The 57,671-nt window shown below is 29.8% G+C and carries 53 protein-coding genes, 4 riboswitches and 1 other annotated feature (2 of these 58 only partly in view); of the genes, 16 read left to right on the top strand and 37 right to left on the bottom strand.

The annotated features are described in order from the left end of the window. The 3 genes from kdpA to ABDZ93_RS10540 all read left to right on the top strand — a co-directional run. On the top strand, positions 1–438 hold the 3' portion of the coding sequence (gene kdpA, locus ABDZ93_RS10550; RefSeq protein ID WP_343826187.1) for a potassium-transporting ATPase subunit KdpA. It extends 1,281 nt beyond the left edge of the window; the window shows 438 of its 1,719 coding nt (coding positions 1,282–1,719); its start codon lies beyond the left edge, outside the window; its stop codon occupies positions 436–438. 13 nt (positions 439–451) lie between these two features. Beyond that, positions 452–2,506 carry a potassium-transporting ATPase subunit KdpB gene (gene kdpB, locus ABDZ93_RS10545; RefSeq protein WP_343826185.1) on the top strand — a complete coding sequence of 685 codons (2,055 nt, stop codon included), beginning with the start codon at positions 452–454 and terminating at the stop codon, positions 2,504–2,506. Between the two features lie 153 nt (positions 2,507–2,659). Next, the gene (locus ABDZ93_RS10540) at positions 2,660–3,286 is read left to right on the top strand and encodes a K(+)-transporting ATPase subunit C (RefSeq protein WP_343826182.1); all 627 of its coding nucleotides are present in this window, start codon (positions 2,660–2,662) and stop codon (positions 3,284–3,286) included. Positions 3,287–3,465: 179 nt separating this feature from the next. On the opposite strand, the gene ABDZ93_RS10535 is transcribed toward ABDZ93_RS10540, so the two are convergent. The 6 genes from ABDZ93_RS10535 to ABDZ93_RS10510 all read right to left on the bottom strand — a co-directional run bounded on the left by ABDZ93_RS10535 (position 3,466) and on the right by ABDZ93_RS10510 (position 9,478). Further along, positions 3,466–4,779 carry an MFS transporter gene (locus ABDZ93_RS10535; protein ID WP_343826179.1) on the bottom strand — a complete coding sequence of 438 codons (1,314 nt, stop codon included), beginning with the start codon at positions 4,777–4,779 and terminating at the stop codon, positions 3,466–3,468. Next, entirely contained in the window at positions 4,776–6,056 is a 1,281-nt protein-coding gene (locus tag ABDZ93_RS10530) for a radical SAM/SPASM domain-containing protein (protein ID WP_343826176.1), read from the bottom strand. The genes ABDZ93_RS10535 and ABDZ93_RS10530 overlap by 4 nt, the downstream gene beginning before the upstream one ends. Positions 6,057–6,368: 312 nt before the next feature. Then, the gene (locus ABDZ93_RS10525) at positions 6,369–7,445 is read right to left on the bottom strand and encodes a helix-turn-helix domain-containing protein (protein ID WP_343826174.1); all 1,077 of its coding nucleotides are present in this window, start codon (positions 7,443–7,445) and stop codon (positions 6,369–6,371) included. A gap of 171 nt (positions 7,446–7,616) precedes the next feature. Continuing rightward, a complete protein-coding gene (locus ABDZ93_RS10520) occupies positions 7,617–8,117 on the bottom strand; it encodes a flavodoxin domain-containing protein (protein ID WP_343826172.1) in 501 nt (166 codons plus the stop codon). A 59-nt stretch (positions 8,118–8,176) separates the two neighbouring features. After that, on the bottom strand, positions 8,177–8,719 hold the full coding sequence (locus ABDZ93_RS10515; RefSeq protein WP_343826169.1) for a GNAT family N-acetyltransferase: 543 nt from the start codon (positions 8,717–8,719) through the stop codon (positions 8,177–8,179). A gap of 279 nt (positions 8,720–8,998) precedes the next feature. Beyond that, on the bottom strand, positions 8,999–9,478 hold the full coding sequence (locus ABDZ93_RS10510) for an NUDIX domain-containing protein (RefSeq protein WP_343826167.1): 480 nt from the start codon (positions 9,476–9,478) through the stop codon (positions 8,999–9,001). Positions 9,479–9,651: 173 nt separating this feature from the next. Here ABDZ93_RS10510 and ABDZ93_RS10505 point away from each other — a divergent pair, with 173 nt between their 5' ends. Beyond that, entirely contained in the window at positions 9,652–10,389 is a 738-nt protein-coding gene (locus ABDZ93_RS10505; protein WP_343826164.1) for an NAD-dependent protein deacylase, read from the top strand. A gap of 88 nt (positions 10,390–10,477) precedes the next feature. On the opposite strand, the gene ABDZ93_RS10500 is transcribed toward ABDZ93_RS10505, so the two are convergent. After that, the gene (locus ABDZ93_RS10500) at positions 10,478–11,011 is read right to left on the bottom strand and encodes a dihydrofolate reductase family protein (RefSeq protein WP_343826161.1); all 534 of its coding nucleotides are present in this window, start codon (positions 11,009–11,011) and stop codon (positions 10,478–10,480) included. Positions 11,012–11,129: 118 nt separating this feature from the next. Here ABDZ93_RS10500 and ABDZ93_RS10495 point away from each other — a divergent pair, with 118 nt between their 5' ends. After that, positions 11,130–11,789, top strand: a complete 660-nt coding sequence (locus ABDZ93_RS10495; protein ID WP_343826159.1) for a GTP pyrophosphokinase — start codon at positions 11,130–11,132, stop codon at positions 11,787–11,789. 100 nt (positions 11,790–11,889) lie between these two features. On the opposite strand, the gene ABDZ93_RS10490 is transcribed toward ABDZ93_RS10495, so the two are convergent. The 9 genes from ABDZ93_RS10490 to ABDZ93_RS10450 form a co-directional block, all read right to left on the bottom strand. Beyond that, positions 11,890–12,291: a hypothetical protein gene (locus ABDZ93_RS10490; protein WP_343826157.1), complete on the bottom strand. Its 402-nt coding sequence runs from the start codon at positions 12,289–12,291 to the stop codon at positions 11,890–11,892. Positions 12,292–12,432: 141 nt separating this feature from the next. Further along, entirely contained in the window at positions 12,433–12,864 is a 432-nt protein-coding gene (locus ABDZ93_RS10485; RefSeq protein WP_343826156.1) for a hypothetical protein, read from the bottom strand. A gap of 75 nt (positions 12,865–12,939) precedes the next feature. Beyond that, positions 12,940–13,200: a hypothetical protein gene (locus tag ABDZ93_RS10480; RefSeq protein ID WP_343826154.1), complete on the bottom strand. Its 261-nt coding sequence runs from the start codon at positions 13,198–13,200 to the stop codon at positions 12,940–12,942. A 393-nt stretch (positions 13,201–13,593) separates the two neighbouring features. Then, positions 13,594–13,947: a cupin domain-containing protein gene (locus tag ABDZ93_RS10475; RefSeq protein WP_343826152.1), complete on the bottom strand. Its 354-nt coding sequence runs from the start codon at positions 13,945–13,947 to the stop codon at positions 13,594–13,596. Positions 13,948–14,054: 107 nt separating this feature from the next. Continuing rightward, positions 14,055–14,630, bottom strand: a complete 576-nt coding sequence (locus ABDZ93_RS10470) for a xanthine phosphoribosyltransferase (RefSeq protein WP_343826150.1) — start codon at positions 14,628–14,630, stop codon at positions 14,055–14,057. Continuing rightward, complete coding sequence (locus tag ABDZ93_RS10465) at positions 14,630–15,976, bottom strand: uracil-xanthine permease family protein (protein ID WP_343826147.1); 1,347 nt, start codon at positions 15,974–15,976, stop codon at positions 14,630–14,632. Before ABDZ93_RS10465 ends, ABDZ93_RS10470 begins: the two co-directional genes overlap by 1 nt. A gap of 141 nt (positions 15,977–16,117) precedes the next feature. Continuing rightward, a riboswitch (purine riboswitch) is annotated at positions 16,118–16,219 on the bottom strand. Positions 16,220–16,288: 69 nt separating this feature from the next. Further along, the gene (locus ABDZ93_RS10460; RefSeq protein WP_343826144.1) at positions 16,289–19,090 is read right to left on the bottom strand and encodes a YhgE/Pip family protein; all 2,802 of its coding nucleotides are present in this window, start codon (positions 19,088–19,090) and stop codon (positions 16,289–16,291) included. Between the two features lie 204 nt (positions 19,091–19,294). Then, the gene (locus ABDZ93_RS10455) at positions 19,295–19,864 is read right to left on the bottom strand and encodes a TetR/AcrR family transcriptional regulator (protein WP_343826141.1); all 570 of its coding nucleotides are present in this window, start codon (positions 19,862–19,864) and stop codon (positions 19,295–19,297) included. A 157-nt stretch (positions 19,865–20,021) separates the two neighbouring features. Next, positions 20,022–22,439: a PAS domain S-box protein gene (locus ABDZ93_RS10450; protein ID WP_343826139.1), complete on the bottom strand. Its 2,418-nt coding sequence runs from the start codon at positions 22,437–22,439 to the stop codon at positions 20,022–20,024. A 396-nt stretch (positions 22,440–22,835) separates the two neighbouring features. Here ABDZ93_RS10450 and ABDZ93_RS10445 point away from each other — a divergent pair, with 396 nt between their 5' ends. The 4 genes from ABDZ93_RS10445 to ABDZ93_RS10430 are packed head-to-tail and all read left to right on the top strand — an operon-like array spanning position 22,836 to position 25,637. Further along, complete coding sequence (locus ABDZ93_RS10445) at positions 22,836–23,201, top strand: GntR family transcriptional regulator (RefSeq protein ID WP_343826137.1); 366 nt, start codon at positions 22,836–22,838, stop codon at positions 23,199–23,201. Positions 23,202–23,203: 2 nt separating this feature from the next. Continuing rightward, the gene (locus ABDZ93_RS10440) at positions 23,204–23,971 is read left to right on the top strand and encodes an ABC transporter ATP-binding protein (RefSeq protein WP_343826134.1); all 768 of its coding nucleotides are present in this window, start codon (positions 23,204–23,206) and stop codon (positions 23,969–23,971) included. A 9-nt stretch (positions 23,972–23,980) separates the two neighbouring features. Then, the gene (locus tag ABDZ93_RS10435) at positions 23,981–24,697 is read left to right on the top strand and encodes a hypothetical protein (RefSeq protein WP_343826132.1); all 717 of its coding nucleotides are present in this window, start codon (positions 23,981–23,983) and stop codon (positions 24,695–24,697) included. A 28-nt stretch (positions 24,698–24,725) separates the two neighbouring features. Then, a complete protein-coding gene (locus ABDZ93_RS10430; RefSeq protein WP_343826129.1) occupies positions 24,726–25,637 on the top strand; it encodes a DUF4097 family beta strand repeat-containing protein in 912 nt (303 codons plus the stop codon). Positions 25,638–25,755: 118 nt separating this feature from the next. Here ABDZ93_RS10430 and ABDZ93_RS10425 read toward each other — a convergent pair whose 3' ends face one another. Then, on the bottom strand, positions 25,756–27,117 hold the full coding sequence (locus ABDZ93_RS10425) for a short-chain fatty acid transporter (protein WP_343826126.1): 1,362 nt from the start codon (positions 27,115–27,117) through the stop codon (positions 25,756–25,758). A gap of 497 nt (positions 27,118–27,614) precedes the next feature. On the opposite strand from ABDZ93_RS10425, the gene ABDZ93_RS10420 reads away from it, so the two are divergent. Then, positions 27,615–27,896: a hypothetical protein gene (locus tag ABDZ93_RS10420; protein ID WP_343826124.1), complete on the top strand. Its 282-nt coding sequence runs from the start codon at positions 27,615–27,617 to the stop codon at positions 27,894–27,896. Positions 27,897–27,973: 77 nt separating this feature from the next. Here ABDZ93_RS10420 and ABDZ93_RS10415 read toward each other — a convergent pair whose 3' ends face one another. Both ABDZ93_RS10415 and ABDZ93_RS10410 read right to left on the bottom strand, forming a co-directional pair. After that, positions 27,974–28,150 (bottom strand): (2Fe-2S)-binding protein, encoded by a 177-nt coding sequence (locus ABDZ93_RS10415; protein WP_343826122.1) that lies wholly within the window; start codon positions 28,148–28,150, stop codon positions 27,974–27,976. Between the two features lie 172 nt (positions 28,151–28,322). Further along, on the bottom strand, positions 28,323–28,643 hold the full coding sequence (locus tag ABDZ93_RS10410; protein WP_343826121.1) for a (2Fe-2S)-binding protein: 321 nt from the start codon (positions 28,641–28,643) through the stop codon (positions 28,323–28,325). Positions 28,644–28,884: 241 nt separating this feature from the next. Then, a riboswitch (cobalamin riboswitch) is annotated at positions 28,885–29,058 on the top strand. A gap of 141 nt (positions 29,059–29,199) precedes the next feature. On the opposite strand from ABDZ93_RS10410, the gene ABDZ93_RS10405 reads away from it, so the two are divergent. Genes ABDZ93_RS10405 through ABDZ93_RS10395 form a run of 3 tightly spaced genes read left to right on the top strand, consistent with a single transcriptional unit; the run spans position 29,200 to position 32,079 of the window. Continuing rightward, positions 29,200–30,225 carry an ABC transporter substrate-binding protein gene (locus tag ABDZ93_RS10405; protein WP_343826120.1) on the top strand — a complete coding sequence of 342 codons (1,026 nt, stop codon included), beginning with the start codon at positions 29,200–29,202 and terminating at the stop codon, positions 30,223–30,225. A 10-nt stretch (positions 30,226–30,235) separates the two neighbouring features. Next, on the top strand, positions 30,236–31,315 hold the full coding sequence (locus ABDZ93_RS10400) for a FecCD family ABC transporter permease (RefSeq protein WP_343826118.1): 1,080 nt from the start codon (positions 30,236–30,238) through the stop codon (positions 31,313–31,315). Next, positions 31,315–32,079, top strand: coding sequence for an ABC transporter ATP-binding protein (locus ABDZ93_RS10395; protein ID WP_343826116.1), 765 nt, complete (start codon positions 31,315–31,317; stop codon positions 32,077–32,079). The genes ABDZ93_RS10400 and ABDZ93_RS10395 overlap by 1 nt, the downstream gene beginning before the upstream one ends. Positions 32,080–32,162: 83 nt before the next feature. Here ABDZ93_RS10395 and ABDZ93_RS10390 read toward each other — a convergent pair whose 3' ends face one another. From ABDZ93_RS10390 to ABDZ93_RS10355, 7 genes are all read right to left on the bottom strand, one after another. Then, positions 32,163–34,151 (bottom strand): methyl-accepting chemotaxis protein, encoded by a 1,989-nt coding sequence (locus ABDZ93_RS10390; RefSeq protein ID WP_343826114.1) that lies wholly within the window; start codon positions 34,149–34,151, stop codon positions 32,163–32,165. Between the two features lie 351 nt (positions 34,152–34,502). Next, positions 34,503–35,153 (bottom strand): FMN-dependent NADH-azoreductase, encoded by a 651-nt coding sequence (locus ABDZ93_RS10385; protein ID WP_343826112.1) that lies wholly within the window; start codon positions 35,151–35,153, stop codon positions 34,503–34,505. Positions 35,154–35,287: 134 nt separating this feature from the next. After that, on the bottom strand, positions 35,288–36,148 hold the full coding sequence (locus ABDZ93_RS10380; protein WP_425544772.1) for a rubredoxin-like domain-containing protein: 861 nt from the start codon (positions 36,146–36,148) through the stop codon (positions 35,288–35,290). Positions 36,149–36,250: 102 nt separating this feature from the next. Further along, a complete protein-coding gene (locus ABDZ93_RS10370) occupies positions 36,251–36,772 on the bottom strand; it encodes a hypothetical protein (RefSeq protein WP_343826110.1) in 522 nt (173 codons plus the stop codon). Positions 36,773–36,788: 16 nt separating this feature from the next. Beyond that, on the bottom strand, positions 36,789–38,534 hold the full coding sequence (locus ABDZ93_RS10365) for an ABC transporter ATP-binding protein (RefSeq protein WP_343826108.1): 1,746 nt from the start codon (positions 38,532–38,534) through the stop codon (positions 36,789–36,791). Next, a complete protein-coding gene (locus tag ABDZ93_RS10360; protein ID WP_343826106.1) occupies positions 38,524–40,260 on the bottom strand; it encodes an ABC transporter ATP-binding protein in 1,737 nt (578 codons plus the stop codon). Before ABDZ93_RS10360 ends, ABDZ93_RS10365 begins: the two co-directional genes overlap by 11 nt. Beyond that, positions 40,241–40,720 (bottom strand): MarR family winged helix-turn-helix transcriptional regulator, encoded by a 480-nt coding sequence (locus ABDZ93_RS10355; RefSeq protein ID WP_343826105.1) that lies wholly within the window; start codon positions 40,718–40,720, stop codon positions 40,241–40,243. The genes ABDZ93_RS10360 and ABDZ93_RS10355 overlap by 20 nt, the downstream gene beginning before the upstream one ends. 175 nt (positions 40,721–40,895) lie before the next feature. On the opposite strand from ABDZ93_RS10355, the gene ABDZ93_RS10350 reads away from it, so the two are divergent. Further along, positions 40,896–41,810: an ABC transporter ATP-binding protein gene (locus ABDZ93_RS10350; protein ID WP_343826104.1), complete on the top strand. Its 915-nt coding sequence runs from the start codon at positions 40,896–40,898 to the stop codon at positions 41,808–41,810. Further along, positions 41,807–42,661 carry an ABC transporter permease gene (locus tag ABDZ93_RS10345; RefSeq protein ID WP_343826103.1) on the top strand — a complete coding sequence of 285 codons (855 nt, stop codon included), beginning with the start codon at positions 41,807–41,809 and terminating at the stop codon, positions 42,659–42,661. Before ABDZ93_RS10350 ends, ABDZ93_RS10345 begins: the two co-directional genes overlap by 4 nt. Positions 42,662–42,794: 133 nt before the next feature. Here the strand turns inward: ABDZ93_RS10345 and ABDZ93_RS10340 are convergent, their stop codons facing one another. The 10 genes from ABDZ93_RS10340 to ABDZ93_RS10295 all read right to left on the bottom strand — a co-directional run bounded on the left by ABDZ93_RS10340 (position 42,795) and on the right by ABDZ93_RS10295 (position 54,161). Continuing rightward, positions 42,795–43,379: a hypothetical protein gene (locus ABDZ93_RS10340; RefSeq protein ID WP_343826102.1), complete on the bottom strand. Its 585-nt coding sequence runs from the start codon at positions 43,377–43,379 to the stop codon at positions 42,795–42,797. 154 nt (positions 43,380–43,533) lie between these two features. After that, positions 43,534–44,463 carry a cysteine synthase A gene (gene cysK / locus ABDZ93_RS10335; RefSeq protein WP_343826101.1) on the bottom strand — a complete coding sequence of 310 codons (930 nt, stop codon included), beginning with the start codon at positions 44,461–44,463 and terminating at the stop codon, positions 43,534–43,536. Positions 44,464–44,492: 29 nt separating this feature from the next. Beyond that, complete coding sequence (gene epsC, locus ABDZ93_RS10330) at positions 44,493–45,020, bottom strand: serine O-acetyltransferase EpsC (protein ID WP_343826100.1); 528 nt, start codon at positions 45,018–45,020, stop codon at positions 44,493–44,495. A gap of 119 nt (positions 45,021–45,139) precedes the next feature. Beyond that, positions 45,140–45,373: a binding site (T-box leader), on the bottom strand. Positions 45,374–45,656: 283 nt separating this feature from the next. Continuing rightward, the gene (locus ABDZ93_RS10325; RefSeq protein ID WP_343826099.1) at positions 45,657–46,082 is read right to left on the bottom strand and encodes a hypothetical protein; all 426 of its coding nucleotides are present in this window, start codon (positions 46,080–46,082) and stop codon (positions 45,657–45,659) included. 507 nt (positions 46,083–46,589) lie between these two features. Then, a complete protein-coding gene (locus tag ABDZ93_RS10320; RefSeq protein WP_343826098.1) occupies positions 46,590–48,968 on the bottom strand; it encodes a homocysteine S-methyltransferase family protein in 2,379 nt (792 codons plus the stop codon). Beyond that, complete coding sequence (locus ABDZ93_RS10315) at positions 48,958–49,638, bottom strand: methionine synthase (protein ID WP_343826986.1); 681 nt, start codon at positions 49,636–49,638, stop codon at positions 48,958–48,960. The genes ABDZ93_RS10320 and ABDZ93_RS10315 overlap by 11 nt, the downstream gene beginning before the upstream one ends. 41 nt (positions 49,639–49,679) lie before the next feature. After that, positions 49,680–50,567 (bottom strand): methylenetetrahydrofolate reductase [NAD(P)H], encoded by an 888-nt coding sequence (metF, locus tag ABDZ93_RS10310; protein WP_343826097.1) that lies wholly within the window; start codon positions 50,565–50,567, stop codon positions 49,680–49,682. Positions 50,568–50,706: 139 nt separating this feature from the next. After that, entirely contained in the window at positions 50,707–51,933 is a 1,227-nt protein-coding gene (locus ABDZ93_RS10305; protein WP_343826096.1) for a homoserine dehydrogenase, read from the bottom strand. 40 nt (positions 51,934–51,973) lie between these two features. Then, complete coding sequence (locus tag ABDZ93_RS10300) at positions 51,974–52,858, bottom strand: homoserine O-acetyltransferase/O-succinyltransferase family protein (RefSeq protein ID WP_343826095.1); 885 nt, start codon at positions 52,856–52,858, stop codon at positions 51,974–51,976. Between the two features lie 4 nt (positions 52,859–52,862). After that, positions 52,863–54,161, bottom strand: coding sequence for an O-acetylhomoserine aminocarboxypropyltransferase/cysteine synthase family protein (locus tag ABDZ93_RS10295; RefSeq protein ID WP_343826093.1), 1,299 nt, complete (start codon positions 54,159–54,161; stop codon positions 52,863–52,865). Positions 54,162–54,415: 254 nt separating this feature from the next. Further along, a riboswitch (SAM riboswitch) is annotated at positions 54,416–54,522 on the bottom strand. Between the two features lie 90 nt (positions 54,523–54,612). Further along, positions 54,613–54,718, bottom strand: a riboswitch (SAM riboswitch). A 244-nt stretch (positions 54,719–54,962) separates the two neighbouring features. On the opposite strand from ABDZ93_RS10295, the gene ABDZ93_RS10290 reads away from it, so the two are divergent. Continuing rightward, positions 54,963–56,279, top strand: coding sequence for a hemolysin family protein (locus tag ABDZ93_RS10290; RefSeq protein WP_343826090.1), 1,317 nt, complete (start codon positions 54,963–54,965; stop codon positions 56,277–56,279). Positions 56,280–56,420: 141 nt separating this feature from the next. Here the strand turns inward: ABDZ93_RS10290 and ABDZ93_RS10285 are convergent, their stop codons facing one another. Next, positions 56,421–57,671 carry the 3' portion of an ABC transporter ATP-binding protein gene (locus tag ABDZ93_RS10285; RefSeq protein ID WP_343826089.1) on the bottom strand. 492 nt of this gene lie beyond the right edge of the window, so only the last 1,251 of its 1,743 coding nucleotides appear in the window; its start codon lies off the right edge, out of view; it ends in the stop codon at positions 56,421–56,423.

Below are 57,671 nucleotides of genomic sequence, written 5' to 3'. Positions count from 1 at the left end.
CTCACTGCCCTTTGTATTATCATTCATCCTCTTCTGATTTTAACTTTCACTGCATTGGCTGTTGCCGTTCCAGCTGGTTTGGAAGGAATCACTAACCAAGGATTCCATGGTCTGACACAGATCACCTATGAGTATGCATCTTCTGCAGCCAATAACGGCTCAGGATTTGAGGGACTAGCTGACAACACCTATTTTTGGAATGTAACCACAGGGATTGTCATGTTTTTCGGACGATATTTGTCCATTATGATTCAGCTTGCAATTGCCAGTTCGTTGATGCTCAAACGTCAGGTTAGTGAATCTGTTGGCACATTGAAAACAGACACAGGAACCTTTACCATAGCTCTGCTTATGGTAGTACTGATTTTTGCCGCACTCACATTTTTCCCAGTGTTGGCACTTGGTCCCATTGCAGAGCATTTGACTTTGTGGAATTAAGGAGGATACTTTCATGAATAAAGATACAAAAACAAAATTTATTACAGGAGATATTCTTAAATCCTCCATTGCTGGAGCCTTTGAGAAACTCAATCCTAAGTACATGATGAAAAATCCCGTCATGTTTGTTGTAGAAGTGGGTTTTGTGGTAACGCTTCTCCTTTCATTCTTCCCGAATATGTTTGGAAATGAGGAGAAAAACCTGGGGTTATATAACGTAATTGTATCCGTCATTCTGTTCGTTACGGTCCTCTTTGCAAACTTTGCTGAAGCAGTTGCAGAAGGACGTGGAAAGGCGCAGGCCCAAAGCCTGAAAAAGACGCAAAAGGACATGCAGGCCCGTGTCCTCAGTGATGACGGAAACGAAAGTACAGTTAATGCCAATATGTTGAAAAAAGGTGATATTGTTTTAGTAAAAGCTGGAGAACTTATTCCAAATGATGGTGAAGTCGTGGATGGAATTGCCTCTGTGGATGAATCGGCTATCACTGGGGAGTCTGCTCCAGTGCTAAAAGAAAGCGGTGGAGATTTTGCATCAGTGACCGGCGGTACCACAGTGGTAAGTGACTGGCTTAAAATACAGATAACCTCACAACCAGGGGAATCTTTCATTGATAGAATGATTGCAATGGTAGAGGGTGCGTCCCGAAAAAAAACTCCCAATGAGATTGCCCTAAATACTCTACTGGTAAGTCTAACTATTATTTTTCTCATTGTAATTGTCACTCTTTACCCCATAGCTATGTACAGTGGAGTTCAAATCCCCGTTTCCACACTGGTAGCGTTGACCGTATGCCTAATTCCTACAACAATCGGCGGTCTGCTGTCTGCTATTGGTATCGCTGGAATGGATCGTGTCACACGGTTTAATGTCATTGCCATGTCAGGTAAAGCAGTAGAAACCTGTGGTGATGTAGATACTATGATTTTGGATAAGACCGGTACCATTACTTATGGAAACCGTATGGCGTCAAAATTCATACCAGTAGGGAATGTTAAAGAACATGAGTTGATTCATTACTCTGTCTCCAGCTCTTTGAAAGACAATACCCCCGAGGGAAAATCCGTTGTAGAACTTGGTGAGCAGCTTAGTGGAGTACATCAAAAAGAGATACCTGGTATGGAATTCATGGAATTTACCGCACAAACACGTATGAGCGGTGTGAAGCTCCCCAACGGTACAGTAATACGTAAAGGTGCTTATGAGGCCGTTCAAAAATATGTACAGGAGTTAGGTGGCTCCATCCCAAAAGATTTAGGGTCAAAGGTAAACGAAGTATCCAAGCTCGGTGGCACTCCACTAGTAGTTTGCGTAGATAATAGGATTTTAGGAGTAATTTATTTAAAAGATACCATAAAATCTGGGTTGGTAGAGCGTTTCGAAAGACTTAGAGCCATTGGTATCAAAACCGTGATGTGTACCGGTGATAACCCATTGACTGCAGCCACCATTGCACAGGAAGCTGGTGTAGACAGCTTTATTGCGGAATGCAAGCCAGAAGATAAAATTGACGCCATTAAAGCTGAGCAGGCTGATGGTAAGGTTGTTGCTATGACCGGAGACGGCACCAATGACGCTCCTGCACTGGCACAAGCCGATGTTGGCATCGCCATGAACAGTGGAACCTCTGCTGCAAAAGAAGCAGCAAACATGGTAGATTTGGATTCAGATCCTACAAAGATATTAGATGTTGTGGAAATAGGAAAACAGCTTTTGATAACACGTGGTTCACTGACCACATTTAGTATTGCTAACGATGTGGCTAAGTATTTTGCCATTATACCAGCTATGTTCATGGCGGTTATTCCACAAATGAACATACTGAACATAATGGCATTGTCCACACCTAACAGCGCCATTTTGTCTGCTTTGATTTTCAATGCCATTATCATTCCTTGTCTCATTCCCCTCGCTATGAAGGGTATTAAGTACAAGCCACAACGCTCAGAAAAAATGCTCACACGTAATATGCTCATTTATGGTTTAGGCGGAATAGTCACACCCTTTGTAGGTATCAAGTTTATTGATCTTATAATCACACCGTTGCTAGCAGTTTTAGGCATATAAAAAATGTTAATATGGATAGCATTTAGAGAATGTCAGCATTTTGACAAGCTCCATGCTTGGGATCTATATGGTTAAAAATAGACTAATACCAATATTTTAACTAATCATTATCCCATCGCTGATACTTTTAGATTTAGAATAGGAGGTTATTAAATGAGTACATTTTTAAAGGGAATAAAGAAGCCACTTATGGTTACACTGTCGCTGCTTTTAATATGTGGTGTGGCATATCCTTTGCTTTTTACAGGGCTCAGCCAGTTGATTTTTCCAAATCAATCCAACGGAAGTATGGTTATAATTGATGGAAAGGCAGTAGGCTCACAGCTAGTGGGTCAGGACTTTACAGATACTAGATTTATGAAAAGCCGCCCATCTGCGGTGAATTATAATACCTACACCCAGGATGATAAAGAAAATGGCAGTTACACAGGGATTAGCTCTGGATCAAAGAATATGGGGCCCACTAATCCTGAGTTGGCTAAACGTGTAAAGGAGGATATGGCTACTTTCTTAAAGGCAAACCCTTCTGTAAAACAGGAGGACATTCCTACGGATTTATTGACAGCCTCAGGCTCTGGTCTTGACCCTCATATCAGTGCTGCATCTGCTGCTATTCAAATACCAGCTCTTGTTGAGAATACCGGATTGTCAGAGGATGAACTGAAGAATATAGTAAAAGAGAACACTAACGGAAAAGTTCTTGGAATTTTCGGGGAAGAAACCGTTAATGTATTGAATGTAAACCTTGAAATTGCAAAGGAGTTAGGGCTACTCAATTAGAGTAACCCTAACATTAAATATTAACTAAAAGTCCTATTGGACATATTGCCAATAAGACTTTTAGTTTCATGAATCATATAATATAAAAATTACTTTATCTAAATCAATACATATAGTATTTTTTAATGAATAGAAAAGTTATTAAAAACACTTACTAAAATACATTATACATTGCATTTTTATGTGTGAACTTCTCCATTATTAAAATCAATAGCTTCATCTAACGAATTTTCAACTTCATTTTCATTATCACATTTAAATAAAGACTTTCTAAATAGTAATATAGTAATAATTAAAATTAATGAAGAGATTAATATGCATATTGAGGCACTAAATTTATCATACATATACCCAAAAATCATTTGTCCAAAAGGTATAGCTGCCATACAGACTGCACTCATCACTGATACAACTCTACCCATAAAATTTAATGGAACTTGTTCCTGGACTATTGTATTTACAATTATATTTCCAAGTGTTGTGATGAGTCCTATAAAGAAAGTTATTACTATTATACTGACATATGGTATAAAATTATTATCAAATAAATTTAAATAGAAATTTGAAGGCACTATGCTTAGTATTCCAAGTAAACTCCCACTAAACAATATAATATAGAAATAAATTTTCCCATTTTTAAATTTATTATATATAGAACTACAAATAAATGGAGCTATCAACATTGATACTACTAATATAGATTCCATAAGTCCATATTGAAAATCTGATACCATTAATATTTGTTTAGAAATATAAGTTAATCCAATACTAAATACAGGATTATATGCAAAATTAATTACTAGGCACAGTAATATAATGTTTAAAATCAATTTTTTGTTTTTTATAAAAATAATACCATCTTTAAAATCATCTACAAAGCTACTCATAGATATATTTTGTGGTGTAGAATTTATTTTAGGAACTCTTATAAATGATTCACTTATACCAGATAATATAAAACTGATACTATTTATAATAAGTATTACATAAAGTCCATAAGAACCCATTAAAATTCCTGCTATTGCTGGAGACATTAAATTTCCTAAATCCATAATGAAAGAGCTTAATCCATTTCCATCAACTAATTCTTCTTTTTTTATGATGGATGGTAAAATACTACTAGTTACTGGTTGAAAAATTACACCTATTAAAGACAACGTAATTGAAAGAATATAGATATGTATCATATCTAATCCTCCGGTAATTCTATATATAAGTACAAATATACCTATAATTATTCCACTTAGTATATCTAATCCAACCATCATCTTCTTTTTATCAAACCAATCTGCAAAAACCCCTGCGATAGGTCCTAAAATTAGTTTAGGAATTATTGTTATGGCTAAAACAGAAGCAAATTTAGTAGCCGATCCGGTAATACTTAAAACGTATAAAGATAATGCAAAACCTTGCATTTGACTACCTATAGATGAAACTAGTTTTCCAAAAATCAATAAGGAAAAGTCTCGTTGCTTTACTAAATACATTTTCATATTATATTACCCTCCATTAATTTATTATTTTTTAAATCACTATAATAATGCATCCTTATAACTTCATCTAAACTCATACCATCTGACCTATTGCAAGGATTTTTATCTGATTTTCTATACCTACCATATTTACATCCACCTAGGCACATTGGCAGTTTTATGCACTCAGTACAGTTTTGGTTATCTATAGGAGATATATTTTGAAAAGCATAATAGATTGCTTTATTAACATTAAGCTCTCCTTCATTAGTAATTTTTCCAAAATAGAAATTATTCTCTGCTGCTATAGAACAACATGTTAATTTACCATCAGGTTGAATCGTAATTGAATTTTTCATAGTACCTTCACACCTTGAATAATTATTTACTGTATCATAATAAATAAAACCCTTATCTATAGCCATTTTATATAAATTATTCAAAGTTGTTTTACCATTATTTTGAAAAAGATTTATCATATTCAAAATGATCATCTTTCTCTTATCAGTAGGTATAATTTCAAGTAATGATTCTACTCCGTAATAATTTTCTTCATCTACATTGAGTCTTAATATAACCAGCACATTTTTATCAAGTATTTTTAGTAAGTTTTCTTTAATTTTTTTAAAGGTCCCCATACCATTAGCAAGAGGTCTCTTTTTATCATGATAGGACTCATAACCATCCAATGTAATTTGAATCTTTTTTATACATAATTCTTCAAGCATATTTATTGAATCACTAGAGAATAAATATCCGTTTGTAGTCATTTTAGCCTCATATTTACATCCATTACGTGAACATATATCTTTAAATTTACTAGTTAATTCACATATTTTCTTAAATTCCAACATAGGCTCTCCCCCAAACCAACATAAAATCAATTTGGAAATTCTCTTTGTAATTTTTTCAACTAATTCTAATATTGCTTCCATGGTATCTGTTTTAAATTCAACTTTTTTATGCTCTTCATAGCAGTAAGTACATCTAAAATTGCAATCTAAAGTGGGCTGAATCACTAGATAAAAGCATTCTTCTTGAAAAGTACTTTTATTTATTAAAAATTGTACTTGTTGTATCTCATCAAATTCATCTTGAATAATGATGTTTTTTCCTATTAAATTTTTTAAAATATTTACTTCCTGTAATGAGTACTCTGCTTTATCTAAATTTGTCATTAAATTATTAATTAGATTTTCTTTTTCAGATGTATATGATATATACTTTCTAGTTAATGTATTATATAAAATATTTATATCATTATACTTAACGTTAATATTATATTTAGATAATTTCATTTCCTATCTCCTCGTATAATAGAAGAGAATAATTTAGAAGAAATAAATTGTTTGAAAAATGAAGTTCTTGAATTAATATCATTAGATATTATTGACCCGAGTATCACTCCAGTACTTAGACTTTTGAAGTTTTATAGTGATATTGGGAGTCAAGAAAACTTAAACAGCTTGTTAAATTTTATATTAGAATGTAAAAAAGATTAACAACATAAAAAACAGTAGAGAATTTGTATTAACTTCTCTACTGTTTTTATTTAATTTCTATAATAATTCTCCACATAACTCAACAACTCGAACTTCTTAAAATCTAATTTACATTTCAGAAACAGCATTTTTTAGTGCTTTAATTGCATCTTCATACTCTAGACTTCCACTTAATACTTTCAAATCTTCTTCGTCAATAAGTGATTGAAATAATTTTTTTCTTATTATCTTCTGCCCTTCCACATTTACCTCTAGTTTAAGATTTTCAAAATAAGGGTTATTGCTATAGTCATACTCTGTAGAAAGTATCTCTTTCACATAATTGTTAAACCATTTTGAAGCAAGCTCCTTATCCCCTATTTCAATATATAGTCTGCAGTAATTATATGCTCCTGAGCCCATCCCTATTTTAAATATATTTTCTACTTGATTTAGAACATCTAAATACAAGGTTGCCTTTTCATAATTATGTTCACGCTTTGATATACTTGCTAATATTGATATCATTGCATTGCTTTGGGTTAAATACTGTATAAGCATTCCTTTACACATATTTTCTGCTTCTCTGTTCTTACCTTGCCTCTGTAACAATGATGAATATAGTACCATGGGATCTATAAATGAATTTAATAATTCCTTAATGGCTTTTTCACTTTCCCCATAGTTTTCTAAGGTCATTTGTATATTAGCAATAGAAAATAAAGCTGCTGATATATATTTTGAAACCTTACTTTCAGTAACTTGATAAAGCAAAGCTAAACAATACTCCATTCTTGATTTTATACATTCTTCTGAAACATTACCTGACATCATAGAATACATTTGAACCAATTCTGCAATAATCAATTTTAAATATACACTATTAGGGTATTCTTTTTCATATTCTTTACATCTTAATTCACCAGCCATATACCCCTGATGTAAAAACATTTCAACTAATTCTTTTTTTATATTAATCACTTCTAATTCAGAAAGCTCTTGTTGAAAAGAAAGTAAAATATCTAAAGAGGTATCCAATGCTCTTGCTAATGGCGCTAATAAAGAAATATCTGGTGTGGAATTTCCAGTTTCCCATTTACTTACTGCTCCTGCTGAAATTCCAATCATACTTGCCAGCTGCTCTTGAGTAATCTTTTTTTCTTTCCTTAAACGTAAAATGGTTTCTCCAACATTTAATCTATTCATATTCACTACCTCACCTTTGAGCCTTTTTAGTACTTTTATTATAAGCTTAATTACAATGTGCAACAATGGAGAGTGGCTCATACTTAAGTTGAAAAAACTTGAGTGGTATTCAACTTTATGGTTATAAATTATAGTTATTAATCTATTCTATGTCTCATATCCTAAATATCATTATAATTTTGTTTGTATAAACTCAATAAGTGGCTTAAGGTTTTCTTTGTTTGTCCAATCGAAGTTAGAGCCAATTGCTTGTATTAATGCAGCTTCCCAGGGTTCGTAATTGTTAGGGTCTTTTTTTGCAACAGCTTTTTTAAGAATATTACAAAGGGTTTTGTCTTTCCAAGACATACTTTTCTCATTCCAAGCACCACGACAATAAAAACATGGGATTTCATTAAGTTTCTCTTTAAAATTACGCTCTTTTATAGCAGTCATAGCTTTTTCATTATACGGAGATGCTCCCACTGCAAAAACCACTATTCTTTTACCCTTTAGTTTTTCATAATGCTTTCTTAGAAAAGATACTCCTGCTATACCTGTTGCATAAATACCTCCACCTAAAATAATTGTATCGTATTTTGCAACTTGTTCTATACCAGCTTGTTTTGTTTCAATTATGTTACTTGAGATCTCTTCTGCTAACCATTCCGCATATTTTTTTTGTAGCTCCATACTTTGATTGATATAGTACTACTATATTTTCCAACTTTAGTACCTCCTTGTATAATGATTTAATTACATCTTTTATTATATCTGTAATAGTAAAATGGTTTTTCTTTATCTTCACCGGAATTTAAAATCATTTTTGTTTCAAATTTTTTAAATCCCACTGATTCAACAATCTTCTGAGAAGGATAATTGTCTATTTCAACAATTGCCATAACAAATGGAAGATTATAATTATCAAATCCCCATTCTAATATTGCCTTAGCCGCTTGTTTCATATATCCTTTTCCTGAATATTTTTCAGATATAAAATATGCTATCTCGATTTCATTGTTAACCTCAAATTTAGTTTGTAAAGCTATAAGTCCCACTACAACACCATCTAATTTTCTTTCTATTGCAAGCTGGCACCACATATCATCTTTAGTTTGTTTATCATAAAAATCATTTAATTCAGTTATCCATTTTTCAGTATCTTCCTTTGTACTTTCCCAATCAGGTATCCATTTCAAAATATATTGTTCATTTCGAATTTCCTGAAATGTATCTTTATCTTTTAACTCTATTTTTCTTAATATGATATCTTTTGCCTCAATTTTAATATCCATTTATATCCCCTATCATTTTAATACCACTATTACGATAGTGCTAAATACAATATTATCCAATTAACTAATATTGTATCTATTTTATTTTTTCTATCAATTATGTCATAATAAAATTAATAAATATTACAAGGTATTTTTATGAGTATTAATAAATTAATTGAAATATTAAAAACTAGTAACAATATAATATTATTCATAGAATCAGGTGTAATTACTGACTCAGCACACAAATTACGTATTTTCTAATAAAAAACGCTCATATAAAATTTCTATCTATTTTTAACCATGATTATATGGTATATGTTTAGACCCAAGAAATATAGGAACATCACTATTTATCATTTTTTCAATATTGTCATTTAAGCAATCTGGCTCTAAATGTATTTTATTTAAATCCTCAATATTAATCCATTTACTTTCTAATTGCATATCATCTATTTCTGTAGGTTTATTAACATCATTATTTTCTAATTTACAAATAAAAATATGGTACATTTTATGACTATATTCAGGATATAATTCACGTGTTTTTTTATTATCACATATTTCTTCAAATAAAGCTGAAAATCTCACTGGCACAACACTATAACCTGACTCTTCAAGACATTCTCTTACAATTGCTTCATGTAAAGTTTCATATGTGTTTTGTCCTCCCCCTGGTAGTGAATAATAATCACTATTATTTTCGTCAAAACACTTATTTAATAAAATTTTGTTATCATTTATAATAATTGCTTTTGCCGCACTTCTTACACTCATTTTATTCTCCTTATTTTTGTATATACATACACTTACATATTGTAATAATAAATCACTTTAATCAATATTATATAATATTATGAAATATTATCCAATGCATTCTATAAGTATATTTTATTTTCTATAACTTCGTGTCATAATAGGATTAATAAATAATTTATGGAGATGATTTTATGAGTACTGAAATAGAAAAACTAACACAAATTTTAAGAAATAGCAATAACATAGTATTCTTTGGTGGAGCAGGAGTATCTACCGAATCAAATATACCGGATTTTAGAAGTGCCAATGGTCTTTTTAATGCAAGACTTAACATGACTCTTTCTCCAGAACAGCTAGTTTCTCATACTTACTTTATAAGATTTCCTGAGGAGTTTTTTAATTTTTATAAAGCAAAACTTATATATCCTGAAGCAAAACCTAATGGAGCACATATTGCTCTTGCTAAGCTTGAAGAAATCGGTAAACTTAAGGCAATCGTTACCCAAAACATTGATGGACTTCATCAATGTGCTGGTTCTAAAAATGTATTTGAGCTCCATGGCTCAATTCATAGAAACTATTGCATTAAATGTAATACTTCTTATGATGTAGATTTCATTTTGAATTCCAAGGATATACCTATTTGCTCTAAATGTAATGGAACTGTTAGACCCGATGTAGTTTTATATGAGGAAGGTTTAGATGAAAATGTACTTAATGGAGCTATAGATGCTATCTCAAAAGCAGATACTTTAATCATAGGTGGAACTTCTCTTGTGGTTTATCCTGCAGCTAATCTTATTAACTATTTTAAAGGCAAAAATCTAGTACTTATAAATAAAAGTAGTACTTCTGCTGATTCTAGAGCAAACTTAGTTATTCACGATTCTATTGGGAAAGTATTAAATGAAGCAGTTAATTTTTTATAAAATAAAGGTAGTCATTTTGACTACCTTTTATTAACCAAAGCATTACGCTATTTTTCAAATAACAACTCCATATTAAGTATTCCTAATCTTATCTTCTAACATATGTAAGTTCAACCATTCCATCTATGTTTTTGGTTTCAATTAATTTAAGCTTGATTTCTGGGTTTTCTTTGATAAATAGAGGAATTCCCTCACCTAAAATAGTTGGAATTACTGTAATAACATACTTGTCAATAAAGTTTTTCTTTACAAACTCATGAATTAGCTTTCCTCCGCCTACAAGCCAAACATCTCTCCCTAATTCACTTTTTATATCTGATACAAAGTCTATGATACTTTCTGAAGTAAATTCTACTTTTCCATTTGCTTCATATTCTTTTTTAGTGAATACATAACATTTTTTCCCTTCATAAACCCAAACATCTGGAGATAATTCATTCACCACTTGCTCATAGGTAGTTCTACCCATAACAATAGTGTCTACAGTGTTATAAAACTCTTCATATCCATTATCTACTTCTAACACTTTTCCATGTCCACTCAACCAGTCAACTGCACCATTACTTCTTGCTATATATCCATCTAAGCTCATAGCTATATATAAAACTACTTTTCTTTTCATTTTTGATCTCCTTTTAATATAAAGTAGATATAAATTATATTTTATATCTACTTTAATAAAAAAGCTATTTATATTATACTAAAATAAGACTTAATACATGTACAAAGGAGAATTTATTATGCCACAATTACCTTTTAAGGATCTTAAAAACATAGATATTTCACAATTTGGTACCCAAATTGAAGATTTTAAATCTCTTTCTTTAAAATATCGTTGTGCCCTTCGTGAAATCGAAACAAAATTTGCAGTACTTAATGATGAATATAAAAGCATTCACTCTCATAATCCTATTGAACATATGAAATCTAGACTTAAAGCTCCTGAGAGTATACTTGAAAAACTTCAAAGAAGAGGATTAGAACTCTCTATTGACTCTGCAGAAACTTTAACTGATATTGCTGGAATTAGAGTTATTTGTTCATTTCTTAGTGATGTTTACGAAATCGCAGCTTCAATTAAGGCGCAAACTGATTTAACTATTATTAAGGAACGTGATTACATAAAACACCCAAAGGACAACGGTTATCGCAGCCTTCATTTAGTCGTTAGTGTTCCCGTGTTCTTTTCAAAAAAAGTTGAAAATGTTCCTGTAGAAATTCAGTTCAGAACAGTTTCAATGGATACTTGGGCAAGCCTTGAACATAAGCTTAGATATAAATATGAAGGCGAAATGCCTGATGATATTAGTACAATGTTGTTAAATTGTGCAGGTACTACGACACACCTTGATGAAGAAATGCTTATGGCTCATAATAGACTTATGAACAATCATGTTTAATATTCTTATATTTTATTTAATAGAATATTAATAGAGGATGAATTAAGATTTACTATATATACAATAAATCTTAATTCATCCTCTATAACTTTTGTCTAAATTAATCTCGATTAGGAACTACTCTTGCATCACTTAAAAGATTATCTATTTGATAATCATTGATATTCAAATTTATTTTTTCTTGCATAAGCTTTAGTATAAGCTCTTCCTTTTCATCTTCGAATATCCCAGAGTTTTGAATATTTTCTATAAAACTATCTAAGTCATAAATAATACAATCTCCTTCATAGGCACCTAATTCAGTACATATATCTACTGAAGCTTGAAGTGGATCTGTTCCATAATCAACATACACCTTACTTCTATCATCTGATAATTCTTCTATTTTTCCTACATAATATCCTGCCACATATTTTCTTGCATCATCTTCTTCTCCAAAGCCTAGTACATCTCCATTTGGTGTTACAACTATATAATTATGATAAGGTACATGTGTATTCATAATTGCTCTCCTTTTCAGTGGATTTTTAACTATATTTTAAGTTTTCCAAAGGACAGAATTATTATACTGAGTAAAAAATAACATAAAACAAATATGTTATTATTTATTATTTTAGTTTAGCTTAAATTAATTATTTTTTCTTTACAATCTTGATAAATCTAACGCATAGAACAAAACTCCATATATAATAAAAGAAAAAAACATAAGTACATGATATATAACATCAAATTTTATTATCTTATTTCTAAATTTGTTATCTACTAACCTTTTCTTTGATAATAATATTTTAACTCTAAAAAAAATTTCAGATATTCCTAATAAAGCTGCTGGTACAGATAATAAGTTTAGCTTAGGACCAAAAATATTACCAGTTATAATATTTTTTATATCTCTAGTGAATCCACAAAGAGGACAAGTTTCTCCTAAAATTCTATAGGAAAGACAGCCATAGGTTATAGGAAATACTTTATTCACAAATCTAGATATAAAGGGTAAAAATATCATGGCAATTACTAAAGTAATTAGTATTATATTAAAAATATTATATTCTTTTATTATCTCTTCACTTTTCACATTTTAACCTCCTCGGAACTAAAATAAGATGCCTTTACAGACATCTTTTAGTGGTATGCTTTTACAAATATAATTTTATACTGCTGCTCCTAATGAAGTTAATCCTATAATAAATATTAAAAATATAATAGCCATACATATTCCTATTACGGAACATATAAATCCACCTTTAGCCATTCCAGGAGCTTCACCTGCTTCTTTCTTCTTCTTCATGTCTATAATTCCCAATACTACACCTACAACTCCTAGAATTAGAGATAGCCACCATAGGCACCCCCATGAAATTACAGCAAATACAATACTACAAATTCCCAGTACTAATGAAGCAACGCCCATACAAAATCCTCCTTGTAAATTTTATCACTCCATTCATTTTATTAATCTACATAGAATATTATTACAATTTTATTAACAAAATCATTTATCTAGAAGGACTATATAAATTTTTAACTACATAAATAGATATATATATAACTATAATCCTATATAAATATTTGTATATAAAACTATTCATATATATAACTATTTAACTAGTTGTTGTCATAATGCGAGTTTCAGGGAATTTCCCTTAGTTTAGTTCTTACATCAAATTCATATAAAAATTGAAAAATTATTTATATCTAATAAAAAGAGTTATCTCCAGTCTAAATATCTTAATTTGGAGACAACTCTCTACTTATTTAAATATTTTATTTAATATTTACTTACAGCCTATATAAATTTATATAGTTATTGGGATATTGTTATAATTACCTTACTTGTTTCCACAGCAATTATATTATGCTCTTTCCTTGCATCAAAACTTAGAAAATCACCACGTCTTAAAACAAATGGACTTTCACTAACAAACTCCATATCAACAGCACCTTCAACTATAAAAATAGATGCATTCCCATTATAAGTATTCTTAGGTAATCCACTGCCTTCTTGAAAATTAAAACACATAGTTTTAAACTTCTCATTATTAGCTAAAACTTGACTTCCCACTGCTATATTATCTAAATTTACAGGTCTTCTATTTGATGTTAACATAATATCCAAAACTCCTTTACTTATATTATTTATAACTCCTGATATAGGCATATAAAACCCTCCTATACAATTACTATAAGGATTATTCTCTTTTATTTTCTTCTTAAATTATAATATTATTCTTTAACTAAAAAAAGGTGCTAGTACACCTTTTAAAATTATTCTTCAACAAATTCTATAATACCTTTTCCAAGCTTACTCACTCTTGCTAGTGAATATACTTCATAGCCTTTATCTTCAAGATTTCTACGCCCTGGTTGGAAGGATTTTTCTATAACTATTCCAATTCCTGCAACCTTTGCTCCAGCTTCTTCTACCAGTCTTATAGCCCCTTGTGCTGCTTCTCCATAAGCTAAAAAATCATCTATTATAAGTATATTATCCTCTGGTGATATGAATTTTTTTGATAAAGTTAACTCATAATCTACAGCCTTAGTGAAAGAATGTACTGTAGTTTGATATACATCTCCACTTAAAATCTTAGACGTTTGCTTTTTTAGAGTTACCATTGGTAATTCCATTTGAAGGGCAGTCATAACTGTAGGAGCAATACCCGAACTTTCAATGGTAAATATTTTAGTTATTCCATGACTTTTAAAATACTCATTAAAGCTTGTTCCTATATCATTCATTAATTTAGCATCTACTCCATGGTTCAAGAAAGAATCTACCTTTAATACAGATTCATTTAATGCAAGTCCATCTTTTAATATACGTTCTTTTAAAGCTTCCATTACGCCACCTCACTTCTTTCTACTTCTATTTTTTCCACTTTATCTTCCTTTAATACTAAGTTTAATATTAAAGCAGTTATAGTTCCTGTAGATATCCCTGATGCAAAAACCATCTTTAATCCTTCTGGTAATTGAGCTATAACATCTGGTCTAAAGGTAACTCCAAGACCTAAAGCTATAGATGTTGCTATTATAAGTAGATTTCTTTCAGTTAATTTTACTCTACTTAATGTCTTTATTCCTGCTGCAGCAACAGTCCCAAACATAACTATTCCAACTCCACCAAGTACTGGTTGTGGTATTCCACTTATTAGACCTGCTAGTTTAGGTAAGAAACCTAAAATCACCATAATTATTCCTGCCATAACTGCAACGTGTTTACTTGCTACTTTTGTTAATGCTATTAATCCTACATTTTGGCTAAAGGTAGTGTTTGGGAAAGAACCTACTACTCCACCTATCATACTTCCTATACCATCTGCTAATACACCAGCACCCACGCGTTTTTCATCCATATGTATCTGAGAAGTTTCTCCAATAGCCTTAAGGCATCCAACAGTTTCTATAGTAGTTACAAAATATGCTGGAACAAATGCAATTAAAGCTTTCATGTCAAAGGTTACTCCATATTCAAATATTTTAGGGAAGGAAATCCAACTAGCTTCCATAATAGCTGTAAAATCTACTAATTCTAAAGGAATACAAATTATATATCCTGCAACCATTCCAATTAAAATAGATGCACTGCTAACCATACCTTTTCCATATCTATTTAAAATTAAAGTAAAGATTAATACAAACATGGCTATTGATAAGTTCTTCAGACTTCCATAATCTGCAGCTCCAACTCCACCTGCTGCCCAATCAATGGATACTGGTAATAAAGTCAATCCAATCAAGCATACAACTGTTCCTGTAACTATTGGAGGGAATAACTTCATAAGAGGCTTAATAAAGTAACTTAAAATAATTTCAAAGAAAGCACCTAAAATAGTAGCTCCAATTATTCCCGGAAGTCCAAGTACTGTTCCAACTGAAATAGCTGGTGAAACGAAGGTAAAGTCTGTACCCATGATACAAGCAACTCTTGATCCCATAATTCCAAAACCTCTAGCTTGAATTATAGTTGCAATACCAGATGCCAGAATTGTTGCACTTATCAATGCTGTAGTTATCTTCGGTTCAAATCCTAAAGCACTTGCTATAACTAGAGGTACTACTACTATCCCTCCAAAAGCTGCAAATATATGCTGTAATCCAAATAATATCTTTTTAACTAAACTAGGGTTATCATCTACACCATAGGTTAACTTAATATCATTAGTTAGTAGTTCTTCATTCTTCATTAGTTCATCTCCTTTTAGATATTATTTAATTTTATCTAAGGGTTAGCTACTTCCTCAGACTAATTTAAACTAAAAATAAAAAGCACCTCAATAAAAATTGAGGTGCTGTGATTTATCACTATAAATAGAGCTCATAGTTTATAACAAAATACAACTCCTCGTAGTCTGCAAATTTACGGCTTGCAGGTAGAAACTTTCGGACCATATTACCGATTATATACGAGTTTTACTAATTGTATTGCCATTATAACACGAACATTTGTAATTTACAACTAGTCATTATTAGGATTTTTATAATGATATAATTTATCACTACATTGATTCTTCTCTAATATCTTCTACTGACTTATTTTTTCTTCCTTCAATTATATTTTGAAGATTTTCTCCTGCATCTTTAAATACTACAGATATTGTTAAGAATACAAGAAGTACCACTCCAAGAATCAAGAAGTCTTTTCCAACTACTGAGTAGTTAATTGTAGTAGCTGAAATAACCTCTCTTAATAATTCCACACTATAAGTAAATGGCATATATGGATTAATTACTTTAAAGAATTTAGGTACTATTTCTAATGGGAATGTACCTGCACAAGCTGTTAGCTGAAGTATTAATAATACTATTCCTAAAAGTCTTCCTGCATCTCCAAATAGTGATATTAAACATTGAATTATTGCTATAAATACTAGTGATAAGAATATTATTGATGTAAAATACATTACTGTACTTGTTGGATTTAATCCTAGTCCAAGTACAACTACACTTACAAGTATTGCTTGTAATAAACCTATAAATCCAAAGGACAAGTATTTACCTATAACCTTATCAAATTTGGATAAACCGAAGTCATCATCAGTTTTAGCTGAGATAACGAAGAACATCATTATTGCACCTATCCATAAAGATAATGATATAAAGTATGGTGCAAAACCTGTTCCATAATTAGGTACTTTATTTACAGGTTCACTTTTCATATTTATTGGAGCTGATACAAAGTCACCCATTTCCTCTGATGAATTTATAAGTCCTGCTTTCATTTCACCTGCACCATCTTTTAAACCAGTTGCAAGTTCATTAGAACCTTCGTATAGCTTTTCTACACCATCTTCTAATTCTGGTACTTTATTTGTTAACTCTGTTACTCCTGTACTTAGTTGATTTTGTCCATCTACTAACTTATCTGATCCTTCAACTAACTGATTTGATCCATTATATAAAGCTTGTATTCCACCACTTAAGGCTGGAACATTGCTTCTTAGCTGTCCAAGACCACCATTTAATTCACCAGATCCACTATATAAAGCTTGTATTCCACCACTTAAAGCTGGAATATTGCTTTTTAACTGTCCAAGACCGCCATTAATTTCATTAGATCCACTATATAAGGCTTGTATTCCACCACTTAAAGTTGGAATATTGCTTCTTAGCTGTCCAAGACCGCCATAGATTTCACTAGATCCACTGTTTAGCTTATTGATTCCTGCATTTAAACCAGACATATTGTCTGATAATGATTTTAATCCATACCCAAAAGAACCTTTAGTATTTTCGTTAAGTCCTACTTCTAGAGAATTTAATCCTCCACTTATTTTGTTTACTGCTACACCCATGTCATTCACTTTATCTGTTAAATCTAATGTACCTGTTGCAAATTCATCAACCTTACCAGTGTACTTTCCTAGTTCATTACCAAATTCCTTAGTTCCAGCTTGTAATTCTTGTATTTTCTTTGGCGTTTCACTAGTTTCTTTACTTAAAGCTTGTATATTTGCAAGCGCGGCTTGAATATTTGGATCTTTTGCCAACTCAGGATTTGATTTAACTGCTGCTAGAACACTCTTAGATATTTCATTCATTGTTGCTGAAGATTTATTAACTCCACTTATAAGCTCATTAACTCCATCTGTAACTGATTGATATCCTTTATTTATACCTGATGATGGCGCTGCCCCATTATCACTGGCAGCTTTTAATTTTTCTCCACCTTCTTTTAATTTTTTTACACTACTTTCTCCAGCTTTTAATTTACCATTTAACTCATCAGCTCCATCTTTAAGTAAATTTACAGTTGGATAAATTGTCTTATTAAATGCACTATAAAGGCCTTTACTTCCTGCTGTTAATTCACCAGCCCCACTTGCTGCAGTTCCTAGTCCATTTTTTAATTCCTGTGAACCATCATATAACTTATCTACTCCAGAACTTAACTCTGGAACCTTACTATTTACTTCTGATAGTCCATTTTTTAATTCCTGTGAACCATCATATAACTTATCTACTCCAGAACCTAACTCTGGAACCTTGCTATTTACTTCTGATAGTCCATTGTTCAATTCTCGTGAACCATCATATAACTTATCTACTCCAGAACTTAACTCTGGAACCTTACTATTTACTTCTGATAGCCCATTGTTTATTGACTTTATTCCAGAATTAAGTTCGCCTTGTCCATTCTTTAATTGTGTTGCTCCATCTCCAAGCTTATTAGCACCTTCAGCTAACATTGGTACTTTGTCATTTAGTTGACCAATGCCTTTGTAAAGTTCATTACTTCCATCAGATGCTTTTACCAGACCATCCTTTGCCTCATATAACTTATTAAAGGCAACAGTGACATAATTATTTGAAACTGTGCTTACAATTTCTTCTTTAAGTACTTTTTCAACCTGTGAGTTAATTTGAGCCGCTAGAAAGTTCTTCTTCTCATTACATACGAACTTTAAATCTGCTACTTGAGGCTTTCCTTCTTTTGCAGCTACAACATTTTTTGAAAAGCTTTCAGGAATTACAAATTTGGCATAATATCCCTCATTCTCTAATCCCTCATCAGCTTTTTCGTTGCTAGTAAATTCCCAACCAACGTCCCCATTACTCTTTAGGTTTTCTACAACGTCTTCACCATAGTTTACCTTCTTTCCGTCAAGTAAAGCACCACCATCTTCGTTAACTACGGCTATGGTCATGTCCTTAACTCGTGCATAAGGATCCCAAAATGCATCTAAGTACAACAAGGAGTATAATAATGGTACTACAATGATTGCAATAACTGATATCCTTATGAACCTGTTCTTAAAAATGCTTTTAATATCCTTACCCGCAATTTTTAGAAAATTCATGCTACCACCTTCTTTAATTTTTTATACTTTACAGTCAATATTATATTTATACCTCTTTTGTACTGACTAGTCAATATCACTAGAGAAAATTTTTACTGATATCCTTTTCAAAAACATTACAAAAGAGTTTTCTAAACTAGTTATTCTCTTAGCTTAGAAAACTCTTCTCTATTTATATATTATTTTCTATTTAAACTTAAGGTCTCAAGATAGCCTTATGCCATAGTTAATATAATTCATGAATTTCTCTACTACTTCATCATGATCATAATTATCATTATTTATAATTTCATAGAGTGCAGATGAAAATAATACTCCTATAAAGCAGTAGCTTAATATATCTGAATCTCCATCAGCAATATGTCTTTCTTTTGTAATGCCTTCTAAAAATTTAGAATTCATACTAATTAAATGCATCACTTGCTCTCTTATTTCTTCATGACGTTCCTTTTGTCCCCATACTTGACTCATTATTACTCTGAATAAATCTTTATTAATATACACATATTTTAACTGAACCCTAGCAGATTCTTTTAGTCTTTCTATAGGATCACTTATTTCTTTTATTGACTCTTCTACTTCAATATTTATTAAATCAATTCCGGTCTTTACAACAAAATAAAATAATTCCTCTTTGCTTTTAAAGTGATAGTATAAAGTTCCCTTTGCAACTCCAGCCTCGCTTGCTACTTCATCCATAGTAGCACTCTCGTAGCCATTGCTTGAAAATACTTTTATTGCAGCCTCAAAAATAATTTTTCTAGTCTTATTCATAATTTACGCTTATATCCATTTATGATATGAAGCAACACAACTCCTTATAATTTATATTTTATCATTTTAGTGTTATACAGATTATTATACTATTTATATACTGACTAAACAATAAATTAAATTATAGATTTCTAATTATACTTTCTGAGTAGGTCTATTAATTATATATATCGGAAAATTCTATATTGCACTTTTCTACCTTTGAGCTTATCATTTCGCTTTTATGCGTAGTAGATTCTCTAGCTCCCTCCTCCATTTCTACAATTCTTATTGGAAGATAAAATGTAAATTTAGTTCCTTCCCCAACTTTACTTGTCACATTGATGTTACCACCATGCATTTCAATTAAAGATTTAACTAGTGACAATCCAATTCCACTACCTTCACATCTTCTTTCTAAGGTATCATCCACTTGGATAAACCTGTTAAATACTAAATTTACTTTTTCATTATCTATTCCTTCTCCATTATCCATAACTGATATAAAGACTTTTCCGTCTTCAATACCTAAATATACTTCTATTCTTCCATTTACCTTTGTATACTTAATTGCATTAGATAATAAATTAAGCATTATTCTCTCAATTTTATCTGGATCACAAGCAATTATTTCTTCTTCAATTTCTGTATCAAAGATTAATTCTATTCCTTTATTTTCTACATACTGAGCTACAGAAATTGTGATATCTTCTACTACATTAACAATATTATGATTTTCAAGTTGCAATTTATAGTATCCTGCATCTATCTTAGTTATATCTATTAGATTATTAACGAGTCTTAATAGCCTATAAGAATTTTGTTTAATTGAATTCATGTATCTCTCTAAATCTACACCTTTATCTGCACAAATACGCTCCCTTTCTATATTACTATTTATAAGTTGCATAGTAGTAAGAATAATATTTAAAGGGGTCTTGAATTCATGAGATATATTTGAGAAAAATTCACCTTTAATTTGCTCTAATTTTATAGCTTCTTCATAACTTTTTCTTTGTTCTTCTAACCGATGCTGCTCTGTTACATCCTTTCCTGTGCATATAGCTATTCCTCTGCTATTTAAATATCTACTATTCCATTGAATCCACTTTGCATCTCCATTTTTACACATAAGTCTAATTTTAAAACTCATTATTTTCTCTTCAGCTCTTAATTTTCTTACAAACTCTTCTTTTGATTTTAAGTCTTCTGGGTGAATTATGTCTGTCCACTTCATCTCTAAGAGTTCCTCTCTACTCCATCCTAAAGTCTTTTCCCATCCTGCATTTAACTTTCTATGTTTATCATCTTTACCAATTATTACCATTAAATCAATGGCAGTATCTAAAAATAACTGTAACTCATTTTCTGTTTGCATACGTTTTTCAAGTTCTAATTTAATCTGTTTAGATAAACTATCATTTTTTATTATTACTGCAATTTGATTACATAATATTTTTATAAAATTATCATTATTTAGTCTTGCATCATCCTTTTTACTATATAAGAAATGCATAACTCCAATAATCTTATTATTGTATTCAAGCTTATAAATTCCCACAAATTTTACACCTTTTTTTTCTAGTATATCTTTATTAGGGTAATTTTTTCTTTCACATAGAGGCTTTAGCCCCTCACTGTCTTCTTGTGTAAAAAATCTATCCAACTCTTCATATGTTATTGGAATTTCTATATTATTAATATCTCTTTCATTGTACTTTCCTAAATAATATTTACAAGTAAGCTTACCTTCCTTATCGTCATATGCCCATATATTTATAGCATCTGCACCTAGTTTGTGGATAATTTCTTCTTTTAAATTATCAAATCTTCCATTACCTTCGTTGTAACCATGACTTAACACCTCATTTAAAGCATAAAATTGTTTATGACTATCTAATAATTCCAATTCTATTTTTTTATTAAAAGTTATATCCCTTGAAACCCCAATTATATACTTCACTTCTCCGTCTTCATCTAATATTGGTGCCTTATAAATTTCTAACCATTCATAACCTTCTGATTTATGAATCAATTTCTCATCTAGTATTTGTCTTTTATCAACAAGTACCTCATAATCTGTTTTATTATAATAATCATATTGGTCTTTATCACAAAAATCCCAATCATGATGTCCTATAACTTTCTTCTTATCAACATTAAAGTTTTTTACATAATCAGTGTTTGCATATATATATTTGCCGGTAATGTCCTTCATCCACATACCATAGGGTAACTTATCTAAGAGTATCTCTAAATCTTTTTTACTATATATCTCCTTTTCTTTTAAAGTAATAAAAAAAGCGCTCTCCTCATACCACGTTCCTTTGTTAACATTTACATCACAGTGAATTTTATCTGAATCTTGCAATGAAAAAGTGTACTCTATGGCTCTATTACTATACTTTTCAAAATTACATATAAGTTTACTTAGTATATCCCTATCTTGTTGTAAAACTATGTTTTTATAAGAATTCTGTAAATCTCCTTCCTCTAACCCAAACCTTTCTATTAGTTTAGAGTTTGCAAATAGAACCTTTTCTTTACTATCAACTACTAATATCATTTCATCTAGACTATTAAAAACCTGTTCCATAAACTTCCCTCCCCTTTATTAAAACTTTTCTCACGCTGCTGTAATCATTACAAAATCCTAGTTTCTTCAAATTTCTTCATTTTATATGTATGCTTACTAATACTATATCTTCATATTTCTTTATAAATGTATATTCACACCATCAATTATACATTTTAAAGTAATATATTACAATATATAGTAATGTATTTATATTTTTAATTAATACATATTATACTATCTTGTAATATTTTAACTCAAAGTTTATGTAAATCTTTATAAATTAAAGAAAATTAGAGTTAATTATATCTAATTTACTCTAATCAAATTATATGGCATTTTTTTAAATTAACCTTCAAGCCAGTATTAGTGTATCATGTAATTAAGACACTATAACTGATAAGATGAGGTGATGAAATGGAGTTAGAATTAAACTCAAAGGAACCTATATATATTCAGATAAAAAATTACATGAAAATGAAAATTGTTTCTGGAGAACTAAAAAAGGGGGAGAGATTATTGTCTGTTAGAGATTATGCCAGTGAACTCAAAGTTAACCCGAACACTATATTAAGAGTTTATTCTGAACTTGAAAATGAAGGTTTAATAAATACTCAAAGGGGTATCGGAAAATTTTTAACGGAAGATGAGACTATAGTAGATAACCTAAGAAAAGAATATTCTAAAGAATTACTAAAGGACTTTATCCACAAAAGTAAAAGCTTAGGTTTTTCTAAAGAAGAAATTTTAGAACTAATTATGAATATGTATGAGGAGGAATAGCCTTGAAGAATGATGCAACTACCATAGTAACTAAAGATGACCTATCACAAAGTGTAAATTTAAATATTTTCTCTGGTAATGTACTAGAAATAACTAACCTTTCCAAAAATTTTGGAGCAAAGCATATTTTAAATGACATCACCTTTAACTTAAAAGGAGGTAAAGTTCTTGGAATTCTTGGACCTAATGGTCAAGGAAAAACTACTTTGCTAAATGTTATATCTGGAATCTTTAAACCTACTCTAGGAACGGTAAGGATAAATGGTGTGTTACTTGGAAGGGAAACTAAAGAGTTTGTTTCATACCTTCAGGAAAAAGATTATCTTTTTAGATGGATGAAGGTTAATGATGCTCTTAAGTTTTATAAAGATTTCTTTAGTGACTTTGATGTAAATAAAGCTTTAAATTTATTAAAATTTATGAATATACAAACAGATGCAAAACTTAAATCATTATCTAAAGGAATGTTAGAAAAGGTTGCCCTTAGCCTAACCTTAAGTAGAAATTGTAATTTATATATTTTAGATGAACCTATTTCTGGAGTTGATATCATAAGCAGAGATAAAATAATTAATGCAATTATAGATAATTTAGATAGTAATGCTTCAATGATAATTACAACTCATTATGTAGGCGAACTTGAGCAGCTTTTTGATGAAGTAATATTTTTAGGTGAAGGTTCAATAATTGAAAATGGAGACGCTGAAGAATTACGTATAAAGTATGGCACGTCTATAGATCAAATATATAGAAAGGTATTTGCAGAGTAGGTGAATAATATGGAAAATAGAATAACTAAAAGTAAATCAATTAAAATAAAAAATATTTTAGGTATAGCTAAATATACCTTTAGAACCTTGAGAATTGTGTATTTAATAGAAGCAATTATTTTAATTTTAGCTCTTGGCTCAAGTTCATTTTTGTCTAAATTCACTTTAGGATTAGACCTAATACCAGCTATTTCAATTCTTATTGCTACAAACTTCATAGCTCATATGATAATATTTTCTATGCAACTATCAAAGGAATATGGACGACTTTTATTTTTAACTCCTATATCCGGTATAGATTTTATTCTTGGCAATCTATTAGAATTGGTTCTTGTAAATTTATTTATTACTATAATTGTTACTCTAGGTGCAATGGTTAACTCTGGTAATTTTCCCTCCATAGTTCTTAACATTTCATTATCTATATCACTAGGGACTATCACAGGTTATTTAATTATAACCGCATTGATTGCAATATTAGGTTCATATATTAGAAGTACCTCTTTATGTGTATTGGCTGTCATAGGTGCTTGTATTATTGGGGATGTTATTTACTCCTTTATAGCTGATCTCTTATTGTACTTTTTACCTTATGTATATATGACCATAGGTAAATATGGAGCTATTGAATTAGATATATTGGCAATAATTATAGATACTTTAGCCCTAATTATACTTCAATCAGTTGCTGCCAATAGAATAGACAAAAAACTAGATATAGTCTAATTAATTTATTAAAATAGAGGTGTTTTTTATGAAGAAGAAACTTTTTATTATAATTCCTACTCTTTTCCTTACAGCTACCCTTCTTGTTGGTTGTAATGTAGAGTTTGGTGTAAAATCTCGGCCTAAAGACAATAATTCTATTAATTTTAATAATGATGAACTTTTTGGTAATTTAGGTACTGACTTTTTAGATAACTTGGATAATATTGGAAATAATTTTAGTGATTTTAATAATAATAATTTAGCCACTTATGATGAAAATATATCAAAAACTATTCCTATGAAAAATATAGAAGATATGGTTATTTCAATCCATGCTTCTAATGTAACTATTAACTCTGTTGACAGTTCAGATTTTACTATAACTTGTAAAGGATCTAGCTCCTTTGTAAATAAAACTACTATTGATGTTATTGGAAATACACTTAATGTTAAAGAACATGGTGTAGATTCTGCTATAAACTTAGATTTTTTTAATAAATCTACATCTAGAGAAATTACTATTAATATTCCTAAGGATTTTAATAAAGATTTAAAATTGAATGGTGGTGCTGGTAATATGTCTATCAATGGAATAAGTATAAATAAATTAAACATTGATGGTGGTGCTGGAAATCTTACACTTAAAGATATAGTTTTTCAAGATTTTAAGCTTGAACAAGGTGTTGGCAATACAACCATAGACCTCTCTTGTAAATGTGGTGATATAGATATTGATGGTGGTGTAGGCAATCTTTCTATTGCATTTGCTGAGGTTGGTGGAAATTTGACCTATGATGGTGGTGTAGGTAAAACTGTTATATCTATTCCAAATAACTCTCCTGTAAAGTTAAATACTTCTACTGGTGTAGGTAGTATCGATATAAATGCTAAAACTTCTGGTGAAGATATATATACCTTTGATTTAAATGTAGGGGTAGGTAATCTAACTGTAAATTAATTTATTTGAACTTTAAATATAAATAGAGTATCTAAAAACTTAGTAAATTTTTAGATACTCTATTTAAAATTATTCTAAATATTATTTGTTTTTAATTATTTAACTTTATAAATTAATTCTATATTCCTATAACAGTAAGGCCTACAGCAATTATTACTCCTGAGTATAATAAATCTATTATACAATATCCCATAATATCCTTTGCTCCTAGACCGGCTATTCCAAGTGCTGGTAAAGCCCAGAATGGTTGAATCATATTTGTCCAAGCATCTCCCCAAGCAATAGCCATGGCAGTTTTCGCTGTGCTTACTCCTAGTTCAGCACCAGCTGGCATCATAATAGGCGCCTGTACAGCCCATTGTCCACCTCCGGATGGAACAAAAAAGTTAACTAAACCTGCGCTTAGGAATGAGAACATTGGAAATGTAACCTTATTAGAAATAACTACAAACATATTAGACATTAAAACTGCTAAAGATATTCCCTCTGCATTAGCTCCAGTCATCATTCCCATTATACCTGCATAAAATGGGAACTGAAGTAATATAGGTCCTGCTCCTTTAGCCCCATCCATTAAAGCATTTATAAATCGTTTAGGGGTTCCATGCAATAAAATACCTAAAAATAAAAATATAAAGTTTACTATATTAAGATTTAAATCAAATCCTGAAGTAATGAAGTAATATACTATATAAGTAAAGCCCATTATTGAAATTAGCCAAGTAACCATTTTACTATTTTCTAACTTGTCAGCTGGAGTCATTTTTTCTTTTGGCATCTCTATGAACTCTTCTTCATCCTTTAATAAGTTCCTATCTATAACTACAACATTTCCTTTATCTGGATGCATAGCTCTATTTATAAGTGGTAGAGTTACTACTAAAACTCCTACTATAACTAAATTAAATAGTGAAAATATAGTTTCGCTAGTTGGTACTCCTGCAGCACTTACTGCTCCTGCTGTAGCTGTAACTAGAGATTCCCCCCCCGTAGCAAGAGTTAATGGAATTGATGCTGATAATCCAGCATGCCATAATAAGAATCCTGAATATGCTGAAGCTATTAGAAGCCTATAATCAACACCATCAACTTCCTTAGCAAGTTCCTTTGCAAATATTGCTCCTATAACTAAACCAAATCCCCAGTTCAATATGCATGCTATAGATGATACAAAAGTAACTAAAAGTATTGCTTGAGTTGGAGTTTTAGGTATTCTAGCTAGTTTTTTTGTAATCTTTTTAAATGCTGGTGCACTAGCTAAAGTATGTCCAAAAACAAGAACTAATGCCATTTGCATTGCAAATGCTAATAAACTCCAAAATCCATTTGTCCAATGAATAATCATAGATAATGGAGATTGTCCTGTAAATAGAACACCTGAAATAAAGATCATGAAAGTTAAAATGATACAAAATAAAAATGGATCTGGTAGGTAATTTTGAACTAATTTAACACAACCATTCGTAAATTTTTTAAACATTTTCTTTCCCCCCTTGATGAATATATGGATTTCTTTATATCAGCAAATAGTTATATTTTTTAATGTAGCTATTTGTTGTTATCTAATTACAACACTCTTAATCAACATAGTTAAAAATTTAACTATGTTGATTATTATCTGCTTCTTTATAGTTAGCGCTCTTAGCTTTATGTATAATTTACTTCACAAAATGTATATCAACTTAAGGTATGTATACCTAATTCATTTTTAGTATACCACATTAGCTGTGTTTTTTAAATACACATATTACTTTTTTTAAATATTATTACTTTATAATACATATATAATATTTTTTCTCATAGTCTAATTTATATACTAAATCTATTTAATTTTCTATATCCATTAAATTCATTAAATATTATTATGCATTTTGAGTAAACTATATAGAAAATAGAATTAAATTTTATGTTTCTTTTAATTCTGTTAATAATCATTTCTATTATCACTTAGAATATTGTTAAGAAAGGAGATTTTTTATGAACAGAATAGGTGAAGACGTTAAAGCTGGTATGAATAAAGTTACTGGTGAAGTTAAGGATATGTATAATGGAATGAAAATTCAATATGGTGAAAAGAAAGACGATATTAAGGAATTTATTTCAGAAAAAAAATTTGTTCGCGACCTTAAAAACCAAATGAAAGATGAGGTTAGAGATGAAGGTCAATTAGCTAAAAATATTTACAATAAAGCTATGGTTGGAGGAAAGGAAATAGCCAAAGAAATAAAGAATGATATTAAAAATCAGATGAAAAACTAATAATTATAAAAATTAATTTAGGTCTATATTGATATGAAAAGTAGTTATATCAATATAGACCTAAAAATTCATATTAATTATTTTTTTACTTCTTGAAGAATTTCTTCTATTTCACTAATACATGCTCCACAAACAGTTCCTGCTCCAGTAGCTTCCATTATATCATCTACTGTTTGAGCACCATCTTCAATAGCCTTCTTAATAGTGTTATAGTCTACATCTTGACAAGTACATACAATTCTATTTTCTGACATTTACTCTTCCTCCTTAATATAGACATATATGATTAATGTTGTTAATCATATATAATGTAATTATTCTTTAATAGTATTGCTATAAATTACATTTCAATACACTATATTTTTGGTTTTTATACATATCTCTTATAAGAATTGATGAATTAAATTATTTCTATGGTAATATGTGTTACTTATTTGAGCTAATTAAACTTTCAATAACGCATTTACATTTTCCACATGCTGTTCCTGCTCCTGTAGTTACCCCTACCTTTTCTACAGTATCATCTCCATTTTGTATTGCTTTTACTACTTCTTTAGTAGAGACATTTCTACATGTGCATACATCTCCTAATATTTTTTCAATTCTCTCAATGCATCCACCACAAACATCTCCTGCTCCCGTAGCAGCTTGAATATCTTCTACTGATCTAGCTCCTTGAGCCATTGCCTCTCTTACTGCAGCATAAGTAACTCCATTACATAGACATACGATTTTTTCTGTTGCCATTTTATATTCCTCCTATAATCTCTTATTTTATATATTTCCATTATAACCTAATAATATTTGTTAATCAATATTTATTATTTGATATTCATTCTTTATTCTCAGCCATTGATGTACCATATACTTTTATTCTTTGTTATTTTCAACAATATATTCAAATACTATCTCAACTTACAGATTTATTCCACCTTATTCATTGACAAGATTTCTCAATTATGATAGAGTATGATTTGTTTAGGTATAATAGCATATGAATAATATTGGTTAATTTAAAGGAAGATGGATGAAATTTCCACACAGTACCGCTACTGTAATTAGGGAGTATTAACTAAATTAAGTCACTGAGTCATTGATTTGGGAAGGCTAGTTAATATTATGATCTATAAGTCAGGATACTTTCCAATATTAAAATATCGATACTCTTCGAGTAAGGAGTGATATTAATCAATCATAGTAACTACGTTGTATTGTCTATGGTTTTACTTAGAGTATCCTTATGTATTCATAACAAATTATAACATTTAACTAATTATAATTGGAATAGTAAAGGAGAATTCAAATGAAACACTTAAAAAAAATCACTTCAATTTTATTAAGCTTGCTACTTATCCTTAGTCTTGTAGGTTGTAGTAATGGAAGCTCTAATAAAAACACTTCAAAAGAAAATTCTAATTCATCTCAAAATGAAAGCGCAGATTCTCATTATCCAGTAACAATTGAAACTTATAACTTCAAAAAAGAACCTATAAAACTAACTTTTAATAAAGCACCTGAAAAAGTTTTTGCTGTATATCAGAACTCTATAGAAACTCTTCTTGCTCTAGGTCTTGAGGATAAAATAGTAGCTGCTGCTGGTCTTGACCATCCTGTAAAAGAAGAATACAAAGCTGCTTTTGAAAAAGTTAATTATTTAAAAGAGTTTACTCCATCTAAAGAAACTGTAGTTATGTCCGAACCAGACTTTATTCTTGGCTGGTATTCCCTTTTTAAAGATAAAAGTCTTGGTGATGTATCTTACTGGAATGAAAATGGTATTAATACATATATGTCTTTAAATAGTGGTGTAGCTAAAGAGAAAACTATTGATAATGAAATTACTGACATATTAAACTTAGGAAAAATTTTCAACGTTGAAGATAAAGCGCAAGAACTAGTAAATAAAATTACTGAGGCTGTTGAAAACACATCTAATTCAGTTAAGGGTAAAGAAAAACAAAATGCTTTAGTTTTAGAGTTCTCCAAGGATAAAATCAGTACTTATGGAGCTAGTACCTTAGCTGGTGATATGATAACAAAACTTGGTGCCAATTTACTTAGTCCTGAAGGAAATAGCATTGGTAACGAAGATTTAATAAATCTAAATCCTGATTGTATATTTGTAGTATATATGGATAGAGGTGATGATAATGTTCCTCAACAAGAAGTAGATAAAATTTTGAAAGATGAATCTCTTCAAACACTTTCAGCTGTTAAAAATAAAAGAGTATATCCTATATCTTTAGGAGAAATGTATTCTAGTGGTATCAGAACTATAGATGGAATAAATACTTTCTCTGAAGGTTTATATGGAACCTTAGGTAAATAATACTATGACGATGAAAAATAAAAATAAATTTAAAGATTCTAATATTTTTAAGGAAATGCCTATTTATATAGGTACTTCTCTTGTTCTTTTAATAATACTTATTTCCTCAATAGGACTAGCTGTTGCCATTGGTTCTGTAAATATATCAATAAAAGAAGTATATAGTATTATTCTTTATAAACTCTTTAATATAGGTGAGATCTCTATGAGCACTTCCAAAATAGATGTTATATGGTTGATTAGAATGCCTAGAATAGTTTTAGCCATAGCCGTTGGAATGGGATTATCCGTAGTTGGTATTGTAATGCAGGCTATTGCTAAAAATCCTTTAGCTGACCCTTATATCCTTGGAATATCCTCAGGAGCCTCTCTTGGTGCTACCTTAGCAATTATCCTCGGTATTGGAACAAGTCTTGGTAGCAGTTATATTGGAATAATGGGATTTATAGGTGCTTTTACTATTTCAATGTTAGTTTTAAAGCTTTCTAATATAGGTGGACGAACTAATTCTGTAAAACTGCTTCTTTCTGGAATGGCTCTTAGCTCTGTATGCAGTGCCTTTTCAAGCTTTATAGTTTATATTACCAATGATGCTCAGGGATTGAAGGATATCAGTTTTTGGCTTATGGGTAGTCTGGCTGGTGCTAATTGGAATGAAATTTCTTTTATACTTCCTATTATTTTTATAGGAACATTATTCTTTATGACCCAATATAGAACTCTAAACCTAATGCTTTTAGGTGATGAAGTATCTGTGACTTTAGGTACTGATTTACATAAATTTAGAATCATTTATTTAATAATAACTTCCTTAATGATCGGTATAATAGTATACTCTTCAGGTATGATTGGATTTATTGGACTTATCATTCCTCATATAGTTAGAATTATATTTGGTACAGATCATAAAAAAATAATTCCTATAGGAGCTATACTAGGTGCAATATTTCTAATTTGGGCAGATGTCCTATCTAGAATTATAATAAAGGGTGCAGAGATTCCTATTGGTATATTGATTTCTATGATAGGAGCACCTTTTTTTGTATGGCTCATGATAAAAAAATCCTATGGATTTGGAGGTAGCAACTAATGCATATTTCAACTGAAGATATGAGAGTTAAAATAAGTGACACTGATATTCTAAAAGGTATTAATATAGATGTTAATAACAAAGAATTTATAGGGGTAATTGGCCCAAACGGTAGTGGCAAATCCACTTTATTAAAATGTATATATAGAACCCTAAAACCCAGTAGTGGCATAATTAAACTAGATGATATTGATCTAAGCAAATTATCTATTAAAGAAACTTCTAAAAAACTAGCAGTTCTATCTCAACATAATAATTATAATTTTGATTTCTCAGTAAAAGATATATTACTTATGGGTAGATCTCCACATAAAAAATTTCTGGATAGAGATACTAAAGAAGATTATGACATAATATATGATTCTTTGAATAAAGTAGGAATGCTAGACTTTATAGATAGAAGCTTTCTAACTCTTTCTGGTGGAGAACAGCAACGTATTATTCTTGCTAGGGCATTAGCCCAGCAAACTGACTGTCTAATTTTAGATGAACCAACTAATCATTTAGATATAAAATATCAGCTTCAACTTATGGGTATTGTAAAAAATCTTAATGTAGAAGTTATTGCTGCTATACATGATTTAAATATTGCTGCTATGTATTGCGATAAGATTTATGTTTTAAAAGAAGGTACTATTGTTGCCTATGGTACTCCTAAAGAAGTTCTTGCTTCTGAATTAATCAAAGATGTTTATGGCGTTGATTCAATGATTATAGAAAATCCCACAACTAATTTATTAAATATTTGTTATACTCCTATGTAACAAATGAAGGGATATCTCAATACCTTGAGATATCCCTTTATTTTATCCATAATTTATTCTATGACCACAGTCTAAAAATACTTCTACTTACTTACTTTAAAGTGGTTAATTAATTGTGATAAATCATTACAAGATTGTGCTAACTCTTCAGAGTGTTGTGCTATACTTCCAAATACAACGCTTTGCTCATCTATAGAAGCACTAACTTCTTCAACTGTAGATGCATTCTGTTGTGCATTATTTGAAATATCTTCTACTCCACCTAAAATATTTCCACTATAGTTATTAATATCTTCTGTTCTATGACTTGTCTCTCTTATTAATTCAACTATTTCTTGTAACTCATCATTAATAGAATTAAAAGATTGCTCTGTACTTAATACAGCACTTGCAGTTTCTTTATTTATATCATTAGCATAAAGTATTGCACTTTTCACATTGTTAGTTTCTTTATTTATATTAGATAAAGATTCTTTGATTTTATTTGTAGCATCACTAGATTGCTCTGCTAATTTTCTTACTTCTTCTGCCACCACTGCAAATCCTCTTCCAGCTTCTCCAGCTCTAGCTGCTTCTATACTTGCATTAAGAGCTAGTAGGTTAGTTTGATCTGATATATTAGTTATCATATCTATAACCTTATCTATTTCTTGTAATTTGAAAACTAATCCTTGGAATATATCATTTACCTTATTAAGTTCATCAGTGTTTTCATTAATCTTAACATTTAGATTACTTACATTTTCTAGACCTAGCTCCGATGCAGCTGTTGAAGAATTAGATAGTTCATTCATTTTATTGATAATATTATTAATATCCTCAATAGATTCATTAAGCTTTTCTACCTTATCTACTATACCTACAATAGTTTCTGCTTGATCTGAAGTATCTCTAGCTATTTCTGCAACTGCAGCATTTATCTCTTCTGTTGAAGCTGTAGTTTCTTCTGATATAGCACTTAGATTTTCACTAGCACTATTGATTTGATATATAGATTTTTGTACATTTGATACTATATTATTAATATCCTTAACCATGCTATTAAAATTATTAGTTACTTGTCCAATTTCATCCTTCAATTTAGATTTTATATCTATTGTTAAATCACCTTCTGCTACTAACTTTGCTTCCTTAGATAACTTAACTAAAGGATTAGATATTCTTTTTATAAGTATAAATAATATTATAGCTAATACTATCATCACCACAAAAGTTATAGCTATAGTAAAATTATTAATTTCAATTATACTAGCTTGCATATCTCTCTCATTATATACAGCTCCTACTTTCCAATTAAAGTTTGGTATAGTATAGTAATATACTTCTAAATTTTCCTTACCTTCATTAAATTTATATGAACTTGATTCTAATGTAAAAAGTTTATTAAACATAGGTTGTTCTTTTAAGTTTTCATTAATTAATGTTGGGTGATATAGAGCAACCCCTTCATCACTAACTAAAAATGCATAACCCTTATATCCTACATTATACTCCTTAACATTGTTTAAAGAATTCTCTAAAGATAAGTCAACAGCTAATACTCCTTTAACTTTTCCATTTTCAACTATAGCTTTGGCTGCTGTAATTATTGGAACATTATTATCAGCATCAATATATGGTTCTGACCATATTACTTTTTCAGGACTTTCTGATGCCTTTATGTACCATTCTCTTTGGGTTACATCATAGTCTGCTGGTACTTCCCATATAGGTTCTGCAAGCATACTTTTATCTTGAAACCCTACATATATACTTAATATCTGTGAATTAGATTCAGTATAATTCTTAAACAATGATGATACCTCTTCTAAAGCTACAGAATCCTTAAGCACTTCCTTATTAAAAGCACTATCTTCTCCAATTAATTTTAAATCTTTCTCATACTGCAATAGTTCTTTTTCAAAGGACTTTCCTAACTCTTCTACTACTGTAGTTCCTCTTTCACTTGTATCCTTTTTAAGATTTTGTTTCATTATTACTGTGGTAGTTAATTGAGTGGTTAACATTCCTATTAACACTACGCCTACTATAAACACAGTCATTTTAGTTCCTAGACGATTAAACTTAAACATAATTCTCCCCCTATAACTTATTCCAGTCTTACATATAAGTCATTGCTTACTCATCACATACGTACAATTTTTACTTTTCATTTAGTATTTTTGATACTAGTCGATACTTACTTTATCCATCTCCTTTCTATTTTAATTTTCAATCTATTGAATATTTTATAATATATAACTATATTAAAATTAAATAGTAATCTTATTTAGAAAAATATATACTTTATTTATTTATTAAAGGTTACACAATTATAATCGTATCAACATGATTATAATAAATACTTTAGCGAAAAAAAATCTTATATATATGCAAAAAAACTATTAACATGTAGAATATTAACAGTTTTTGCAATATATTTATTATTTTTTCCAAACTTCCTCAATGAATTTATCTACTTCTTTATTCTTCTCTTCTATGGCCTTTTTCCTTTCTTCTTCAGTAAATCCTGTTCCATCCACTAATAAATCTTCAAATTTTTTAATTCCCATATACTTCATTATATCTTTTATATAATCAAGTCCTTTATTAAAAATAGGTCTTAGCATCCATGGAATAGGTGCACCTGATGATTGTATATATACCATAGCTCTTGGTTTATCATTTAATAATCCTTCCATTTTATTTTCTGATATTTTTATAGTCTTTCCATCCATAACTATGCAATCAATATATTCTTTTAATGGTGCTGGAAAGGAAAGGCTCCACATTGGTGCTGCTATTACATACATGTCAGCTTCTTTGAATTGATCTACTAATTTTACAATTTTATGAACCTCTTGTTGCTGTTTTTCATTTAATTTATTAAAATCTTCTTCTTTAATCATGCAATTTCTTTTCTCAAAGTATTCATATTCAAGTCTAGGTATATGACATTGATAAAGATCTAATTCTTCTAAAATAAAATCTTTATGCTTTTCTAAAAATTTATTTACAAATGTTCTACCTACTGTTTTGCTAGCAGATAACTCTTCTGGTTTGGAATTTACAGTTATATACAATAGCTTTTTCATAAATTTCACCTCTATAATTATTAATATTGCTATTCTTTGCTTTAAAGCTTAAAATATTCATAACTATTTAGGAGAATATATTTCAAATAAAAATATAGGGATATTTCAAACATACTTTGAAATACCCCTGTAAACTACATTTTTGATAAATCAGCAGATGGACCAAACATTTCATAATTTATAGAATCATCTGATACTCCCATAGATTTTAATACATCATATATCATTTTCATAAATCCTAACGGTCCACAAAAATAGAATTCCTCATCCTTTGATAGATTATGTTCAATCCATTCTTTAGTAAGATATCCCTCTACTTGATAATCTTCTCCAAGTTTATCAGTGTCTAATGGGTTACTATAGAAAAACTCTACATCTACATTATCATGCTTTTGACTTAATTCCTTTAAATCTTTTTTAAAAGTATGAACATTTGAATTTATAACTGCCTGAATAAATTTCACCTTTCTTCCTTCATCTATAGCCTTATATAGCATAGACATCATAGGTGTTATCCCAATTCCTCCACTTATAAGTACTAAAGGCTTATTGTTATCTCTTAATATAAATTCACCTAAAGGGTCTGTTATTTCAACTTCATCTCCTACATTAATATTGTCATGAAGATATCTTGAAATTAATCCTTTATCCTCTCTCTTAACGCTTATTCTATAAAAATCTTCTCCTGGCTTCATAGATAAAGAATATTGTCTAACTTCACTAGATTTATCTCCTGTACTTATTGGTTTTATAGAAATAAATTGTCCTGCTTTATGAGTTTTTAAAACTTTTTTATCTACAGAAGTTAAATAAAAGGATGTAATCACATCATTTTCTTTAACTTTATTAAATACTTTAAATTTACTAAATAAATCACTTTCCTTTTGTTCTTCAAACATCTCTTCTCCTACGCCACAGACTGGACAAGCAAAATCACTTGGTAGTTTTTCACCTTCATATATGTATCCACATACTTTGCAAATATATTTTTTCATGTTAAATTCCTCCATGTATACCCTATATTATAACTATAATTTTCCTTATAGCTATATAATTATATTATTACTAACTTATAAATTAGTCAATAATAGCTATTATTAAACAATAATTTCAACATTGCATTCCTTTGCAATATCATTATATAAATCTAATATTTTATCATCCCTATAAAAACATGGGAATTTTTTGTTGTAGTTCCCCCATATAGTAATTGGGTAGTTGGTGAAATATACAGTACAAAATAGAGCTTCTCTAGTACTTAATCTAGTTATAAATGGAATAATTTCTCTTGTTAACCTAAAATAAATTGTGTCTTCCTGTAAAATTTCTTTAATTCTTTCCATTATTTCTTTATCTTTTTTTTCCAATAACCCTATTAGTCTTTCTTTATCTTCTTTTTCTAAAGTAGAAAAATATAAATCCACATAGGAGTTGTCCTCACCATTTAATATTATAGCTTCCTCCATAAATTTAGTTATATTTTTCTCGGCTTCTTCTAGAGTTTCACTCTCTAACATTGCACTCTTAAAATTATTAAAACCCTCATTGATATTATCAAATCTTATATCAACTAACTTTTTGAAATCCTCTTTACTCACTGGATATAATAAGTTATTCATCTTATCCCTCCTCTAATTAATTCCAGGTTAGTTTTTCTAGTTCCATATGACTTCTATACCAATTATCCTTTTGTAACATCTCTTCTGGTGTTCCTATATTCTTTACTCTTCCATTCTCTATTCTAACTATTTTATCGCAATCAACTATTGAAGATAATCTATGGGATATAGATAAAATTGTTCTAGTAGTTGATATCTTCTGTAATATGGAAACCACGTTTTCTTCCGTAACTGAATCTAAATTGGCAGTTATTTCATCTAATAATAAAATTGGTGGATTCATAACTATAGCTCTAGCAATAGCAAGTAGTTGCTTTTGTCCCTGTGAAAATAACTTGTCATGCTCTATCATAGTTTCATATCCTTTTTCTAAAGTTAATATATAATCATGTAGTCCTACTAATTTCATTACTAATTCTACATTTTCTTGGGAAATATTCTTATCTTGTAGCGTGACTTGATCTTTAACACTTCCTTCGATAAATGTAAATCCTTGAGATACATAACCAAAAATCTTTCTTTTTTCTTTATTAGGAATACTATATACATCTACTTCATTTATTGTAATGCTACCCTTTGTAGGTTTAATTAGTCCTAAAATTAGCTTAAACAAAGTTGATTTTCCTACTCCTGTTCTTCCTACAACAGTTATTTTTTCACCAGCTACTATATCAAATGAAATCTCTTCTAATACTCTTACACCTTTTGTATAACTAAATGATACATTATTAAATCCTATAGTTACATGTTTAGGATTACTAATTAATGTTTCCTTTTTAAATTTTCTATTTTTATCTTCTTCTTCTCTCTCTTCATAAAACTCATTCACACGCTTTATTCCTGAAATAGCTCTTTGTATATCTTGAAATTCCATACCTAAATTCTCTATAGGCGAAAACAAATTAGAAATTAAATCTATAGAAGCAGCCACCATTCCTAATGAAATACCTATATAGTTAAATTGACTTGAAGATAATATTACAATGATAGAAATTACAATGGCACGTATAAGTTGAATAATTGGAGAGTACACGGAATCAAAATAATTTATTTTTTCCACAGTTTTAAAATTATCTTTTAAATATTCCACATATTTATCTTCCATATACTTTTCTTTACTATAAGTTTTAATCATAGTTATGTTCTTCAAACTTTCAGAAATATGATTATTTACTTTTCCAACTAAAACTCTATTTCTAAACTGAGCCTTTAACATAAGCTTCTGAAAACCTCTAGTTATGAGATAAATTATAGGAATTAATATCAATGTAACTATTCCTAAATAAAAACTAAATATCCAAATGGATGTTAATATTCCTATGATTTTAAAGCAATCTATAATCATTCCGATAATTCCATTAGTAAATAGAGAGTTGATTGTATCTACATCATTTGTGAACAATGAAACTACTTCTCCTGAATCATTATTAGAAAAATACATAGAATTTACTTTTTCTAATTTATACATCATTTCTTTACGTATTTCCTTAGTTATTTTTTGCCCTAAAACTACTAAAAAAGCTTCCTTTATTACATCTAGTATACCTATAAAAATTAATACTAATAAATATATAATTGCTATTCTAAGTAATCCTGTTGTAACTTTATTCATTAAATATTTATCTATGATAACTTTTAAAAGTTGAGGTGGAACCAAACTAAGTATTACTACTCCAATGATTACTAAAACTAAAATTATACAAAATCCAATATTATTTTTAATTACTTTTTTTATGGACTTGCCAACTAATCTATCTTTCACTAATCTCACCTCTTTGTAATTTATAAATAGTAGAATACAATTGAGATTTATTTATTAACTCTTCATGGGTATCACATTCTACCTTCTTATCTTCATGAAACATAATGACCTTATCAACTTGATTAAACATAGTTAGTCGATGAGATATTATTATGATTATACTGTATTTATAATTACTACGTAAGTTATGAATAATTTCACTTTCAGTATTCACATCTATGGCTGAAAATGGATCATCTAAAATAATTACTTTATTTTTATTTAATAAGGCCCTAGCAAGAGATAATCTAGCTTGTTGTCCCCCACTTAATCTAACACCACTACTTCCAACCAAGGTGTTTTGTCCTTGTTCCATACTCTCTAGGTCTTTATTGAAACAAACATCCTTCAATACTTCTTTTATAGACTTATTCTTTCCTAATGTAATATTATTATAGATAGTATCAGATAATAGTTGAGTGTTATGTCCTAAGTAAGATATTATTTCACTTCTTTCATACTCACTATAGTCTCTCAATTCTCTATTATCGATTTTTATACTCCCCTTATAATCATAAATTCCAAGAAGTGCTATACCTAAAGTAGATTTTCCGCTAGCTATAGGTCCAGTAACCCCTATAATTTCTCCAGTTTTACCTTCAAAGTTAATATTTTTAATAACTTCTACCTCTCTACTCGGATAGGAAAAGCTCAAATTTTTCACCTGAATGGTCGTACCTTTTTTATGAATATCAGTAGTCGTATTCTTTACTTCATAATTCTTTAAATAAGGCTTAATTCTAAGCCAAGAAATTCTTGATTTCTGGGCTGAATTAAATAGCTTGGCTGTTTTACTGGCTTTCGTTGTAATTGCTGTAAACATCACCATATATGTGGAAAAATTACCCACAGTCCAGCTCCCTTCAATTACTTTATTACCACCTAGATAAATAACTATAATTATTCCTAATAGAGCTATCACATTATATACAGGCTGCATAGCATTTTCCAAAACACTTGCTTTAACTGCCTTTCTTTGAAGTTCATCTAAATGGTGAAAATACTCTTCTCTATTCTTATCCTCTAATCCATTAATTCTAAATAAAATTGCATTCTCTATACTGTCATAGGTTAAATCGGTTACTACACTACTTTCTTTTCTATAATCTGTAGAATATTTATATATTACTCCCTTTAACACTTCTGCCAATTTCATAGCAACAGGAATGAATAAACAGGATATAAGAGTAATCTTAGCATCATAAGTTATCATAGTAACTAAATAGGCTATCATTAAAACTCCTGTATCAAAAACCTCTGTAGTTACCTTTCTCATACCCTCAACACATAAATCTACATCTGAAATAACCCTAGTCATAAGATTTCCCATATTTTCATCACTGAGTTCATTTATATTTTTACTCATTATGTTGTTATAAATCATAAGACGCATTGTTGCACTTGTACTATTAGCAAATCTTCTCACATAAAATCTTTTAAAGAAACGAGCAAGTTGAATAAATGCAATAGCTCCTATAAATAAAGCTATTCTTATAAATATAATATGTAAGGACTCTTTATTTAATATAGAATCTATTAACTTTCCTTGTAGTATTGGCCCTACAACAGTAGCACCATTGAATACTATTCCAAAAAATATTATCATAGCTACTACTTTTTTTTCTTTTAGCCAATAGTTTTTAATAAGGCTTGGTTCTTTCATAGGCTCAATCTTCAAAGCTCTCATCCACCCCATCCACCTTTTCAATAATATTTTTAAAGTTTGCTCTTCTTTCTGTTTTAGATTTTACATATAATTCTTTTAGTACCTTTAAGAAAATTTCTTTTTCCTCATTATCTATATCTTCCATAAGCCATTGATAGAAATGAGTTTCTGTGGCTATAGCTACATCCTTTACTTCTTTAGTTTTTTCTGTAGGAAATAATCTATTAATTCTCTTATCCTTTTCATCCTTATACCTAACTATATACCCTTTTTTTTCCAAATTTCTTACCAATCTAGTCACTGCTGCCTTATCAATAGCTAATAATCCTCTCAACTCTTCTTGGCTTAAGCCTTCTCTTTTTCTTATATATCTCAAACACATGTATTCAGAAGCACTAAGATTTATACCCCTAAGAACATCATTAGTGTACCTTTGTGCAACTCTTCCGATTTTAGTAATATACCTTTTTGTTTCATCCATAGTGTAACCCCCTACATAATATAGTTGATAAATCAACTATATTAAACATATCAATAAATAGGTTGATATGTCAACTATAATATTGTATATTATTCCATTTATATTCTAAAGTTTTCCTTTATACATGGTATAATATTATATATGATTTAGTTTTTTATAACAAGGAGGTGCTTTCTTGGAGAAAATAATTGAAGTACAGAATCTAAAAAAATCCTATGGTGACATAAAAGCAGTAAATGGAATAGATTTCTATGTTGAAAAAGGGAAACTATTTGCATTTTTAGGTCCTAATGGTGCAGGTAAATCAACTACTATTGATATTATTTGCACATTTTTAAAACCAGATGAAGGCAATGTGTCCATCAATGGTTTTTCCTTAGGAAAAGATGATAATAAAATCCGCTCTATAATTGGAGCTGTATTCCAAGATGGATTATTAGACAATCTATTAACCGTTAAAGAAAATCTTAAAATTCGTGGTAGTTTTTATGGATTAAAGGGTAATGAACTTTCAAAAGCTGTAAATAAAGCAATAGAAATCACTGGCGTTGACGATTTTGCTAAACGTCCTTATGGGAAACTCTCTGGAGGACAAAGACGCAGAGCAGATATCGCAAGAGCTCTTATCAACACTCCCAAAATACTTTTTTTAGATGAACCCACAACAGGACTTGATCCTCAAACTCGTAAAAATGTTTGGGAAACTATACTTAAATTACAAAAAGAAAAAGACATAACAATTTTTCTTACTACTCACTATATGGAGGAAGCCGCAGCTGCTGACTATGTAATTGTTATTGATGATGGAAAAGTATCAGCAAAAGGAACACCATCAGAGCTACGAGAAAAATATTCTAGTGATACTTTAATGCTTTCCTACAAAGATGAGGCTGCTGTTTTCAATATATTGAAATCAACTTCTCTTGATTTTAAAAAGGTTGGTGACCAATTTCTCATAAAAATACCTTCTACCATGGCAGCTCTTCCTATTATTGAACAGTGTAAAAACTATATAACCAGTTTTGAGGTTCATAATGGTACTATGGATGATGCCTTTATTGGAATTACAGGAAAGGAGATTAGAGAATGATTGCATTTGCTAAAAGAAATATTAAATTGTTTTTTCGAGACAAAAGTGCCGTATTTTTCTCCCTTCTAAGCGTCTTTATCATAATTGGTCTTTATGCCTTATTTTTGGGAGATGTTTGGACCAAAAGTCTTACAGAAATATCTAATGCCCGTCCTTTAATGGACTGTTGGATTATGGCTGGATTAATAGCTGTAACCTCAGTAACAACCACCATGGGTTCATTTGGAATTTTAGTTGATGATAAATCCAAAAAAATTTCTAAGGACTTTTATTCTTCCCCAATTAAACGAAGTCATCTTGTTGCTGGCTATGTCATCAGTTCATATGTCATCGGTGTTATAATGAGCATTGTGGCATTTATTCTTGTGCAAGTATACTTCATAATCGGCGGTGGAGAAATGCTTTCAACTGTTGTAATCATTAAAACCTTTGGATTAATCTTACTTTCCACCTTTACAAATACCGCTATTGTTTTATTTATTGTTTCTTTTTTTAAAAGTCAAAATGCCTTTGCAACTGCAAGTACAATTATTGGTACACTTATTGGCTTTTTAACCGGTATTTACTTGCCAATCGGTAGTGTTTCTACCGTTGTTCAGACGATTATAAAATTGTTTCCCGTATCCCATGCCGTAATATTGTTTAGGCAAGTAATTATGGAGAAGCAGTTAGCTATAGCCTTTGAAAATATGCCTGCACAGTACTTAACAGACTTCAATGAAACCATGGGGGTAACTTTTAGCTTCAATGATTATACCGTAACCCCTCTTACTAGTATCATTATTTTAATTGTTACTGCCCTATTATTTTATGGTCTATCAATTTGGAACTTATCACGCAAGAACAAATAATATTAAATATAACTATTTCTATACAAAAAAGGGGTACTGTATAGCATCCCTTTTATATGACTTAAACTTAAAATTATAAATATATTTTATGTATTTCTTATTTAGATTTCACTAAAAATCTATTTTATTATCTTTATAAACTTCCACCTAACTGAGAAAATACGATTTCTTTAGTATTACCATCATAATCTTTTCTTATAAGTACATCTCTTTCATCACATATATATCTCGCACTTTCCTTTTCTAAAATATCCTTAAGAATTTTATCATACTCGTTAGGAAAGTAAAATTTCATAAGTGGAGCTATTATATTTTTATTACTTGAGAAATCACAATAATTCACATAATCTCCTCTTAGCGTTATATTACACCAAGTTGAATTTTCTGTAATTAATATATCATGGTGTTTAAGTCCCCTTAAGTCTGAGCTATATATTAGGGATCCCTGATAATATTCTTTAAAAGAAAACTTCTCCTTTAAAATTTTAAAGTCTTCTAAGAAATTATCTGTAGAACCTTCTTTTCTACCATATTTATCTGAAGCAATTTCAAATTTATCAGAGATACTTTTTATATAAATTTGAGTTCCCTTTACATTTATAGAAAATCCAAATACCTTTCTTAGTACATCGAAGGGTATCCCCGTTTTCCCCTCATTATCTATTATTAATTCATTTAAGGGTAAAACTACAAATTCATCTTCATTTTTATCTGCCACTAGACCTCGCCCCTAACATTTAATTTAACTATTATCATTTATTTCTATATATAATGTTATATTAAATACGATTTCAATACAATATGAATTATTTAAATTTTAATTAACAAAGAGAAGGCTAAAAATATACGCCTTCTCTCTAGTTTGTTGTACTCTATATAAAATTTGGAATTGATAAATATCTCTCTCCAGTATCCGGTAGTAAAACTACAATGATTTTTCCTTCATTTTCTGGTTTATTAGCTAGCTCTGTAGCTGCCTTTAAAGCTGCTCCTGAAGATATCCCAACTAACACCCCTTCTGTATTTGCTAATTCCTTACTCATAGCGAAAGCATCATCATTAGATACTTTTACAATTTCATCATAAACTTCCGTATTTAAAGTATCTGGAATAAATCCAGCCCCTATTCCTTGAATTTTATGAGGACCCGCTTTGCCCTCTGATAACACAGGTGAATCTTCTGGTTCTACTGCTACAACTCTTATATTGGAATTTTTTGATTTTAAGAATTCACCAGTTCCAGTTATAGTTCCACCTGTTCCCACTCCAGCTACAAAAATACCTATTTCGCCATTAGTATCTTCCCAAATTTCTGGTCCTGTAGTAGCCTTATGAATTGCTGGATTAGCTTGATTTATAAATTGTCCTGGAATAAATGAGTTAGGGATTTCACTAGCTAACTCTTCGGCCTTAGCTATTGCACCCTTCATCCCCTTGGCACCCTCAGTTAACACAATCTCAGCTCCATAAGCTTTCATCAAGTTTCTTCTTTCTATACTCATAGTTTCTGGCATTACTAGTTTAATTTTATACCCTCTTGATGATGCTACTGAAGCAAGCCCTATTCCTGTATTTCCGCTAGTTGGTTCAATTATAACAGAATCTTTGTTTAAAATTCCTCTCTCCTCTGCATCATCAATCATAGCCTTTGCTATTCTATCCTTAACACTTCCTGCTGGGTTAAAATATTCTAATTTTGCTACTATAGTTGCCTTTAATTTATACTTTTCATTATAATTCGAAAGCTCTAGTAATGGTGTGTTTCCTATTAATTCTGTTAAACTCCTATAAATTTTTTTCATGATTAATTCCTCCCTTTGTTTTATTAAAATTAAATATTATTTTTATTTAAAGGCTTTGCAGCTATTCCTACTACAGTTGAGTTTTCTTCTGTAGATTGCAGCACTACGGAGTTAGCTCCTATTTTAGTTCCTTTGCCAATATAAATATTCCCTAGAACTTTAGCACCAGCTCCAATAATTACATCATTCCCTATAGTTGGATGCCGCTTTCCCCTTTCATTACCCGTTCCTCCTAATGTAACTCCATGATACATAGTTACATTATCTTTAATTTCTGCTGTTTCACCAATTACCACCCCCATTCCATGATCAATAAATAAACCTTTTCCTATTTTAGCTCCTGGATGTATTTCTATTCCTGTAATAAATCTGCTTATATTTGAAATAAATCTTGCTAAAAAAAATAATTTCTTTCTATATAAAAAATGAGATATCCTATAAAATATGATAGATTTTATGTGAGGATATAATAAAAATATCTCTATCCTACTTCTAGCTGCAGGATCTCTTGGAAAAACTGAGTCTATATCATATTTAAGCGATTTTAAAAATTTCATAATAAATTTCCTCCATAAAATTTTCAATTGTAAGTTTACAAATCAACAATATACTTATTTTTCATTTATATAATCAATTTCATACTATTTTAAAATAAAAAAACCGCCTCTAAGATAAACTTAGAGACGGATAATATCCGCGGTTCCACTCTATTTGGTTTAAAAAATAAACCCCACTCTTCAAGTACTATCATACTCTATTAATATAACGGTTAAAACCGCGATAGCCTACTTAATTCGGTATCGTACTCCAAAGGGCACTTCATATATAATCCCAATAAATATCCTTTCAGCTAATAGATATTCTCTCTGAATCTTCATTACATATTACTTTCCTTCTTCAATGTATTTATTATTTATTTTTACTATTTATTTAATATATTAAATTATATTTTAAATATTAGTAAAAGTCAACTAAGTCTATAAAATATTAAGGATAAACTTAACAATAATTTCTTTAAATTTTAATCCTGTACTTAGTATCATAATATTAAAAACTATATCAATGTGACACCATTTAATAAATATATTTTCCATATTGGATTTACTATAAAATATATATTAATATAAAATAAATGGGGTATCTTTGTTAAGCATACCCCATTCCTTATTACTTAAACTTTTAGATAAGATAAATTAACTTAAAGTCACATTACAGCAGTTTACATAATTTCCAATTACATGGAAAAAGATTCTTTGATTAGAACATATAGGTTCGTTAATTACTGCAGTCATCGGTTGAACAAAATCACCACAAGTAGTACCAGTAGTATTTGTTATTACTTGAGCTATTTGAGCAAGAGTAACTCTTGTTGTACCAACAATTTTATATATTACTACACATACTATGAAAGGCTTGTTAGGACAAAGATTTCTAACCAAAAGATTAAAATTAATTACTCTACCAACTGTTGCAGCATCTATTGCACCTGCTTCATCAATAAGATTTTGTGGACATACGCATGGTGTTAAATCTCTAAATCTATCAGGAAGTATGATACTTTCAGAATCTATAATTATTTCTTCTATATTTTTAGGATTTAAATTTATTTCATTTTCCATAGTTATACCTCTTTTTTTTCAAATATTTTAATTGTATTTTTAAATTCTACTAAACAAAAATATTTTGTTAGGATAAATTTTTCATTTCTTTTTTCGATGTATATTTGAAATAGTCATTTATTAACGACTACTCTTAATTTTATTATATGCAGTTATAATATACTTGCCACATGCTTTTATTTTTTTAAAGCAAATTCCTATTTTGAATTTTTCCCCTTGTAATACAGAAATTATTAATAAGCAAGCAGTAATTGTTTTACCAAGCAATAATATTTGTAGAAATCAGACTACTTAATAGTTATTACTTACAATATCCTATGTTAAAAAGCTTTGGGCTAATGTCATGAATTCTTGTTCCTTAAGATATTTAGTAGATAATGTTGTTGATACGAAAAGGCTATTGAACAATTTCAATAGCCTTTTCGTATATTCATACGTCTTTTTTTCATATATTTCCATATTTAAATTAATACATCTTTACTATTCAAACTGATGTATAACTTGATTTTATCCCAATACTTTTCTAGCTATAGTTACAGATTCATTTGCATCTTTAGCATAATAATCTGCCTGAATCATATTTGCATATTCCTCATTAAGTACTGCGCCTCCAACCATAACTATGCAACCTGGTTTAATTTTTTTTAGTTCACATATGGTTTCTTCCATATTTTTAACGGTAGTAGTCATTAGTGCACTAAGTCCTATAAGTTTAACATTATTCTTAATAACAGCTTCTACTATCTTCTCCTTAGAAACATCTTTTCCTAAATCTATAATTTCATAGTTATAACTTTCTAGAAGTACCTTTACTATATTTTTCCCTATGTCATGTATGTCACCTTTTACAGTGGCTAATACTATCTTTCCCTTTGAAATATCATCATTAGTTCCTTTTCTTAACTTATCTTTTATAACTTGAAAAGAATTTTTTACTGTTTCTGCTGACTGTATTAGTTGTGGAAGGAATATATCTCCTTTTTCATATTTTTCTCCTACAACATCTAAAGCAGGAATTATATATTCATTTACTACTTCTAGTGGCTCTTTATATTCTAATAGCTTTACTGTAGCTATTTTAGCTTCTTCTCTTATACCTTTTAATATTATTTTAAATAAATCATACTGGATATTATTTGAATCTTTTATCACAATTTCTTGTTCTTTAGATATATTTTTATTATGTTCTAAATATTCCTTTGCTCCCTTATCTTCATTCCATAAAACCTTGGATGCTGCTATTGTGTTCATCATTTCCTTGTTTAATGGATTTATTATAGGTAAATCTAAACCTGCAAATAAACTTGCTGCTAAAAATGTTCTATTTAAAATATCTCTATTAGGTAATCCAAAGGATATATTGGATACTCCAAGTACAGTCTTTACATTTAACTTCTCTTTTACTAATGAAAGTGCTTTTAAAGTTTCTTTAACATCTTCCTGTTGAGCAGCGGCTGTTAATGTTAAGCAATCTATATATATATCCTTTCTATCTATCCCATATCTTTCTGCTGTTTTTACTATTTTTTCAGCTATTCTAAATCTTTCTTCTCCACTTGAAGGTATTCCTCTATCATCTAAAGTAAGCCCCACGACAGCAGCTCCATATTTTTTTACTATAGGTAATATACTTTCCAAAACCTTATTTTCTCCATTTACAGAATTAACTATGGCCTTACCATTATAATATCTTAAGCCCATTTCTATAGCTTTAGGATTGGTAGAATCTATTTGAAGAGGTACGTCTAATATGGATTGTATTTCTTTAATAACCTTAACCATTGTTTCTTCTTCATTTATTTCAGGAAGTCCTACATTAACATCTAGAATATGAGCTCCTGCATCAACTTGAGCTATAGCCTCTACTAAAACATAGTCTAAATCTCCATTTTTTAATGCTTCCTTAAATAATTTTTTACCTGTAGGATTTATCCTTTCTCCTATTACCTTTACCTGATCAAGAATTACTGCTTTAGTAGAAGTACATACACAACTTAAAGGACTATATTTCTTATATTTTATTTCTACATACTTTAAAGCTTTAACTAGACTTTCTATATGTCTATCTGTTGTACCACAGCATCCTCCTATTACCTTTACGCCTTTCTCTTTAAACTTAGCTCCATAAAGTGCAAATTCTTCAGGCAAAATATTAAATACCGTATCACCGTTTATAATATTAGGTAATCCTGCATTAGGTTGAACCATTACAGGAACTTTAGATATATTTAATATTTCGTTTATTATAGGCTCTATTTCTCTAGGTCCTAAAGAACAGTTAACTCCAAGAGCATCTACTCCTAACCCTTCTAGTACCATTACCATAGATGTGGCATTGCATCCTGTGAAAGTTCTCTTATCTACCTCAAAGCTCATTGTACAAAATACTGGCAAATCTGAATTTTCCTTAGCTGCTAGTACTGCGGCCTTTGCTTCATATAAGTCTGTCATTGTTTCTATTAATATTAAATCAACTCCACTTTTTACGCCCTGAGTAACTTGCCTTTTAAAAATATTATAGGCTTCATCAAATGTTAATGTCCCCATAGGCTCTAATAGTTCACCAATGGGACCTATATCTAAAGCTACATATGCATCTTTATTCTCAGTAGCTATCTTTGCATTTTCTACTGCTGAATGGATTATTTGTTCTACACTAAAATTGCTATTTTTCAGCTTAACTTCGTTAGCTCCAAAGGTGTTGGTAGTAATAATATTTGCACCAGCCTTAATATAACTTTTGTGTATTTCAATTATTACTTTGGAATCAGTAATATTCAAGATTTCTGGTAATTCACCTAACTTTAATCCACTACTTTGCAACATAGTACCCATGGCACCATCAAATATTAAAATTCCTTCTTCTAATCTTTCTTTAACTTCCACATCTACCATCCCCTTTTCTAAACATACAATTAGAATATTTATTACAATCTAAACAGCTTGCTCTTTTTATACTGTTATTCTCACTTTTAACAACCCCTACTATGGCTGTAACAGATTTTCTTGGTATTAAAATGCTATCGGAGGATGCAGTAAGCCCTATAGATTTTTCCGCGCTGAGAATAGTCAAAAATTTTTTTTGTATATCTATAGGTAAATCTCCGTATCCAGGACTATATCTTGATGTTAATGTGCTATTTTCCTTTTGTACAACTTCCTCTAACTCTTCACATATCCTATCACAAAGTTCTTCTATAGCTGTTGTAGCACAAGCGTCCAGGATTACTGCTTTGGTCATACTTATCTTTTCATAATATCTTATTTTTGCATCTACACTATTTCCTAAAGTTACTGCCATTAAGGCACAGATTTCTGATTTATCTAAATGCTTTTTAATATCCTCTCCAATTAAACTAAAATTGCTATTACTTAGATATATTTTATCCTCTTCTCTCATAATGCTAAAGAATTTATATATATACCTAACTTTAATTAAACTTCTCATTTCACCCATTAATTCTTCAATTAAATCATTAGTAGCTTTATCTAAAACCTGATTTCTATAGCCTAAATATCGTAAAACCTCATCTTTATTTTGTGGAACTTTATTCATTGACAAACTCCACCTCCCCTACTCATTAACTATACTATAAATTAAATTACTTGCTTTTTATTTATAGAATTTAGTATTGATCCAATGCTATTAGTTATCCTTTTAGCTATATATGGATTATTCATTGTGTAAAGGTGTATTCCCCTTACTCCTGTAGAAACTAAGTCTACTATTTGTTCTAATGCATACGCAATTCCTGCATCCCTTAGTGCATCTTTATCGTGCTCATATTTATTTATTACTTTTATAAATTTAGAAGGAAGAGTAGCTCCACAAAGGGAAACTATCCTTTCAATTTGCATTTTATTTGTTACAGGCATTATACCTGCCTGGATAGGTATTTTTATATTATTTTGCTCTACCTTATTTAAAAATTTATAAAAATAATTATTATCAAAGAAAAGCTGAGAGATTAAATAATCTGTTCCTGCATTTTCCTTTAACTTTAATACATCAATATCCTTATCTATGTTCTTACTTTCAATATGTCCTTCAGGATAGCATGCTGCTGCTATCCCAAATTCTTTTGTTTCCTTTATATGATTTATGAGCTCTTGAGAATTATTAAACTCCCCTATCGAATGATTTCCTTCAAGTACATCTCCCCTTAAGGCTAATATATTTTCTACTCCTTTTGCATTTAAGTTTTCTAGCATTTCACTTACCTCATTTTTAGTAGAGCCTATACAAGTTAAATGTGCTAAAGCTTCTATACCATATCTGTTTTTAACTAAAGATGATAACTGACATGTTCTATTGTTATTAACACTTCCACCTGCTCCGTAGGTAATACTAATATAGTCAGGATTTAAACCATGCAACCCCTCTAAAGTATCATATATAGTCTCTATTGGTGATGTGGGTTTAGGTGGAAATATTTCAAAAGAAAAAACCACTTCTTTTTCCTTAAATAATTGTTTTATATGCATTTTTTATACCTCCTTTTAGAATAATACAAAACTATATAAGATTTAAATAGTTTATTTTATATTCTTATATTTCTTCATTTTCTCTAATGAAAATATTTAATTATTCTTTTACTTAAATTAATTTATTTTAAAATCTTTCTTATTTAATAGCAGCATAAAATTCATCATTTATTGAACTTTTAATATTACTAATAAATTTATTTATCTTTCTAGATTCTATATTTTCAGTAGTAAATATAATGTTGTCACCTGTTTTAATTATTTTATCTGCTATTTTTTCTTCTTTAATAAGGTTTAATACCTTCTCATTTAATCCGCACTTAGGACTTAATCTTATATAATATCTTTCTTTAACTAAATCTGTATTATTGCATAATTTATATTCTTCCTCATTTATTCCACAACTTTGATAATTATTATATATAATATCAAGGACATCACTTACCACAGCATTTGCTGTAGGTAGTTTACCAGCACCTTCACCATAAAATTTCAGCTCTCCTATGTCATTCCCAATAATAGATACTAAATTATTAGCATCCTCTACCTTTGCATAAAATGAATCCTTAGACAAAATATTAGGTTCTACAGATAAATAATAGTTATTGTCTTTAAAAGAAGCCTTTGCTAATAGTTTTACAGTATATCCTAATTCATTTATTTTCTTTGTATCTACTGACTTAATAGTTCTAATTCCTCTACAGTTAATATCTTCTTCCTTTATTTCTCTTTTAAAGGCTATAGTAGATAGAATTGCTAATTTTCTTCTCACATCATATCCATCAATATCATCTGTTGGATCTGCTTCAGCATAGCCTAACTTTTGGGCAATATCTAAGGCCTCAGTAAAGTCTAAGTTTTCTCTAATCATCTTGCTTAATATGAAATTAGAAGTACCGTTTAATATACTATTTATCTCTTCAATATCATTTAAGGTTGCTTGTTGCTTTAAAGGTTTAACAATAGGAACTCCACCTGCCACACTAGCTTCATATAAGAATGCTCTTTTATTTTTATTTGCTAAATCTATAAGCTCCTTCATATGCTTTGCAACCACCGCTTTATTGGCAGTTATTACATGTTTACCTGTAGTTAAAGCATATTTTATATATTCATAGGCTTCTTTTATACCTCCTATGGCTTCTATAACTATATCTATATCAGTATCATCTAAAATAAAATAAGCATTATCCGTTAATTTATTTTTACATTCCTTTATACTTCTATCCTTATTTATATCTTTAATAAGAATTTTATTTATGGACAGCTCTTCACCTACTAATGACCTAAAAAAATCTTTTCTTTTATTTATAATTTCATAAACTCCTGTGCCTACAGTTCCAAATCCTAATAATCCTATATTCATAAAAATCTCACTCCTCATTTAATATAATTAGTTACATGTTTTAACTTTTAACTAAACATTCCCTTATCCAATTTGTAAATAAACGCTGTGAATAACTACTCCAATCTAAGTTAGTTTTTTTACTTGAATCATCATTAGGAAAATAATTTTTAGGTAAGTTTATATTTAGTCCATTTTTTATATCTCTTTCATATTCCTCTTTTAAAGTATACTGATCATACTCAGGATGCCCTGTAATATAAATTTGTTTTCTATCTTTAGTGCTTAACATATAAATACCAGCTTCTTCTGATTCACATAAGACTTCTAATTCTTTTATTTTTTCTATATCTTGTTTTCTAACTTTTCCATATCTTGAATGAGGAACTATAAATCCATCATTAAATTCTTTTAATAGGGGCGAATTTTTATTTACTACTACATGAGAAAAAACTCCGAATATCTTTTCTGTCGTTACACATTTATTTATCCCATAATTGTGATATAATCCTGCTATAGCAGCCCAACATATATACAAGGTTGACTTTACTTTTTTGTTAGAATAATCAATTACTCTCTTTAGTTCCTCCCAGTATTCGATATCATTAAAATCTAAAAATTCTAAGGGAGCTCCAGTAATAATAATCCCTTCATAACTACTATTTTCTATCTGCCTCAGGGATTTATAATATCTCTCTAAATAGGTTTTATCTATATTTTGTGGAGTATGTGATTCCATATACAAGAAATCCACCTTTATATTTATATTCATATTGCCAAATATATTTAGAAACTGAAATTCTGTTTCACATTTTTTAGGCATTAAGTTTACAACTAAAATACATATCACATCTGAATGGTAACTGTGTGAAGTATCCTCTATTTGGATTCCATGATTAATTAACTTATTAACTGATAAAAGATTTTTATCTACTATTAAGGACATTCCATCACCATTTCTTTAAAACTGCTTTTTTAAGAGCTTGATCTATATCTTCTATAAGGTCATCTACATCTTCTATTCCAATAGACAGTCTTATCATATCTGGTGTAACTCCAGCATTTAATTGTTCTTTTTCATTTAGTTGGGCATGAGTAGTACTTGATGGATGTATTACAAGGGATTTAGCATCTGCAACATTAGCAAGATGTGAAAATATATTCAATGATTCAATAAATCTTGCACCTTCTTTTACTCCACCTTTTATACCAAATGTAAATATGGAACCAACACCCCTTGGAAAATATTTTTCTGAAAGAGTATAATATTTATTCCCTTCTAAGCTAGGATAATTTACCCAAGACACAAATGGATTTTGTTGTAAAAACTCTGCAATTTTTTTAGCATTTGACACATGCCTTTCTACTCTCAATGAAAGAGTTTCTAGTCCTTGTAAAAATAAAAATGAGTTAAAAGGACTTAAAGATGCTCCTGTATCTCTTAAAAGTTGTACTCTTGCTTTTACAATATAAGCTGTTGCTCCTATATCTTTAGCATATACTATGCCGTTATAACTAGCGTCTGGTTTGTTAAACTCTGGGAATTTGGAATTATTCAACCATTGAAAATTTCCGGAATCTACAATTATTCCACCTATTGAAGTTCCATGTCCACCTATAAACTTTGTTGCAGAATGAACTACAATATCAGCTCCATGTTCTATTGGACGTATAAGATATGGTGTCCCAAATGTATTATCTACAATTAGGGGTATGTTGTGCTCATGAGCAATGTTAGCCACCTCTTCAATATCAATAAGATTTATTCCTGGGTTTCCTATGGTTTCGATATAAATTGCCTTAGTTTTGTCATTTATAGACTCTCTAAAATTTTCTATAACATCTGGGTTTACAAATACGGTTTTAATACCTAACTTAGTAAGAGTTGTGGATAAAAGATTATATGTGCCTCCATATAAAGTGCTAACTGCAACTATTTCATCTCCTGCTCCTGCGATATTAATTATGGCATATGTGATTGCAGCAGAACCGGATGCAACTGCAAGAGCACCCACACCACCTTCTAAAGCTGCCACTCTTTTTTCAAAAACATCCGTTGTTGGATTCATTATTCTAGTGTAAATATTTCCTTCTTCCTTTAAAGCAAATAGGTTAGCTCCATGCTCAACGCTATTAAAAACATAGGATGTAGTCTGGTATATGGGAATTGCTCTAGAGCCTGTTACACTATCTACTTCCTGACCTCCATGAACTTGTAACGTATCAAATTTTAATTTTCTTTTTACCACTTTAATCTCTCCTTAAAATATTTTTATTAGATAACATAAAATCCCCTTTCATCTAAATTTAAATAATCTAGATGAAAGGGGATTTACATACAAGGGTACCCATGTTATAGTTCCCTCTCATCTTTCTCTAAATTTATAAACAGAGTTCTTGCTTCAGAGGGAGTTTTTACTCCCAATGAAGCTTAGAAATCGTTATCCAGGGACGTAGCAGTTCTTTACTCCCACTTTCAAGAAGAGAGGAGTATTAGAGCTGGTAGTCATCGGATAAAATTAGAGTAGGAATTGGCACCTTTTCAGACAAATGAGTCTGAAGGTTGCCGAGGTTTCATAGGGCCTATCCCTCCACCTCTCTTGATAAGAGTTTCATTATTAAATTTTAAATATTATATTTTCCACAAGCAATTTGAAAAACAAAAAACCTCTTTCACTGAAAGAGGTTGTAGCAATCATCTTCTTATCTTTCAGCTCATACTGTAGGATTTAGCACCATATATGTATATGAACACATTGGTTGCTGGGTTTCATAGGGCCTATCCCTCCACCTCTCGTGATAAGTATTATATTAAATATTTTATTACATACTATTATAATGACTATAAATGTCCATGTCAATAACTTTTTTATATAATGTACAATTAAACTAGAATATCAAAGTAAATACTCTATATCTATAGATTTATTAAGGTTACTTGACTCTTTTGCCATATTTAACCTAGAACAATTGACTTTGTTGTTTGATTCCTACTAAACTAATATGCTATAATGAGTTCACTATATTTTAAAATAAGGGGGAATATAAGAATGGACGGGAGCCCCAGTGGCAGTTTTATTCTAATCTTTTTACTAATCTTAATAAATGCTTTCTTTGCATCTGCAGAAATGGCAATTGTATCTTTAAACAAAACTAAACTAAATCTTTTAGCAGATGAAGGTAATAAGAAGGCCTTACTTCTTCAAAAAATTTTAAAGGATCCTAATAATTTCTTATCTACTATCCAAGTAGGAATTACCTTTGCAGGTTTCTTTGCATCTGCTTCAGCAGCTACATCTATTTCTGTAGGCTTTTCAGATACACTATCTGGATTTGGTATACCATACAGTGATAAAATAGCTCTAATTGCAATAACCTTACTTATATCTTATCTAACTTTAGTTCTAGGAGAACTAGTTCCAAAGAGAATAGCTCTTCAAAATTCAGAGAAGGTAGCTATGTTTTCTATAAAAGCTATAGTTCTTATATCTAAATTTACTAAGCCTTTCGTATGGTTTTTATCTTGTTCTACTAATCTTATAATGAGACTCTTTGGAATTAAGACAGATGGTATAGAAGATCAGGTTTCAAGAGAAGAAATCAGAAGTCTTATTGAAATTGGGCAAGAACAGGGTGCTATTAATAAGATAGAACGTGAGATGATTGATGGTATAATTGAGTTTGATGACACCATGGCTAAAGAAATCATGACACCAAGAACTGAAACATACCTATTAGATGTAAATGATTCCATTAAAGACAACATAAGTTATATCCTAAGTGAAAGTTTTTCAAGAATACCTGTCTATGATAATGACTTTGATAATATTGTAGGTGTACTTTATATGAAAGATATATTTGCAAGTATAGTGGAAAAGGGTATAGACAATATTTCTATTAACGATATAATGAAAAAGCCTTATTTTGTTCCTGAGACAAATTCTATTGATAATTTATTCAGAGAACTTCAGACAAATAGGAATCATATGGCTATATTAATAGATGAATATGGTGGTTTTTCAGGTATTGTTACCATAGAAGACATTATTGAAGAAGTAATGGGCGAAATTTGTGATGAATTCGATAATGAGCAACCTGAAATAGAAAAAATAGATGAGGAAAACTATATAGTTAGTGGATTACTTACCCTATCTGATTTGAATGATTTTTTAAATATCTCTTTAGATTCAGAAGTTGCAGATACTATAGGTGGTTTATTCCTTGAAACCTTTGGAACTTTCCCTAAGGACACAAATAACCATCAAGTTCAAATAGATAATGTAACCCTAAAACTTTTAGCCTTAGATGATAGAAGAATAGATAAAATTCATCTTATAATAAATAAAAGTAACAGTGTTGAATTTTAGTTTAAAGTAATTACTTAAATTGAATATAAATTTGGCTATCTAAAAAAACTAATACCATAAAATAATTTTACATTTATATTATTAAGTGCAAATTTATTTTTATGGTATTAGTTAATTATTTTAAGATAGCCTTTTAATAAATTATTCAAATTGAGAATTATATAGTTGACTATAAAATCCCTTTTGTTTTAATAATTCCACATGATTTCCTTGTTCAACTATATTTCCATCATTAACGACTAAAATATGATCTGCATTCCTTATGGTAGAAAGCCTATGTGCAATTACAAAGCAGGTTTTATCCTTCATTAAATTTCTCATAGCTTGCTGGATTTGAACTTCTGTTCTAGTATCAACATTAGAAGTTGCTTCATCTAAAATAAGCATCTTTGCATCTAAAAGCATAGCCCTTGCTATGGTTAGAAGTTGTTTTTGTCCTTTAGATACATTAGCTCCATCATCAGTGATTACTGTATCATATCCCTTAGGAAGCCTTTTTATATATGAATGGATTTTAGCTGCTTTAGCTACTTCTACAACATCTTCCATAGTTGCCTTTTCATTACCATAAGCAATATTTTCAAATATACTTCCTTCAAATAGCCAGGTATCTTGAAGGACCATGGCATAAGCTTTTCTTAAACTCTTACGTGTAACCTGTGATATTGAATCTTCATCTACCTTAATATCTCCTTCATTAACATCGTAGAATCGCATAAGAAGATTAATTAAAGTAGTTTTTCCTGCTCCTGTAGGTCCTACTATAGCAATCATACTTCCAGCAGGTGCATTCATGCTAAGATTCTTAAGAATAATCTTATTCTTATTATATCCAAAGGAAATATTCTCTACCTTCACACTTCCTTCCATATCCACAAGTTCTTTAGCACCTTCTTTATCTGCTACCTCTGATAGCTCATCCATTAATTGAAAAATTCTTTCAGCAGCAGAAAGGGAAGATTGAAATTCTCCCATAATATTAGCCGCTTCATTAATAGGTCCTGAAAATTTTCTAGAATATAGTACAAATGATGATATGTTCCCTAAAGTCATTTGTCCAAAGAGATACATAATAGCCCCGAAAATACTGATAAGAGTTAAAGATAAATTATTCATAAAGTTAACTGATGGTCCAACCATAGAACCATAATAATCGGCACGGTAATAAGCATTTACAGCTTCTTCATTCTTACCTGCAAATTTTTTCTTTGTATTTTCTTCTTGATGATAAGCCTTTAGAGTCTTTTGACCTGATATAAACTCCTCCACCATTCCATTAAGTTCGCCTAATTTTCTTGAACGATTACGAAACATTGGTCTTGTTACTCTTGTTATTCTCTTTGTAAGTATAATGGACATTGGAACTGTAAATACAAATACTAAAACTAACCT

This window comes from Clostridium subterminale (assembly GCF_039521425.1).
GTDB classification, from domain to species: Bacteria; Bacillota; Clostridia; order Clostridiales; family Clostridiaceae; genus Clostridium_J; species Clostridium_J subterminale.
This window is presented reverse-complemented; position numbering and strand designations above follow the sequence as displayed.

What these genes read in the sequence shown, in the direction of transcription:
- kdpB (WP_343826185.1), top strand. Translation starts at nt 452, where the DNA reads ATGAATAAAGATACAAAAACAAAATTTATTACAGGAGATATTCTTAAA.
- ABDZ93_RS10540 (WP_343826182.1), top strand. Translation starts at nt 2,660, where the DNA reads ATGAGTACATTTTTAAAGGGAATAAAGAAGCCACTTATGGTTACACTG.
- ABDZ93_RS10535 (WP_343826179.1), bottom strand. Translation starts at nt 4,779, where the DNA reads ATGAAAATGTATTTAGTAAAGCAACGAGACTTTTCCTTATTGATTTTT.
- ABDZ93_RS10530 (WP_343826176.1), bottom strand. Translation starts at nt 6,056, where the DNA reads ATGAAATTATCTAAATATAATATTAACGTTAAGTATAATGATATAAAT.
- ABDZ93_RS10525 (WP_343826174.1), bottom strand. Translation starts at nt 7,445, where the DNA reads ATGAATAGATTAAATGTTGGAGAAACCATTTTACGTTTAAGGAAAGAA.
- ABDZ93_RS10520 (WP_343826172.1), bottom strand. Translation starts at nt 8,117, where the DNA reads ATGGAGCTACAAAAAAAATATGCGGAATGGTTAGCAGAAGAGATCTCA.
- ABDZ93_RS10515 (WP_343826169.1), bottom strand. Translation starts at nt 8,719, where the DNA reads ATGGATATTAAAATTGAGGCAAAAGATATCATATTAAGAAAAATAGAG.
- ABDZ93_RS10510 (WP_343826167.1), bottom strand. Translation starts at nt 9,478, where the DNA reads ATGAGTGTAAGAAGTGCGGCAAAAGCAATTATTATAAATGATAACAAA.
- ABDZ93_RS10505 (WP_343826164.1), top strand. Translation starts at nt 9,652, where the DNA reads ATGAGTACTGAAATAGAAAAACTAACACAAATTTTAAGAAATAGCAAT.
- ABDZ93_RS10500 (WP_343826161.1), bottom strand. Translation starts at nt 11,011, where the DNA reads ATGAAAAGAAAAGTAGTTTTATATATAGCTATGAGCTTAGATGGATAT.
- ABDZ93_RS10495 (WP_343826159.1), top strand. Translation starts at nt 11,130, where the DNA reads ATGCCACAATTACCTTTTAAGGATCTTAAAAACATAGATATTTCACAA.
- ABDZ93_RS10490 (WP_343826157.1), bottom strand. Translation starts at nt 12,291, where the DNA reads ATGAATACACATGTACCTTATCATAATTATATAGTTGTAACACCAAAT.
- ABDZ93_RS10480 (WP_343826154.1), bottom strand. Translation starts at nt 13,200, where the DNA reads ATGGGCGTTGCTTCATTAGTACTGGGAATTTGTAGTATTGTATTTGCT.
- ABDZ93_RS10475 (WP_343826152.1), bottom strand. Translation starts at nt 13,947, where the DNA reads ATGCCTATATCAGGAGTTATAAATAATATAAGTAAAGGAGTTTTGGAT.
- ABDZ93_RS10470 (WP_343826150.1), bottom strand. Translation starts at nt 14,630, where the DNA reads ATGGAAGCTTTAAAAGAACGTATATTAAAAGATGGACTTGCATTAAAT.
- ABDZ93_RS10465 (WP_343826147.1), bottom strand. Translation starts at nt 15,976, where the DNA reads ATGAAGAATGAAGAACTACTAACTAATGATATTAAGTTAACCTATGGT.
- ABDZ93_RS10460 (WP_343826144.1), bottom strand. Translation starts at nt 19,090, where the DNA reads ATGAATTTTCTAAAAATTGCGGGTAAGGATATTAAAAGCATTTTTAAG.
- ABDZ93_RS10455 (WP_343826141.1), bottom strand. Translation starts at nt 19,864, where the DNA reads ATGAATAAGACTAGAAAAATTATTTTTGAGGCTGCAATAAAAGTATTT.
- ABDZ93_RS10450 (WP_343826139.1), bottom strand. Translation starts at nt 22,439, where the DNA reads ATGGAACAGGTTTTTAATAGTCTAGATGAAATGATATTAGTAGTTGAT.
- ABDZ93_RS10445 (WP_343826137.1), top strand. Translation starts at nt 22,836, where the DNA reads ATGGAGTTAGAATTAAACTCAAAGGAACCTATATATATTCAGATAAAA.
- ABDZ93_RS10435 (WP_343826132.1), top strand. Translation starts at nt 23,981, where the DNA reads ATGGAAAATAGAATAACTAAAAGTAAATCAATTAAAATAAAAAATATT.
- ABDZ93_RS10430 (WP_343826129.1), top strand. Translation starts at nt 24,726, where the DNA reads ATGAAGAAGAAACTTTTTATTATAATTCCTACTCTTTTCCTTACAGCT.
- ABDZ93_RS10425 (WP_343826126.1), bottom strand. Translation starts at nt 27,117, where the DNA reads ATGTTTAAAAAATTTACGAATGGTTGTGTTAAATTAGTTCAAAATTAC.
- ABDZ93_RS10420 (WP_343826124.1), top strand. Translation starts at nt 27,615, where the DNA reads ATGAACAGAATAGGTGAAGACGTTAAAGCTGGTATGAATAAAGTTACT.
- ABDZ93_RS10415 (WP_343826122.1), bottom strand. Translation starts at nt 28,150, where the DNA reads ATGTCAGAAAATAGAATTGTATGTACTTGTCAAGATGTAGACTATAAC.
- ABDZ93_RS10410 (WP_343826121.1), bottom strand. Translation starts at nt 28,643, where the DNA reads ATGGCAACAGAAAAAATCGTATGTCTATGTAATGGAGTTACTTATGCT.
- ABDZ93_RS10405 (WP_343826120.1), top strand. Translation starts at nt 29,200, where the DNA reads ATGAAACACTTAAAAAAAATCACTTCAATTTTATTAAGCTTGCTACTT.
- ABDZ93_RS10400 (WP_343826118.1), top strand. Translation starts at nt 30,236, where the DNA reads ATGAAAAATAAAAATAAATTTAAAGATTCTAATATTTTTAAGGAAATG.
- ABDZ93_RS10395 (WP_343826116.1), top strand. Translation starts at nt 31,315, where the DNA reads ATGCATATTTCAACTGAAGATATGAGAGTTAAAATAAGTGACACTGAT.
- ABDZ93_RS10390 (WP_343826114.1), bottom strand. Translation starts at nt 34,151, where the DNA reads ATGTTTAAGTTTAATCGTCTAGGAACTAAAATGACTGTGTTTATAGTA.
- ABDZ93_RS10385 (WP_343826112.1), bottom strand. Translation starts at nt 35,153, where the DNA reads ATGAAAAAGCTATTGTATATAACTGTAAATTCCAAACCAGAAGAGTTA.
- ABDZ93_RS10380 (WP_425544772.1), bottom strand. Translation starts at nt 36,148, where the DNA reads ATGAAAAAATATATTTGCAAAGTATGTGGATACATATATGAAGGTGAA.
- ABDZ93_RS10370 (WP_343826110.1), bottom strand. Translation starts at nt 36,772, where the DNA reads ATGAATAACTTATTATATCCAGTGAGTAAAGAGGATTTCAAAAAGTTA.
- ABDZ93_RS10360 (WP_343826106.1), bottom strand. Translation starts at nt 40,260, where the DNA reads ATGAGAGCTTTGAAGATTGAGCCTATGAAAGAACCAAGCCTTATTAAA.
- ABDZ93_RS10355 (WP_343826105.1), bottom strand. Translation starts at nt 40,720, where the DNA reads ATGGATGAAACAAAAAGGTATATTACTAAAATCGGAAGAGTTGCACAA.
- ABDZ93_RS10345 (WP_343826103.1), top strand. Translation starts at nt 41,807, where the DNA reads ATGATTGCATTTGCTAAAAGAAATATTAAATTGTTTTTTCGAGACAAA.
- cysK (WP_343826101.1), bottom strand. Translation starts at nt 44,463, where the DNA reads ATGAAAAAAATTTATAGGAGTTTAACAGAATTAATAGGAAACACACCA.
- epsC (WP_343826100.1), bottom strand. Translation starts at nt 45,020, where the DNA reads ATGAAATTTTTAAAATCGCTTAAATATGATATAGACTCAGTTTTTCCA.
- ABDZ93_RS10325 (WP_343826099.1), bottom strand. Translation starts at nt 46,082, where the DNA reads ATGGAAAATGAAATAAATTTAAATCCTAAAAATATAGAAGAAATAATT.
- ABDZ93_RS10315 (WP_343826986.1), bottom strand. Translation starts at nt 49,638, where the DNA reads ATGAATAAAGTTCCACAAAATAAAGATGAGGTTTTACGATATTTAGGC.
- metF (WP_343826097.1), bottom strand. Translation starts at nt 50,567, where the DNA reads ATGCATATAAAACAATTATTTAAGGAAAAAGAAGTGGTTTTTTCTTTT.
- ABDZ93_RS10305 (WP_343826096.1), bottom strand. Translation starts at nt 51,933, where the DNA reads ATGAATATAGGATTATTAGGATTTGGAACTGTAGGCACAGGAGTTTAT.
- ABDZ93_RS10300 (WP_343826095.1), bottom strand. Translation starts at nt 52,858, where the DNA reads ATGTCCTTAATAGTAGATAAAAATCTTTTATCAGTTAATAAGTTAATT.
- ABDZ93_RS10290 (WP_343826090.1), top strand. Translation starts at nt 54,963, where the DNA reads ATGGACGGGAGCCCCAGTGGCAGTTTTATTCTAATCTTTTTACTAATC.